Origin of the sequence: Paenibacillus melissococcoides, assembly GCA_944800085.1 — a bacterium.
Taxonomy (GTDB): Bacteria; Bacillota; Bacilli; order Paenibacillales; family Paenibacillaceae; genus Paenibacillus_B; species Paenibacillus_B melissococcoides.
Map to the genome: position 1 here is coordinate 115,344 of CALYLO010000005.1, position 56,475 is coordinate 171,818.

The 56,475-nt window shown below is 55.1% G+C and carries 56 protein-coding genes and 5 pseudogenes (1 of these 61 cut by a window edge); 25 read left to right on the forward strand and 36 right to left on the reverse strand.

What is annotated here, in order from left to right:
* From OCY70_RS18250 to OCY70_RS18265, 4 genes and pseudogenes are all read right to left on the reverse strand, one after another.
* A protein-coding gene (locus OCY70_RS18250; RefSeq protein WP_261944490.1) for an IS4 family transposase crosses the window boundary here: on the reverse strand, nt 1-762 show its 5' portion. It extends 444 nt beyond the left edge of the window; only the first 762 of its 1,206 coding nucleotides appear in the window; its start codon is at nt 760-762; its stop codon lies off the left edge, out of view.
* Nucleotides 763-1,105: 343 nt separating this feature from the next.
* Nucleotides 1,106-3,625 carry an excinuclease ABC subunit UvrA gene (uvrA, locus tag OCY70_RS18255; protein WP_213431054.1) on the reverse strand — a complete coding sequence of 840 codons (2,520 nt, stop codon included), beginning with the start codon at nt 3,623-3,625 and terminating at the stop codon, nt 1,106-1,108.
* 298 nt (nt 3,626-3,923) lie between these two features.
* Nucleotides 3,924-4,248: pseudogene (locus tag OCY70_RS18260) on the reverse strand (MFS transporter); the annotation flags it as partial.
* A pseudogene (locus tag OCY70_RS18265) lies at nt 4,241-4,671 on the reverse strand (DUF6530 family protein); the annotation flags it as partial. The pseudogenes OCY70_RS18265 and OCY70_RS18260, both read right to left, overlap by 8 nt.
* Here OCY70_RS18265 and OCY70_RS18270 point away from each other — a divergent pair.
* Nucleotides 4,630-5,103, forward strand: coding sequence for a hypothetical protein (locus tag OCY70_RS18270; RefSeq protein ID WP_261945142.1), 474 nt, complete (start codon nt 4,630-4,632; stop codon nt 5,101-5,103). The pseudogene OCY70_RS18265 and the gene OCY70_RS18270 overlap by 42 nt on opposite strands.
* A 360-nt stretch (nt 5,104-5,463) precedes the next feature.
* Here the strand turns inward: OCY70_RS18270 and OCY70_RS18275 are convergent, their stop codons facing one another.
* The 4 genes and pseudogenes from OCY70_RS18275 to OCY70_RS18290 all read right to left on the reverse strand — a co-directional run.
* The gene (locus OCY70_RS18275) at nt 5,464-5,625 is read right to left on the reverse strand and encodes a hypothetical protein (RefSeq protein WP_213431056.1); all 162 of its coding nucleotides are present in this window, start codon (nt 5,623-5,625) and stop codon (nt 5,464-5,466) included.
* Nucleotides 5,626-5,641: 16 nt separating this feature from the next.
* Nucleotides 5,642-6,267 (reverse strand): annotated as a pseudogene (locus OCY70_RS18280) (FMN-dependent NADH-azoreductase).
* Nucleotides 6,268-6,431: 164 nt separating this feature from the next.
* Nucleotides 6,432-7,061: a response regulator gene (locus OCY70_RS18285; RefSeq protein ID WP_306433987.1), complete on the reverse strand. Its 630-nt coding sequence runs from the start codon at nt 7,059-7,061 to the stop codon at nt 6,432-6,434.
* A gap of 21 nt (nt 7,062-7,082) precedes the next feature.
* Nucleotides 7,083-8,311: pseudogene (locus OCY70_RS18290) on the reverse strand (GAF domain-containing sensor histidine kinase); the annotation flags it as partial.
* Between OCY70_RS18290 and OCY70_RS18295 the strand changes: the two are divergent.
* Nucleotides 8,301-8,714 carry a GNAT family N-acetyltransferase gene (locus tag OCY70_RS18295; protein ID WP_373871537.1) on the forward strand — a complete coding sequence of 138 codons (414 nt, stop codon included), beginning with the start codon at nt 8,301-8,303 and terminating at the stop codon, nt 8,712-8,714. The pseudogene OCY70_RS18290 and the gene OCY70_RS18295 sit on opposite strands and share 11 nt — an antisense overlap.
* A gap of 111 nt (nt 8,715-8,825) precedes the next feature.
* On the opposite strand, the gene OCY70_RS18300 is transcribed toward OCY70_RS18295, so the two are convergent.
* Nucleotides 8,826-9,116 carry a TFIIB-type zinc ribbon-containing protein gene (locus tag OCY70_RS18300; RefSeq protein WP_213431059.1) on the reverse strand — a complete coding sequence of 97 codons (291 nt, stop codon included), beginning with the start codon at nt 9,114-9,116 and terminating at the stop codon, nt 8,826-8,828.
* Between the two features lie 436 nt (nt 9,117-9,552).
* Here OCY70_RS18300 and OCY70_RS18305 point away from each other — a divergent pair, with 436 nt between their 5' ends.
* Entirely contained in the window at nt 9,553-10,881 is a 1,329-nt protein-coding gene (locus tag OCY70_RS18305) for an ISNCY family transposase (RefSeq protein WP_261944557.1), read from the forward strand.
* 171 nt (nt 10,882-11,052) lie between these two features.
* Nucleotides 11,053-12,273, forward strand: coding sequence for a GNAT family N-acetyltransferase (locus OCY70_RS18310; RefSeq protein WP_213430107.1), 1,221 nt, complete (start codon nt 11,053-11,055; stop codon nt 12,271-12,273).
* Nucleotides 12,274-12,738: 465 nt separating this feature from the next.
* Here the strand turns inward: OCY70_RS18310 and OCY70_RS18315 are convergent, their stop codons facing one another.
* Complete coding sequence (locus OCY70_RS18315; protein ID WP_261945082.1) at nt 12,739-13,515, reverse strand: M15 family metallopeptidase; 777 nt, start codon at nt 13,513-13,515, stop codon at nt 12,739-12,741.
* A gap of 595 nt (nt 13,516-14,110) precedes the next feature.
* Here OCY70_RS18315 and OCY70_RS18320 point away from each other — a divergent pair.
* From OCY70_RS18320 to OCY70_RS18340, 5 genes are all read left to right on the forward strand, one after another.
* The gene (locus tag OCY70_RS18320) at nt 14,111-15,511 is read left to right on the forward strand and encodes a HAMP domain-containing sensor histidine kinase (RefSeq protein ID WP_213430106.1); all 1,401 of its coding nucleotides are present in this window, start codon (nt 14,111-14,113) and stop codon (nt 15,509-15,511) included.
* Complete coding sequence (locus OCY70_RS18325; protein ID WP_213430105.1) at nt 15,504-16,199, forward strand: response regulator transcription factor; 696 nt, start codon at nt 15,504-15,506, stop codon at nt 16,197-16,199. Before OCY70_RS18320 ends, OCY70_RS18325 begins: the two co-directional genes overlap by 8 nt.
* 285 nt (nt 16,200-16,484) lie before the next feature.
* Nucleotides 16,485-17,342: an ATP-binding cassette domain-containing protein gene (locus OCY70_RS18330; protein ID WP_213430104.1), complete on the forward strand. Its 858-nt coding sequence runs from the start codon at nt 16,485-16,487 to the stop codon at nt 17,340-17,342.
* Nucleotides 17,343-17,362: 20 nt separating this feature from the next.
* Entirely contained in the window at nt 17,363-17,839 is a 477-nt protein-coding gene (locus OCY70_RS18335) for a hypothetical protein (protein WP_213430103.1), read from the forward strand.
* Between the two features lie 14 nt (nt 17,840-17,853).
* Nucleotides 17,854-18,576, forward strand: a complete 723-nt coding sequence (locus tag OCY70_RS18340) for a hypothetical protein (RefSeq protein WP_213430102.1) — start codon at nt 17,854-17,856, stop codon at nt 18,574-18,576.
* A 226-nt stretch (nt 18,577-18,802) separates the two neighbouring features.
* Here OCY70_RS18340 and OCY70_RS18345 read toward each other — a convergent pair whose 3' ends face one another.
* From OCY70_RS18345 to OCY70_RS18360, 5 genes are all read right to left on the reverse strand, one after another.
* Nucleotides 18,803-19,408 (reverse strand): 50S ribosomal protein L25, encoded by a 606-nt coding sequence (locus OCY70_RS18345; RefSeq protein ID WP_261945083.1) that lies wholly within the window; start codon nt 19,406-19,408, stop codon nt 18,803-18,805.
* 163 nt (nt 19,409-19,571) lie between these two features.
* A complete protein-coding gene (locus OCY70_RS18350; RefSeq protein WP_213430100.1) occupies nt 19,572-19,814 on the reverse strand; it encodes a hypothetical protein in 243 nt (80 codons plus the stop codon).
* Nucleotides 19,808-20,137: a heavy metal-binding domain-containing protein gene (locus OCY70_RS18355; protein ID WP_213430099.1), complete on the reverse strand. Its 330-nt coding sequence runs from the start codon at nt 20,135-20,137 to the stop codon at nt 19,808-19,810. The genes OCY70_RS18350 and OCY70_RS18355 overlap by 7 nt, the downstream gene beginning before the upstream one ends.
* 234 nt (nt 20,138-20,371) lie before the next feature.
* Complete coding sequence (locus tag OCY70_RS35790; protein WP_306433968.1) at nt 20,372-20,497, reverse strand: hypothetical protein; 126 nt, start codon at nt 20,495-20,497, stop codon at nt 20,372-20,374.
* Nucleotides 20,475-21,476, reverse strand: coding sequence for an aminotransferase class I/II-fold pyridoxal phosphate-dependent enzyme (locus tag OCY70_RS18360; protein ID WP_306433967.1), 1,002 nt, complete (start codon nt 21,474-21,476; stop codon nt 20,475-20,477). Before OCY70_RS18360 ends, OCY70_RS35790 begins: the two co-directional genes overlap by 23 nt.
* A 181-nt stretch (nt 21,477-21,657) precedes the next feature.
* Between OCY70_RS18360 and OCY70_RS18365 the strand changes: the two genes are divergently transcribed.
* Both OCY70_RS18365 and OCY70_RS18370 read left to right on the forward strand, forming a co-directional pair.
* Nucleotides 21,658-22,269, forward strand: coding sequence for a LysE/ArgO family amino acid transporter (locus OCY70_RS18365; protein ID WP_213430109.1), 612 nt, complete (start codon nt 21,658-21,660; stop codon nt 22,267-22,269).
* Nucleotides 22,270-22,669: 400 nt separating this feature from the next.
* A complete protein-coding gene (locus OCY70_RS18370; protein WP_213430098.1) occupies nt 22,670-24,418 on the forward strand; it encodes an alpha-L-fucosidase in 1,749 nt (582 codons plus the stop codon).
* 42 nt (nt 24,419-24,460) lie between these two features.
* On the opposite strand, the gene OCY70_RS18375 is transcribed toward OCY70_RS18370, so the two are convergent.
* From OCY70_RS18375 to OCY70_RS18385, 3 genes are read right to left on the reverse strand one after another with little or no spacing between them, the layout of a single operon-like run.
* Complete coding sequence (locus tag OCY70_RS18375; protein ID WP_213430097.1) at nt 24,461-25,363, reverse strand: hypothetical protein; 903 nt, start codon at nt 25,361-25,363, stop codon at nt 24,461-24,463.
* A 44-nt stretch (nt 25,364-25,407) separates the two neighbouring features.
* A complete protein-coding gene (locus OCY70_RS18380) occupies nt 25,408-26,076 on the reverse strand; it encodes an AlkZ-related protein (RefSeq protein ID WP_213430096.1) in 669 nt (222 codons plus the stop codon).
* Nucleotides 26,073-27,083: a helix-turn-helix transcriptional regulator gene (locus tag OCY70_RS18385; RefSeq protein ID WP_213430095.1), complete on the reverse strand. Its 1,011-nt coding sequence runs from the start codon at nt 27,081-27,083 to the stop codon at nt 26,073-26,075. The genes OCY70_RS18380 and OCY70_RS18385 overlap by 4 nt, the downstream gene beginning before the upstream one ends.
* Nucleotides 27,084-27,389: 306 nt before the next feature.
* Between OCY70_RS18385 and OCY70_RS18390 the strand changes: the two genes are divergently transcribed.
* Both OCY70_RS18390 and OCY70_RS18395 read left to right on the forward strand, forming a co-directional pair.
* Nucleotides 27,390-28,490 carry a nitric oxide synthase oxygenase gene (locus OCY70_RS18390; protein ID WP_213430094.1) on the forward strand — a complete coding sequence of 367 codons (1,101 nt, stop codon included), beginning with the start codon at nt 27,390-27,392 and terminating at the stop codon, nt 28,488-28,490.
* Nucleotides 28,491-28,571: 81 nt separating this feature from the next.
* Entirely contained in the window at nt 28,572-28,886 is a 315-nt protein-coding gene (locus OCY70_RS18395) for a hypothetical protein (RefSeq protein WP_213430093.1), read from the forward strand.
* A 145-nt stretch (nt 28,887-29,031) separates the two neighbouring features.
* Here the strand turns inward: OCY70_RS18395 and OCY70_RS18400 are convergent, their stop codons facing one another.
* Complete coding sequence (locus tag OCY70_RS18400) at nt 29,032-29,466, reverse strand: VOC family protein (protein WP_213430092.1); 435 nt, start codon at nt 29,464-29,466, stop codon at nt 29,032-29,034.
* A 236-nt stretch (nt 29,467-29,702) separates the two neighbouring features.
* On the opposite strand from OCY70_RS18400, the gene OCY70_RS18405 reads away from it, so the two are divergent.
* Entirely contained in the window at nt 29,703-30,125 is a 423-nt protein-coding gene (locus OCY70_RS18405; protein ID WP_197258165.1) for an AbrB/MazE/SpoVT family DNA-binding domain-containing protein, read from the forward strand.
* Nucleotides 30,126-30,272: 147 nt separating this feature from the next.
* Here OCY70_RS18405 and OCY70_RS18410 read toward each other — a convergent pair whose 3' ends face one another.
* The 4 genes from OCY70_RS18410 to OCY70_RS18425 form a co-directional block, all read right to left on the reverse strand.
* A complete protein-coding gene (locus OCY70_RS18410) occupies nt 30,273-30,686 on the reverse strand; it encodes a thiol-disulfide oxidoreductase DCC family protein (RefSeq protein ID WP_213430091.1) in 414 nt (137 codons plus the stop codon).
* A gap of 228 nt (nt 30,687-30,914) precedes the next feature.
* Complete coding sequence (locus OCY70_RS18415; protein ID WP_249725464.1) at nt 30,915-31,115, reverse strand: hypothetical protein; 201 nt, start codon at nt 31,113-31,115, stop codon at nt 30,915-30,917.
* Between the two features lie 122 nt (nt 31,116-31,237).
* Complete coding sequence (locus OCY70_RS18420) at nt 31,238-31,639, reverse strand: VOC family protein (RefSeq protein ID WP_213430090.1); 402 nt, start codon at nt 31,637-31,639, stop codon at nt 31,238-31,240.
* A 323-nt stretch (nt 31,640-31,962) separates the two neighbouring features.
* Nucleotides 31,963-33,087, reverse strand: coding sequence for a hypothetical protein (locus OCY70_RS18425; protein WP_213430089.1), 1,125 nt, complete (start codon nt 33,085-33,087; stop codon nt 31,963-31,965).
* Nucleotides 33,088-33,497: 410 nt separating this feature from the next.
* Between OCY70_RS18425 and OCY70_RS18430 the strand changes: the two genes are divergently transcribed.
* A complete protein-coding gene (locus tag OCY70_RS18430) occupies nt 33,498-34,856 on the forward strand; it encodes an IS1182 family transposase (RefSeq protein ID WP_261945084.1) in 1,359 nt (452 codons plus the stop codon).
* 338 nt (nt 34,857-35,194) lie between these two features.
* A complete protein-coding gene (locus OCY70_RS18435) occupies nt 35,195-36,400 on the forward strand; it encodes an IS4 family transposase (protein WP_261944829.1) in 1,206 nt (401 codons plus the stop codon).
* A gap of 461 nt (nt 36,401-36,861) precedes the next feature.
* Here the strand turns inward: OCY70_RS18435 and OCY70_RS18440 are convergent, their stop codons facing one another.
* From OCY70_RS18440 to OCY70_RS18465, 6 genes are all read right to left on the reverse strand, one after another.
* On the reverse strand, nt 36,862-37,092 hold the full coding sequence (locus OCY70_RS18440) for a hypothetical protein (protein WP_249725032.1): 231 nt from the start codon (nt 37,090-37,092) through the stop codon (nt 36,862-36,864).
* Nucleotides 37,093-37,197: 105 nt separating this feature from the next.
* Entirely contained in the window at nt 37,198-37,365 is a 168-nt protein-coding gene (locus tag OCY70_RS18445) for a hypothetical protein (protein WP_249725034.1), read from the reverse strand.
* 39 nt (nt 37,366-37,404) lie between these two features.
* Nucleotides 37,405-38,094 carry an LrgB family protein gene (locus OCY70_RS18450; RefSeq protein WP_197258159.1) on the reverse strand — a complete coding sequence of 230 codons (690 nt, stop codon included), beginning with the start codon at nt 38,092-38,094 and terminating at the stop codon, nt 37,405-37,407.
* Nucleotides 38,091-38,465 carry a CidA/LrgA family protein gene (locus OCY70_RS18455; RefSeq protein ID WP_213428104.1) on the reverse strand — a complete coding sequence of 125 codons (375 nt, stop codon included), beginning with the start codon at nt 38,463-38,465 and terminating at the stop codon, nt 38,091-38,093. Before OCY70_RS18455 ends, OCY70_RS18450 begins: the two co-directional genes overlap by 4 nt.
* Nucleotides 38,466-38,640: 175 nt before the next feature.
* On the reverse strand, nt 38,641-41,220 hold the full coding sequence (locus OCY70_RS18460; protein ID WP_213428105.1) for a flippase-like domain-containing protein: 2,580 nt from the start codon (nt 41,218-41,220) through the stop codon (nt 38,641-38,643).
* A gap of 82 nt (nt 41,221-41,302) precedes the next feature.
* Nucleotides 41,303-42,286, reverse strand: coding sequence for a tyrosine-type recombinase/integrase (locus OCY70_RS18465; RefSeq protein ID WP_213428106.1), 984 nt, complete (start codon nt 42,284-42,286; stop codon nt 41,303-41,305).
* Between the two features lie 283 nt (nt 42,287-42,569).
* On the opposite strand from OCY70_RS18465, the gene OCY70_RS18470 reads away from it, so the two are divergent.
* Nucleotides 42,570-43,106 carry a superoxide dismutase family protein gene (locus OCY70_RS18470; RefSeq protein ID WP_213428107.1) on the forward strand — a complete coding sequence of 179 codons (537 nt, stop codon included), beginning with the start codon at nt 42,570-42,572 and terminating at the stop codon, nt 43,104-43,106.
* A gap of 89 nt (nt 43,107-43,195) precedes the next feature.
* Here OCY70_RS18470 and OCY70_RS18475 read toward each other — a convergent pair whose 3' ends face one another.
* Nucleotides 43,196-43,675: a hypothetical protein gene (locus tag OCY70_RS18475; protein WP_213428108.1), complete on the reverse strand. Its 480-nt coding sequence runs from the start codon at nt 43,673-43,675 to the stop codon at nt 43,196-43,198.
* Between the two features lie 331 nt (nt 43,676-44,006).
* Here OCY70_RS18475 and OCY70_RS18480 point away from each other — a divergent pair, with 331 nt between their 5' ends.
* The 3 genes from OCY70_RS18480 to OCY70_RS18490 are packed head-to-tail and all read left to right on the forward strand — an operon-like array spanning nt 44,007 to nt 45,827.
* The gene (locus OCY70_RS18480; protein WP_213428109.1) at nt 44,007-44,657 is read left to right on the forward strand and encodes a phosphatase PAP2 family protein; all 651 of its coding nucleotides are present in this window, start codon (nt 44,007-44,009) and stop codon (nt 44,655-44,657) included.
* On the forward strand, nt 44,654-45,226 hold the full coding sequence (locus tag OCY70_RS18485; protein WP_213428110.1) for a class I SAM-dependent methyltransferase: 573 nt from the start codon (nt 44,654-44,656) through the stop codon (nt 45,224-45,226). Before OCY70_RS18480 ends, OCY70_RS18485 begins: the two co-directional genes overlap by 4 nt.
* Nucleotides 45,216-45,827, forward strand: coding sequence for a DedA family protein (locus OCY70_RS18490; RefSeq protein WP_213428111.1), 612 nt, complete (start codon nt 45,216-45,218; stop codon nt 45,825-45,827). The genes OCY70_RS18485 and OCY70_RS18490 overlap by 11 nt, the downstream gene beginning before the upstream one ends.
* Nucleotides 45,828-46,024: 197 nt before the next feature.
* On the opposite strand, the gene OCY70_RS18495 is transcribed toward OCY70_RS18490, so the two are convergent.
* Complete coding sequence (locus OCY70_RS18495; RefSeq protein WP_213428112.1) at nt 46,025-46,429, reverse strand: phosphotransferase; 405 nt, start codon at nt 46,427-46,429, stop codon at nt 46,025-46,027.
* Nucleotides 46,430-46,614: 185 nt separating this feature from the next.
* Between OCY70_RS18495 and OCY70_RS18500 the strand changes: the two genes are divergently transcribed.
* From OCY70_RS18500 to OCY70_RS18520, 5 genes are all read left to right on the forward strand, one after another.
* A complete protein-coding gene (locus OCY70_RS18500) occupies nt 46,615-47,094 on the forward strand; it encodes a DUF2243 domain-containing protein (RefSeq protein WP_213428113.1) in 480 nt (159 codons plus the stop codon).
* 15 nt (nt 47,095-47,109) lie between these two features.
* Nucleotides 47,110-47,907, forward strand: a complete 798-nt coding sequence (locus OCY70_RS18505; RefSeq protein WP_213428114.1) for a cytochrome c oxidase assembly protein — start codon at nt 47,110-47,112, stop codon at nt 47,905-47,907.
* A 70-nt stretch (nt 47,908-47,977) separates the two neighbouring features.
* A complete protein-coding gene (locus OCY70_RS18510) occupies nt 47,978-51,103 on the forward strand; it encodes a DNA polymerase III subunit alpha (protein ID WP_261945086.1) in 3,126 nt (1,041 codons plus the stop codon).
* A gap of 2 nt (nt 51,104-51,105) precedes the next feature.
* Entirely contained in the window at nt 51,106-51,891 is a 786-nt protein-coding gene (locus tag OCY70_RS18515; protein ID WP_213428116.1) for a DUF72 domain-containing protein, read from the forward strand.
* Nucleotides 51,888-52,475, forward strand: a complete 588-nt coding sequence (locus OCY70_RS18520) for a uracil-DNA glycosylase (RefSeq protein ID WP_213428117.1) — start codon at nt 51,888-51,890, stop codon at nt 52,473-52,475. Before OCY70_RS18515 ends, OCY70_RS18520 begins: the two co-directional genes overlap by 4 nt.
* 158 nt (nt 52,476-52,633) lie before the next feature.
* Here the strand turns inward: OCY70_RS18520 and OCY70_RS18525 are convergent, their stop codons facing one another.
* The 5 genes and pseudogenes from OCY70_RS18525 to OCY70_RS18545 form a co-directional block, all read right to left on the reverse strand.
* A complete protein-coding gene (locus tag OCY70_RS18525) occupies nt 52,634-53,287 on the reverse strand; it encodes an HD domain-containing protein (RefSeq protein WP_213428146.1) in 654 nt (217 codons plus the stop codon).
* A gap of 41 nt (nt 53,288-53,328) precedes the next feature.
* Nucleotides 53,329-54,348: a Gfo/Idh/MocA family protein gene (locus tag OCY70_RS18530; protein WP_213428118.1), complete on the reverse strand. Its 1,020-nt coding sequence runs from the start codon at nt 54,346-54,348 to the stop codon at nt 53,329-53,331.
* A gap of 123 nt (nt 54,349-54,471) precedes the next feature.
* Complete coding sequence (locus tag OCY70_RS18535; protein ID WP_261945087.1) at nt 54,472-54,951, reverse strand: beta-lactamase family protein; 480 nt, start codon at nt 54,949-54,951, stop codon at nt 54,472-54,474.
* A 160-nt stretch (nt 54,952-55,111) separates the two neighbouring features.
* Nucleotides 55,112-55,486 (reverse strand): annotated as a pseudogene (locus OCY70_RS18540) (serine hydrolase domain-containing protein); the annotation flags it as partial.
* A 131-nt stretch (nt 55,487-55,617) separates the two neighbouring features.
* Nucleotides 55,618-56,034, reverse strand: a complete 417-nt coding sequence (locus tag OCY70_RS18545; RefSeq protein WP_306433929.1) for a tetratricopeptide repeat protein — start codon at nt 56,032-56,034, stop codon at nt 55,618-55,620.
* Nucleotides 56,035-56,475 lie beyond the last annotated feature (441 nt).

A 56,475-nucleotide genomic window follows, 5' to 3' on the forward strand; every position in this document is an offset into this window, starting at 1 on the left:
GGCTTCTATCACATGGCCTTCTTCATCCTTGTAGCTCACGATCACGTCAGCATCACGCACCACAGGCGTCGTTTCATCGATCTCGTGCTCGCAGATGATCGCCGTCTTGTTGCTTTTCTTAATGCGTGCCACGAAGCGTAGATTATCATCCAGCCACTGCTTATAGTGACCATATGTGATGTACCCGCGATCCAAAACATGAATGGCATCTTTATCGATCACCAGATCCAAAGCCACTTCGCTGTCAGCAACGCCTCGTGTGGAACAAACAATGTTTTCGGGATAGACGGTATCCGGGTCGCAAACAGCAAGTTTGGTGTGGATCTTTACCCCGTTGCTGTGTTTGGAGCAGTAGGCCCATTTTCCAGCGACATCAGGGAGTGTAAGTACCGTTGAATCGACAATGCTCAGTTTCCCGATGCCGGGGATACCCTGCTTCGGATAAAGTTGTTGCAAACGTTGTGTCACTTGAATCCATAGCTGCTGCAACACCGGTAAAGGCAACGCTCTGAGTGTACGTACGAGTTGGGAAGCGCTAATGGATTTCAAGTGGATCGCCTGCTGCAGCTGTTCGTTCGCACGCAACGCGTTGCAGATATCTTCGAGGTCCGTGCGTTTATTCAATTGAGCATCAATGAGTAGTTTGATCGCTCTCACGAGTGTAAACTTTCGTCGATAATTGAAGATTGGGAATTCGTCGTCCGAGAGCTGAATCAAATTTAGGCATTTACAAATGACGGTCTGATCTGGTATATTACCCATGGTCTTTTCTCCTTTTGGTGAGGGAATGGGTAACATGCCTATCCTTCAACATTAGGAGATTTTTTTATGAGTTACCAGATATAATCGATCAATAAATTGAAGAAAAAGTAATTAATGAGAAATATATTTTTCATGTCAGGTTTGGTGCAAGGCTAGTGACTTTTCTGGCGATTTTTGCTTACTATCTATTGTATAGGCTGTAATTCATGCGGTTTTGCAGGAATGCCGCATATTTTAGGGAAAATGCCCCAAGCCAACGGCTTCGCAAGGGCGCAACCGCCAGCATCCCCCGAGATGCCGGCGGCACGTCTCCTTGCCAGCGCCTATCCGGTCCGCCCGCCGGTCATTCCGGCGCTACTCTACGCTGCATCGCCCGTAAAAATATCCCTGTATGCGATTCCGGGCAGGCTGCGATTTCATCCGGCGTTCCCGCGGCCACAATATTGCCGCCGGCCTCTCCTCCGCCCGGGCCGATATCAATGACCCAATCGGAGCCCCATATGAGATCCAGGTTATGCTCCACGATGATGACGGTGTTGCCGGCATCAACGAGCCGGTGCAGAAGCACCTCGAGCTGCCGCACATCCCTGGGGTGCAAACCGGTGGAGGGCTCATCCAGCACATACAGCGTATGATGCTTCGCCGGACGGCTGAGCTGGGCCGCCAGCTTGAGGCGCTGCGCCTCGCCGCCGGAGAGCGTGCGGACCGACTGCCCCCACTTCAAATACCCGAGCCCGACGTCACAGAGCAGCTTCGTCGCCGCGGTGATTTTCGGAAGATCGCCAAGCAGCTCGAGGCTTTCTTGAATCGTCATATCGAGCAGATCGGAGATCGAATGACCCTTGTAGGTGACTTGCAGAATCTCGGGCTTGAATCGCGTCCCCCGGCAGGAGGGGCATCGCACTTCCAGCTCCGGCAGAAAATGCATGTGCACCGGCACGACCCCGAGCCCTTGGCACGCTTCACAGCGCCCGCCCGCCGTGTTAAAGGAGAAGTGCTTCGCGGTCAGCTTGCTGCGCTTCGCTTCCGGCAATCCGGCATACCAATTCCGCAAATGGGTATAGACATCGGTATAGGTGGCGACATTGGAGCGCTGCATACGGCCAAGCGGGGACTGATCGACCGTAACTAACTGGCCGACCGTTTCCCAACCGGTGATGCCGCCGCAGCCGGAGGGCTGCACGTTTTCCGGTCCGGAAGCGGCCAACAGCTCGAACAGCAGCGTTGATTTCCCGGAGCCCGACACCCCCGTTACCGAAATAAGACAGCCGAGCGGGAACGATGCCGTAACATGTTTCAGATTGCGCAAATGAGCGTCGCGGACCATCAGACAGCCGCCATTGCCCGGTCTGCGTCTGATCGGGGCGATGCGGGCCCCCTCCTCGCGGAAATAAGCGCCGGTGACGGAATCGGGATTCTGCATCAATTCCTCCAGCGTCCCCTGACCGACCACCTGACCGCCGAAGCGGCCGGCTCCAGGCCCCATATCGATAATATGATCGGCCGCCCGCATCACCTCCTCGTCATGCTCGATGACAAGTACCGTATTGCCCATATCCCGCAGTTGCTCCAGCACCTGAATCAATCCCCTCGTATCCCGGGGATGGAGGCCCGCAGTAGGCTCGTCCAAAATATAGAGGACGCCGGTCAGCCCCGATCCGAGCACCGACGCCAGCCTCAGCCTCTGCGCTTCGCCGCCGGACATGGTGACGACCTGCCGGTTCAGCGTCATATAACCGAGGCCGACATCGATAATGCGCTTCACGCGCACGGCCATGTCATGAATGATATCCTCAACGACGAGGAATTGATCCGGGGCGATCCGATCGCGAAGCGCGTTCATCCACGCCAACGCCTCGGCCAGGGGCCAAGAAGTCACGTCGGTAATCGATGCGCCGCCGGCCAAGACAAGCCGGCTCTCCTTCTTCAATCGGGCGCCTTCACAGCCGGGGCACACCTGCTCATAGAAGAACTCGGCGCCGCTGTCGCCGCCTTTCTCCCGATACCGCCGCCATATCCCCGTGACGACGCCTTCGAACTTGCCCTCCCGGACCGTCTTGGGCGGCTTCACGCCGGGGAAATGCCTGGAGAAGGCTTGGCTCTCCGCCCCGTGATAGAGCAAATCCCTTTGGACCTCGCTATAGTCCTTGAGAGGCAGATGCTCGTCGAAGGCGAATCCATAATGAGAGGCGCACGCCTTCAGAATGTTCATGTTGTAGTCGACCAGTAAATCGTACCAGAACTTTACCCCGCCGCCGCGCAAGCTCTGTTCTTCATCGAACACGGCCTCCATGTTAAGCGTCAGCGTATGGCCCAGCCCGTCGCATACTTCGCACGCGCCTTCCGGCTTGTTGAACGAGAAGTGCGACATCGTCAATGCATCGGCCGCATGTCCGCAATGACGGCAAGCAATCGCCGCCTGCGATCCGTAGGCCTCCTCGTCCTGCATGGCGATTTCCCGCTCCCGATCCTCTTCAGCGTAGGAAGGGGAAATCACCGCTCCGCAGGACGGGCACGGCCGCTCGCCAACCTTGGCGAACAGAATGCGCAGCAGCGTATAAATATCGGTTACCGTCCCGATGGTTGACCGGGGGTTGCGGTTCGTCACATGCTGCCCGACGCTGATCGATGGGGAGAGGCCCTCAATGGAATCCACCTTCGGCTTGCTGATCGAATCGGCCACCATCCCCATCGATTCCATATACTGGCGTTGACATTCCCGCTGCAGCGTATCCATCGCCAAGGTCGACTTCCCGGAACCCGACGGACCGGTCACGACCACAAGCTTGAACTTCGGAATCTCCACTGAAATGTTGTTCAGGTTGTTCTCTCTAGCGCCCTTGATTTTCATATGCCCTTGCAAATGCATTCCTCCTTGCGTGTTGATTTCATTCTCCATTCCGGACTTGCGACAACGTTCATGCAAGTCCTAAAGTTGAACGAAATCGATGCCTGCCATACTGCGGTTCAAATGGCCTTAGGCCGTCAACGCAGCTTTAAGCTTTTGCCATAATGTTGGGGAGAAATAATCCTGTTAACAAGAGAAACTGCCTCACAAGTCGTGTTTCGCTGCGGGAGCCGATCCCCAACCTCTGTAAAAACAGTATCGCCTTTTGCCGGATACGCCCAAGTATTCATCATTTCATTTCTTTGATGTGACGCATCCCCATAAATAAAGGCATAATCGCACCGGATACCCGGCCCATAAAGGCCCCTTCTGTGTTCCGTACAATAAAGAACCATTGTCAGCCAGATCATCGTAGATGCGCCTATTCCCATCGTACAGACGGCAGTGACAAGCAAGCCTAACATGAGCATCGACTGCGGCTTCACCTTTTTGGCGATCCCCATGATGGCAATTCCGCCGGCCAACATGGCCGCCCCATTGGTCATAACCAGCCACTGCAGAAATGGTTTGTCCTGCCCCAATTTCTCGATGACAAGAAAGATCTCAAGCGGTTGGGTCAGTCCTGACGCCAATCCGACAATCTTCATTTATCCTCTCATTGTCAGTGCATATCGCCACGGTCATGACATCCCCTTGCAGGCCAACCCGGTCGATGACGGGCTCCTGCGGGTCATATAAATGCTCATACTTGTATGCTTCGCGAAGATGAGCCAGGGACCGGCAAATCAGAATGGACAAATCAAGAACGCGATGGAGAGGCAGTTCCTCCGATGGCCTTGACCCTTTGTCTCCCGTGCTTCTCAGTACCTTGGCAGAAATGCCGGCTTTCCTCTTTCGTTCCATCGAGACAAACCTAAGGAGAGGCCTTTTACATCCGTGTTTCGGGCGAATCATCCGTCAACCTGCTCATAGTTTTCTGACACGGCAACAGGCTTGTGTTTTAAAGAAGTTGGAACAGCATGGGCCGGGAAGGCAAGCCCCGCATCATGATGAGCATCGATGCGAGCGAGTTCTGGCTGAGCGCGATGCTGCACGAGTTCGGGCATGCGGCCTACGACAAATATATCGATCCGTCGCTCCCGTTCCTGCTGCGCAAGCCTGCCCATACGCTGACGACCGAAGGGATCGCGATGCTGTTCGGAAGAATGACGAAGCAGTCCGAGTGGATTAAACGGTACATTTTCGCGAATTGCCCGCATGCCGCGTTCATGCAGGAGGAAGGTTCGATTGAGCGGGCCCTGCGCCGGGATATGCTGGTCAGCATGCGCTGGTACCTCGTGTTCACCCTGTTCGAGCGCGAGCGGTACGAGCATGCCGGCAGCGGGAAAAAACTGAATGAGCGCTGGTGGCAGCTTGTCCAGCGGATTCAGCATCTCCAGCCGCGTTACTTTGTAGAGCAGTTCGTCCGCCATTCACGCGCGCGACTTTCTTAACGGAGACAGAGAGGCTGACCCATAGGCAGTGCACAAGGATGCGCGGCAAGGCGGGACAACAGAGAATATAGAGGCGGGAAGACGGCGGTGGGAAAAGCAGCGAAGGATGGACGAGGCAGTGAAATCCTGCGTCAATGCAGGAATTTACTCCATTCTATCCAATATTTTATAATATTCTTGCAATAGTACATCTTTTTCCGCTGAATTCCACTTACTATCTATTGTATAAGCTGAAATTCATGCGGTTTTGCAGGAATGCCTGTAACAGAGCAGACGTCATAAGGGAAAACTGCATTTTGGCAGTTTTTCGGCAAGTCGAGCGTTAAGATCAAGGGGGGGCTGTCTCACTGCAGCTAAATACTACTTTTGGGACAGCCCCTCTTCTCCAGGTGAATACATGCGATGGTAGATTCCCATCTGCGCGACATCTCTTGCAGCCAGTATGTTGGCGGGCACCGGTTCATCTTCCCTGCTCAGCTTCAGCAGAAGCCAGAGCAGCGAATCGTCCAGGTAGGCCATCATCTCTCTACTCCTCCTCCTAGAAGGCTGCCGCCGTCTTCATTGCGGCCGCTATGCCTTGGTCGATCATGCGCTCCCGATGCTCCGGATATTGATCATGCCCTTCCACGATGACGGTAACGATGTCTTGTATGCCCAACAGCTCCAGGTTATGCCTCATCCAGCTCACGGCCATTTCCTGCTCCGCCGCGGACCGCTGGAATAGACTCCCCCGCGGGCATTCAGCAGCGCGGCCTTTTTGCTGCCAAGCATGCCGACAGGACCTTCGGGCGTGTAACGATAGGCGATGCCCGGCTGGCTCACATAGTCGATATACGTATGCAGAGCGGCAGGAACCGTCAGATTCCACATCGGAAAAGCAAACACGATCTTGTCCGCTGCCACGAACGGATCCAGAATACGCATAACGCGGCCGACCGCTTCCTTTTCCGCCAGGGACAGCTCTGATCCTTTACGCCGTTTGGCCATGCCGTTCAGCATCACATCGTTATAATAAGGCAGCTCCTCCTGGTACAAATCAAGCTCAATCACCCGATCGGACGGATTGGCTTTTCGGTAAGTATCCAAAAACGCATGATATAGCTTTACGTTTACGGATTGATCGAGGGAACGGCAGTTGGCTTTGACGAATAAGACTTGATTCATTTTGACATTCTCCTTTTGCGCATCTCTCATACTTGGACTTCCTTGGACTTCCCTCTTCAGCATAACAAGACTCCGGACGAAGCGCGTCGGCAGGAAGCCGGGGACGAGCCTACTAAAAAAGCCCGATCGATGATCGGGCTTTTCTACGACTTTGGATGTAGTTGTCACTCTGCCAATCCCCGCTTGACCGCGTATACGGCCGCCTGCGTCCGGGCGTTCATCCCCAGTTTGTTCAGCAGATTGCTGACATGCGTCTTCACGGTTTTCTCCTTAATGTGGAAAGCGGCCGCAATCTCCTTATTGGTTCGGCCCCGGGCAATCTGCCGCAGCACCTCCACCTCGCGGCTTGTCAGCAATTCCAGCGGCGGTTCGCCGTCCTTCGGCGCTTCGTCCTGCTGTGCCGAGAGATGCGACATCAGCTGCTCCGTCACATTCGGATGAAGCTTGACCTGTCCCCTATGGACGTCGATGATGGCTTGAACCAGCTCATTCGGCATAATATCCTTCATGACGTAGCCGTTCGCGCCGGCCTGGACCGCAGGCACGACGTAATCCTTGTCCACGAAGGACGTGAGCACGAGCACCTTCGTGTCCGGATGATGCCGGCGGATATGCCGGGTCGCCTCGATGCCGTTCATCTGCGGCAGCATCAGATCCATCAGCACCACGTCGGGGCGCAGCGCCTCTACCATCCGGATCGCGTCGGTTCCGGTCATGGCTTCGCCGACGATGTCAATGTCCGGCTGCATCTTCAAAAAAAAAGTGAAGCCTGCGCAGCAAGACCGCATAATCATCCACGAGCAGCACCTTGATCTTCATGCTTCCTCTCCTCCCTTCCGGCAGGGCAATTGAACGCGAATGACGGTTCCCTTGCGCGGCACGCTCTCCAGCTCGAACGTGCCGCCGCATGTCCCTGCCCGCTCCCGCATCCCGGTTATGCCCAGGCCGGCATGGTTCCGCAGCTTCGCCATGCCGATGCCGTCATCGGCTATCTCCATTCGCACGCAGGCCTCTTCCTTGAACAGCCGGATTCGGACGGCATCGGTCTTCGCATGCTTGCGAACATTGTTGATCGCTTCTTGTCCGATACGGAACAGCGTCTCCTCCATGTGGCGGGGCAGATCAAGCAGGCTGTCTGCCCCCGCCCCGGTCTCGACGGAGATCCCTTGCGTCATGCCGTAGCGGACGAGGCCGGTCAGAAGGCCTTCTTCGAGGCCGGCCGGACGGAGCTGCCAGATGAGCGATTTCATCTCGCATACCGCATCCTTCGTCAGCTCCCGCATCTCGGACAGAGCGGCGAGCGCGTCCGCTGTCCGGGAGGAGGCCAGCAAGCTCTCCATGCCATGCGCGGCAAACTGCAGCGCGAACAGCTTCTGCGAGACCGAATCATGCAAGTCCCGCGCCAGCCGGTTGCGCTCCTGCCACATGGCCAGCTTCAGCTGCTGCTCACGGAACTGCGCAGCCTCATGCCCCCGCGACAGCAGCTCGGCGGCGCGGTGCAGCATGTCCATCATGACCGGGTCAAAATGCTTCGCCTCCGTGCTGTCCGCATAGAGGACGCCGATGACCCGGTCCCGCAGCAGAATCGGAACCGCAGCGGCCGCCGCGATTCGCTCCGCCCGGCCGGGGCGGTTCCGCCGCTTGCCGGGAGCGGCAGCGCCGGAATGCCAGCGCTGGGCGGCCTTCTCCGCATAGACGCTCCTGATCCGCTGCCGCGTGCATGCGCTCGTCCCCATAGCCTTGCGCGAGAGCCGGCCCTCCTCCCAATAAGCGATGCAGGCCAGCTCTCGCTCTCCGCCATATGCACGGCCGCGCTGCGGCAGTTCAGCAGCTCGCCTAAGGCCCGGGCAATCCGCCCGGGAATGTCCCGGTAATCGGCAACGCCCGCCAGTTGGCCGGATAATTCCCCCATCCGCTGCAAGAGCTCGGCCTGCTTGAGGCGGGATTGGTACAGCAGCGTCCGCTCGATTGCGGTGCCGATCTGGTAGGCGACCGATTGAAGCAGCGTCAGCTCGTCCGGAGCGTAATGCGTCTTGCCCGGAGCTTTCCCGGTGTTGGAATCTACTTACTTGGTCTTTAAAAAAATCGAAGCGGCACACTTGCAGGACGTATATGCGATTTACGACAATGAAAATGTAGTTACATATTGCGGAATCACCCCCAAGCATAACCTGCAAACCGTAAGCAAAGGGATTGATCATTTTGAAAGGGATTACCAGAAAAAAAGCAGAGTCAAATGGGGTATCTTTCCGAAGAATCAAAACGACGAATTGGCCGGAATTATAGAATGCATGGATTTTCATCCCAAAGTGAACATGGTCACTATCGGTTTCTTTTTAACAGAGGCCTCCAAGAAAGTTCTCCTCAAAAACGGTTTTGTAAAAGAAGGATTGGTAAGACAAGCTTCCTTCTGGTCCGGTAAAGGAGTCATCGATTTAGAAATCTAGGGACTCTTGAAAGAAGACTACGCGCATCATTCAGCCTGAACGACACAAAAACACAGGCCCGAGGCCTGTGTTTTGTCGATCCATAACGGTAAACCGGAGCGATGAAGCCGATCAATCGAACAAATCGCCCAACCGGTCGAGCACCGTTTTTTTCTTGTGCGGCTTGTAGTATGGCGGTCGATGGCCTGAATCGTAATGGCCGTAATCGCTCTTATGCGGACGATGGTCACGCCCGTCGTACCATTCCTGATATTCCTTGCGCTCTCTTCGCACATCGGACATCAGCTTCTCCAGCTCTCCCCGATCCAGCCAGACGCCCTTGCAGCTCGGGCATACATCGATCGTTACGCCTTCCTTCTCCACCTCGCGCATCCGCACATCATTGCAGATTGGACAATTCATGTGTCATCCCTCCAACAATTTTTCGATCGTATTCCCGTGTATCTTCTAAGTTGACATTCATCAAGCCGATAAGCCGTAACCGTAAGCTCCGCGAATCCCCCCCTCCAACAGAATCTACAACGAAAAAAAGCCTCTACCGTTCGACGGTAAAGGCCTCGATGGTTACAAAAAAGACCTCTACCCTGCTTATGCGGTAAAGGTCTTGCTTACAACGCTGGCGTTGCCAATAAAGCCGGGGCGCGACGGACCCGAAATGACGACTTTACTGTAGTAGCTACTCCCCTTCAATAAAGAAAGCGCTATTCGATTACTCCGATTATATATGTGCCCAGGCAGGCATGTCAACAACCGTGCTTAGGATATGTTGTTCTTCTGTGATAATGTCACCCTATAACTGTTCTGAGATAATGTCACTATGGGACAGGAGATATTGACATTGACGAAAGCAGAAATGAAGAAGGTACTCGTTGTGGAGAAAATCATAGATGGGCGGATGACCAATAGGGAGGGAGCGGCAGCGCTGGGTTTATCAGAACGCCAAGTCATTCGGCTAAAGAAGAAATACCAATCCGGAAAAGGAGCACAAGAACTTATACACAAGAATCGGGGGAAACAGCCTCATCACGCCCTTCCCAATGAAGTGAAGGAACGAATCGTTGAGCTGTACACAGCCAAGTATTACGGAAGCAATTGCTGCCACTTCGCAGAGCTTCTTGAGGAGCATGAATCGTTGACACTGAGCGCTTCCAGCGTGAGACGTATCCTTCTGGCTAGTGGGCTCAAGCAAGCCAAGCAGCGGCGTCGCAGTAAAGCCCATCCGCCACGGGAACGCAAACCGCAAGCCGGCATGCTGTGGCAGATTGACGCAACTCCTTATGCATGGTTGGAGGATCGGGCTTCATCCTTTACGCTGCATGCTGCGATTGACGATGCAACAGGTACCGTTGTCGGTGCCGTCTTTCGTCCGAACGAATGCCGGGAGGCCTACTCTCTAGTCATGCAGCAAGGGATAGAAAAATACGGGGTTCCCCTTGGGCTTTACAGTGATCGGCATACGATTTTCCGGTCGCCTAACGAAAAGCTGACGCTCGAGCAAGAGCTCGCTGGGGAGACCAAACCGCTCTCCCACTTCGGCAAAGCGATGGCTGACTTGCATATTGAGCACATCAAGGCAATTACACCGCAAGCCAAGGGACGGGTAGAACGCCTCTGGCAAACATTTCAGGATCGCTTGGTGATCGAACTGCGGCTTCTTGGCATCAAGACGCTGGAAGAGGCGAACGCGGCTCTGCCCAGCCTATTGCAGAAGCACAATCACAAATTTGCCATAGAGCCAAAAATGACCGATTCGGCTTACCTGAAGCTTGATCCGTCTATCGATTTAAATCATGTGTTCACGCTTCGCAATTATCGGCAACTCGGGACCGGAAACACCCTCTCGTACAACGGAAAGTGCTATACCCTTGCCCAGCCTGCTTCCCTTCGTCTGGATGCAAAAACGACGGTTGAAGTGCGGGAGACGTTAACAGGGGATGTATTGTTGTGGCACCAAGGCCAGCCCTGGGCACTCAAAGAAACTCAGAAGCCACAGCGCAAGACGTCTGGATCAAAAAAGGCGAGTTCTGCGTCGCCACGCAAACCCGCCCAGAATCATCCGTGGAAAACCACGTATGATAACACTAAAAATAAGCGTACCACAAAAAACAGTTCGTTCCAAGATGCAATGTATTCGCAACATAATAGCTATGCAGAGGTCACCTGGTAAGGCTGACCTCTGATCACACAAGTGACATTTTCATAGCACAGTTAAAGTGACATTTTCACAGACGATTGACACAACCGTGCTTAGGATATGCCCAATTCCGCATGCGCACTTATAAGATTGCCCGTATACGCCGAATAATAACAAGAAGGACAATATTTGGAGGGACATGCGATGAGCCGCCAGAAGCTGCAAGACAGACTGAAAATGAGAAAGGTCGAACCGAAACATGGAGACCAATTCAATGACCTGCTCCGCTATGTATTTCAAGTCACGAATCTTGATCTGCAGACGTTCGGATGGGAGAACCGCGAGATCGCGCAGGCGAAGCTTCCCGTGCTGAAGGAGGCCGATGTGCTCGGCTGGTTCGATGGCGACAAGCTGATCTCCCAGCTCGCGGTTTATCCGTTTCAAGTCAATATTTTCGGAGAGATCTATGACATGGGCGGGTTGACCGGCGTAGGCACCTACCCGGAATACGCCAATCTCGGCTTAATGAGCCAATTGATGCGCCAGGCGCTCGCGAATATGCGCGAACGCGAGCAATCCATATCGTATCTGTATCCGTATTCGATACCGTTCTACCGCCGCAAGGGCTGGGAGATCATTTCCGACAAAATCTCGTTCGAAGTCAAGGATACGCAGCTTCCGAAGCTCAAGACGGTGCCCGGCAACGTGGAGCGACTCACGATCGAGCATCCGGATATTCGCGACGTGTACAGACGCTTCGCCCTCGCTCATCACGGGGCGATGCTGCGCAGCGATCTCGCATGGGAAGAATATTTGCGCTGGGATCTGGACGATCTGACGGTGGCGGTCTATTATGACGAGGATCAGCGGCCGCAGGGCTACCTGCTCTATTGGATTGCCGAAGAAGTGTTCCACATGAAGGAAATGGTGTTCATCGACGGCGAGGCCCGCGCGGGGCTCTGGAACTTCATCAGCGCACATTTCTCGATGATTACGCGGGTCAAAGGCCATATTTACACGACGGAGCCGCTTGCCTTTCTGCTTGAGGACAGCGACATCAAGGAGACGATCTCCCCGTACTATATGGCGCGAATCGTCGATATTCAACGCTTCGTGAAGCATTATCCGTTCCTGCCCCAAGCGGCGGAATGCCAGTTGACCTTCACGCTTCACGATCCGATACTGGATTGGAATCAAGGCAAATTCACGTTGAGGGTGGATGAGCAGGGCCGGGGCCAGTTGACGGAGGGCGGCGGCAGCCCGGCGGCGGCCTTCGACATTCAGACATTGACGACCATGCTGATGGGCTACAAGCGTCCCGCCTACTTGGCGCGCGCGGGCCGCTTCCAGGCGCTGCGGGCTACGATCGAGCAGTTGGAGAAGCTGATCGATCGCCAGACGCCTTATTTCTCGGATTATTTTTGAGCGGCTGCGGTGCGGCATTGGAGGGTGTCTCACAGGCACTGCAAAATGATGGAGATGACGAGGTAACAGAGAATGTGGATGCGCGGGAAAAACGGCGGCGCGCAAACCGGTCGAAGATGGATGAAGCAGTGAAATGCTGCGTGGATGCATCAATTTCTGTTCTTTCAGCCGCTATTTGATGAAATTCCCGTAAAAGTACATTATTTCCAACGATTTTTGTCTTTTATCGATTGGATAGTCAGAAATTGATGCCGTTTTGCAGGATTCCCTGTAACGGAGTACACGTCATAAAGGAAAAATGTAGTTTTGCAGTTTTTCGGCGAGTCGAGCTTTGAGAATCAAGGGGGGCTGTCTCACTGTAGTGAAATACTACTTCTGGGACACCCCCCGCGTTAACGTCAGCGAATGAAGCCTGATCGCGGTTGGCTGCAGCCGGATGAGCGGCTAGCGGAACCGCTGCCATCCTCATTCGCGGCTATCCGCTCCATAGTACTCTTCCAGCGTCAACCCCTCTGCCGTCAACCGCCCGGCCAGATCGCGGCCGACATAGCGGAGATGCCACGGTTCATACTGATAACCGGTTATCTCCTCCTTCCCGCGCGGATAACGGATAATATAACCGAAGCGGTGCGCATGCGCCGCCAGCCACTTCGCTTCCTTCGTAGCCGCGAAGCAATCCTGCACCGCGCACCGGCCGTCGCTGCCGGACACATCGACGGCCAAGCCGGTCTCATGTTCGCTGTGGCCCGGGGCGGCGCTGTATGCGTTTGCCCGCCGGGACCCTTCCGTATGGACATATTGGCGGTATACCGCCGTCTGCGCGGCAGACGAACGGTAAGCCGAGACGCTGGCCAGATAGATATGGTCCCGATCGGCCGCGGCGAACAGCCGCTCCAGCGCCTGGGCCGCTTCCCGGCGCAGCCAATACCGCTTCGACTTCATTCCCGTAAGCGTCCGCACCTTCGGGCAGATCAGATCGGGCGGCGCATATCCCGGGGGAAGTCCATGCCGCTTATTGACGAGAACCCCCGGACTGTCCGCATCCGGAAGGGGGCGGCTCGCCTGCTTGCCGGACGCGGATGGCGGGGTTCCCGCCGGAGACGCCTGTCCTGCTTGAATGCCGGCTTGTCCGGCCACGTGCAGCTCCGTTGCTTCCGTTCGGACCGAGGGAGCCTTGCAGCCGAAGCACACGATGCAGAACAGACTGCAGCAGAGGATGCATATGCAAGCTTTACCAGACATGTTCAAGGCTCCTTCCTGCATTGGCAATGCGATTACCATGCGAGCAAAATGATATCATTAGGTAGTGTGCTCCGGTTTTGCCAGAACCATGAAAGGGGGCCCGCCAACATTTTAACGAAAAATATACGCTAAGCCGTGAATCGCGTGCGGCTTGGCGTTTTTTCTTACCCTATAGCCGAAAACAATCGCTCTGGCCAGTGCGTTCATTGCTTCCCCTTTGTTCAACCCTCGTGTTTCAGGTCACTTGCATATTCCTTCAGCGTTTTGGAATTCAAATCTTCATGGGTGGTGAGAGCGTGAATGAAGTCTTGAATCGTCTGCTCCCCCAGCTCCGAACTCCCGTTCGTCTCCTTCGTCAGCAGAGCCTCCAAATCTTGACTTACATTAGAGGAGATGGTATTTTACCTTAACCGAAACATTAGCGGACATCAAATATATGTACAGAAAACACATTATGACCGCTAAGCTTAATCAGCGGATATCTAATATCAGGAGGCTCATTCTGCCATGGTAGTTCGTAAAGATGATCTGCTCAACCTGATTGACCGGCAATTCAGGAAATATCAATGCACGAACATCCGAAAGAAGTGAAGTCATGAAAATCATCAACCGCATTATGATTTCGAGCGCTTTTTTAGTGCTTCTTTCTCTTATCTCCCTGCTTTCCGTCATTGGCGTAACAATCTGGTTGTTTACCCTGAATGGCGATGGAGGCAAAGAATTACTGGACAAAGATATTTTTCATGCCGAGGAAATACTCGGTGGATTCGACGTCTCCACAAGAGACTGGGAAATGCTGAATGACAAGCTTTCCATATATGGATATAATCTGCTCGTTCTTAAAGATGACAACATCGTTTTTACCGCTCTAAGTGATTTACAAAACGAAGTGATAGATGGTCTTAAAAACCTTGAACCAGAGCAAGGAGCTTTAGCGGGAAAATCAGTGGACTTCACATTTGTCACTATGATAGCCGGTGATTTTTCTATGTACGCCATTAAGAGCAGCGCAGATCACAGTGGTGGGGTTCTCGGCTTCTTGCAGCAGCTTCTGTTATTATTCCTGGTCCTCATCCTAGTCATTCTGCTGCTTAGCCAGCTTTTCACGCGCAAATTGGCATGGCGCATTCTTAATCCGCTTAGTGCCTTGTCGGAGGGCGCGAAACGGATCGAACGCGGCGATTTATCCAAACCGCTAACGTACACTGGCAATGACGAATTTGCTTCCGTATGCGCGGCGTTCAACCACATGCAGGAGCATCTGATTAAAGAACGTGAGAAAAACACCGCTTACGAAAAAGCGCGTGTTGATTTAGTTGCTGGAATTTCTCACGACCTGCGCACACCGCTCACCTCTATAAAAGGTTATATCAAGGGCTTGCGCGACGGCGTTGCAAATACTCCAGAAAAAAGAGAAAATTATCTCCGGATTGCATATCAAAAGTCCTGTGAAATGGATGTTCTGCTTCAAAAGCTGTTCTATTACTCAAACCTTGAAACAGGCAACCTGCCGCTTTCACTTGCAGATGTAGATTTAGGGTGCTTTGTACGCGATTTTGTGGCGGCTTGCACTGAGGAATTGGGACAAAAAAATATTACAATCACTACGGATATTACGTCGGTTGGTCATCCCGTGCGAATCGATGAAGAGCAGATGCGCCGAGTGATGACTAATCTCATCGAAAATGCCGTAAAATATGCGGACTCGGAACCACTGCTTCTGCATATTTCCGTATGGCGTGAGCGCGACAAGGAACACCTGCTGTTCGCCGACAACGGACAAGGTGTGCCGGAAGAAGATCTGCCATTTTTGTTTGATCGCTTTTGGCGGGGTGATAAAGCAAGAAACATAAAAAACGGCGAAAGCAACGGACTTGGCCTCTATATCGTGAAATACATTGTAGAAATGCATGGCGGCGCCGTGACGGCTAAGAACGATAACGGACTAAACATCGAAATGATGCTGCCCTGCGGAGAGGAGAAGGAACATGGGTAAGATATTGATTGTCGAAGATGATGCCGAAATCGCAATGCTTGAAAAGGATTATTTGGAGATAAACGGTTTTGAGACTGAAATCATTGCGGATGGGAAAAAGGCGGTTGCAGCCTTACTTCGTGATCGTTATGACTTGGTACTGCTTGACCTGATGCTTCCTGGGCAAAGCGGTTATGATATATGCCGTGAAGTCAGAGATAAGACGGACATTCCCATACTTATGGTGACGGCGCGGACGGAGTCGGTGGATAAAATCCGCGGGCTTGGACTCGGAGCAGACGACTATATTGCCAAGCCGTTCGACCCCGCCGAACTTGTTGCAAGGGTCAAATCCCATTTAAGCAGATATGAACGACTGGCAGGTTCCGCTAAGAACGCAGGCAATGACGGTGCAATCACGGTTTCCGATGTAAGGATTTTGCCGAAAAGTTGGAAAGCTTACAAGGGCGAAAGGGAAATCAAGTTCCCGAATCGCGAGTTTGAACTTCTCTTGTTTCTTGCTGAAAATCCTAATCTTGTTTTTTCAAAAGAAACGCTTTGTGAAAAGATATGGGGCTTTGATTATGCTGGTGACAGCTCGACTGTCACGGTGCATATTAACCGCATTCGGGATAAAATTGAGGACGACCCGGCAAAGCCTGAAATCATTGAAACGGTCTGGGGCGCAGGGTACAGGCTGAATCGCTGAATTCTACGCGTTGGAACGCTAATAATTAACCATGTAGAATATACTGGTCATCCCCCTGTCAAGTAGACATAACTAAAAAGACACCTTTAAGCAGCAGCCGTTTCTCGGTATTCAACCGGGGAACGGTTGTTTAATTTTTCTGAAAGGTTGTCCAGACGGTTTCCGCGTACCCTGCCCGCATGGTTTTTTATTTTGTATTTGTTTATAAACTGTTTATCTTTTCTCATCCGGCAATTTAGGAATATTGCCTATAATCAGTCTATCAAATCAAAAGGAGGCTAAACAGTGAAACTGACAATCGAAAATATCAGTAAAAACTACGGTAAAAAGCAGGCATTAAATGGCGTCAGCTTCGAGATGGAAAATGGTGTCTACGGCCTTCTAGGGCCGAATGGGGCTGGTAAATCAAGCCTTATCCGCATATTGGCCGGGGTGATGGACGCAAGCGGAGGGGAGATTTTGATAAATGGAAAGAACAGAAAGAACTGTGACCGCGAGTACCGTTCGAAGCTGGGCTATTTGCCTCAGTCGCTGGACTTTTACCCCGATTTTACAGGGCTTGATTATTTGCGCTATACGGCCGCTCTCAAGGGCTTGCAAGGCGCGGCGGCAGAGCGGAAAATAATGGAGCTTGCCGAGCAGGTGCGTCTTACTGACGATCTGCCGCGAAAATGCGTCAATTACTCCGGCGGTATGAAACGTCGTCTAGGCATCGCCCAAGCACTGCTCAACGACCCCGAAATACTCATACTCGACGAACCTACGGCCGGGCTTGATCCGCATGAGCGCATTAAATTCCGAAATCTCGTTTCGATCTTCTCCCGGGACAGAACGGTGCTTCTCTCCACGCACATCGTTTCCGACATCGATTCGATCGCCAAACAGACCGTGATGATCAAGGGCGGCAAGGTCGGAAAAATGGAAAGCACGCAGAGCTTTGTGGACGCACTGGAAGGCAAGATCTGGCTCATCAACATGACAGTGGATGAACTGGTCGATTACCAAAACGACCATATCATCAGCAATGTCGTCCCCATGGGCAACCGTATGGAAGTACGCGTGATTTCGGACGACAAGCCCTCGCCGGACGCCGCCGCCGCCGTACCTACTCTAGAAGACGCTTATCTCTATGAATTTAATTAATATTTGCGGAGGATTGTAGCATGAAATTGTTTCAATATGAAATGAAAAAGCTGCTCATCAATAAAAGCAAGCTCATACTGCTTGCCGTTCTGTTTATTCTTTACGCGGTATTTGCATATGCCTCCGTCATGGGGGAATACGAATTAAGCGGCTCAGAGAAGAAAAACGCCGTAAGCGAGTATACAAGGCTTGTTTCGGAAAATTCCGGTAAGCTTAATCCGAATCAGCTTGCCGAATCGCAGACGATCATCGACGCCGTCATAGCCGAACACGGCAGCGGCGAAGGCTTTAGATACCTGCTGAATCGCGATCCCGTCCTGAAGTTCCACTACAGATACGCTGCGTTCGGGCAGAATGTGAACGAATACTGGAACGGTCCGCAGGAGCAGGACAAAGGGAACATTAAAGGCGTTTATCCTCTGCAGGAAAAACTCAAGGAGCTTGAAGCGGACGGTCAGACTGGGACATACGAATACAACATTATTCCGACCGTTTAGAAACCGAACTTTCTATGGGGGAGCCGGTCTTTGAGAACGTCGTCTTTTGGAATCACTTTTTTGTCAGGTTTGACGGGTTCATGGTGGTGTTATTACTCCTTCTGGTTTTGACATACTTTATCTCGCCTTTGTTTACGCAAGAGGTCAAAACCGAAATGGACAGCATTGTGCTAAGTTCCGAAAAAGGCCGCCGGGAAATTGTGACCGCCAAACTGTTATGCGGAGGTCTGACGTCTGCCGTTGTCGCTGTTGTCTATCTTGCAGGTTCGTTTATCGGAACGTTCATTGGATATGGCGATTTGAGCGGCGCTAATGCTCCTGCCCGCTCCCTTCAGGGATTTGGGTCTTCAATGCTTGATATGACAGTAGGCGGCGCTGCCGCGTTCGGAGCGGTATGGCTCATTTTCGCAACCGTGATCTTTGGCCTGGCGCTTTCCTTTATCTCATCAAAGACGAAAAACCAGAGCGCCGCTTTCGGACTGGGGATTGTGATTCTTTTGGCAGGCTCAATGTCCAATTATCTTGGGGGTAAGCTCGTAGAAACAATTTGGCCGATTGTGGACTTCAACTTCGGATCGCTGTCGATGTTTATCGCTATTTTCGGCGGAGCGAAATCATACAACCTGTTCGGCATTCCCGTTTCATATGGGCTGGCAGCATTCGCAGTCTGCCTTGTCCTGGGTATCGCCGCGGTGTTGCTGACATATCTTGCGCAGAGAAAAAGATCTGTACTATGATCTGCGTGTTGTCGCGCGATTCTGGCGCTGATAACGACCTGTTTAATAACTTATCGGTACCCCTGGCACATGGCTCTCTTTAGAAAGACCTTAAACGCCGTATCCACTTTTCATGCCGGGGTTGTAGCGGGCCCCCTGAAAGCGCCCGCGACAATAGAAAAGCGCCTGACCCGTATCTGTCAGACGCTCTCTTCTTATTTATGGATAAAGGGCCAAATGCGGCAAGCTATTTTGCTGCGCTCTCTACGGACTCCTGTTCCGTCTCCGCCGCCCCGGCGCCGCGCGGCAGGATAACGGAGGCCAGCAGCTCGCTGCCCGTTCCGGCCAGTTGGATGCCCGCCGGCAGCTTCACTTCGCCTGCTGTCAGCTTGTCCCCGACATTCAGATGAGAAATGTCGACGGGAAGCGATGTCGGCAGATCGGAAGGAAGACCTTCGACTTCAAGCTCCACTTCCTGTGTCTGCAAGACGCCGCCCACCTTCGTGCCGGCTGCCACCCCTTGATAATCCAGCGCGATCTTGACGCGCAGCGGCTTGTTCTCGGACACCTGCTGGATGTCGAGATGGATCCAGTTGCCCCAGCGCTCCTGCACTTCCTTGATAACGGCAGGAATGGTCTTGTCCTCGACCTTCAGGTGGAACAATTCGGAACGACTCGTACGCGCGAACTTATAGACTTCCTTCGCATCCAGATGTATGGGAACTCCCTCCATGGACGGTCCGTAGACAACGGCCGGAATCCGCCCGCTCTTGCGCAGGCTCCGGGTGGAGGAACGCTTGAAATCCGTTCTCCGTTCAGCGGTAAGTTGAGAAGTATTGCCGTGTGCACTCATGACATAACAACCTCCTTCAATGTTCCCTATTGTTCACAGGAAGATGTGAAGTATAAATAGGGTTATAGATCAACTTACCCATTGCGGAAGGGAGTGAAACAGCTTATTTCTAAATTTTCTAAATATCTGATCCTGTCGTTATTTCTCGAATAGATGACCGCCTTCACCGCTTCGATTCCGCGGCCTCCTGCCGGTAATACCGCTTCCCTGTCGCAGGATGGTAATACACCGTAACGCGCTGCCCGGTCGACGGATCGCGGAAAATTTCCCGTGTCGGCACGCAGCCGGCCGGCAGCTCCTCCGCCTGTTCCTGATGCAGTCTGCGGTCCTTCTTCCTGGCCACCAGCAGCAGAATGAGGAACAGAATGAGCTGGAAGCCGAAATACGCCAGTATCCACTTCAGCAAGGCGTCTCCTCTTCCAGGATCACCGCTGTGCCATAGGCGACAATCTCGCTCATCCGGTTCCCCGCCTCCCCCGAATCGAAGCGCACCATCACGATGCCGTTGGCGCCCATCGCCCGGGCGTTGGCCACCATCCGATCCAGCGCCTGCTTGCGCGCGTCTTCCAGCATCTCGGTATATTGACGAATCTCCCCGCCGACCAGGCCTTTGAGGGCGGCGGCAATATCTTTGCCGATGCCGCGCGAACGGACCGTCAGTCCGAAGACGGGCCCGATCGCTTCTTTCACTTTCCGGTTCGCGGGACGCTCTGTAGTGACGATGATCATGGGTTAGCTCTCTCCTTCTCTTCCTTTCAAGTTATAAATGATACGAGAGAGCCGGATGGATCGTTCAATTCGACAGAGCAAAAACTATTAACGTCATTAATTAGTTGAAAATTTTCAGGATTACTTATGGCGGTATCGAGTAGTGACCAATATTAACACCTGTTAACATCATACACCTATTAACACCATTAAGTTTACATAATATTAATTATGTTTATATCTTCAAGATTCCGTTTAGCGGCTGCGAATCAACTGCGGAAGCAGCTTGAGCGCATGCTCCAGCTCAGGCAGCGACGCATAGGCATAGGACAAGCGAAGCTGCCGGACGGCGGAACGGTCATACAGTACCCCGGGGTTCAATAAGATGCCATGCTTCAAGGCCTGGTTGAACAGCCGCTGCACCGGAATGGGCGATTTCCGGCTGACCCAGACATAGAAGCCCCCCTCCGGCCTCGACCAGTCGGCGAAATCCGGCCAATGGGCCTCCAGCAGCGCCAGCATGGCGTCGCGCCGCTCCCGCAGCCGCGTGCGTATATAGTTCAGATGCGGCACATGCATGCGGACGCGAACCACATTTTGGCCGCCGCCAGCACCGCTCCAGCTCGGACAGCCGCACCCCCGCCTCGTCTATCGGCAGGCCAATCAGCTTCATGCCCGCGGATTGGAAGGCATGAATCGAATATAAGTAAGACGGCTTCTCCAGCAGGATGGCCGATTGGCGCTCCAGCAGCCCGGCCGAGATGAGCTGCAGCGCTCCGGAGACGATGAGAATGGACGACGGCGACGCCTGGATTCCTTGGCGGGATAACTCCCGGCTGAGCAGCCGCCTCAGCTCCTCATCCCCTTGCGGCTGCTCGTAGCCGAGGGATACGGGCCGCTCCGCCAAGGAAGCGAACAGCTCGCGGATCTGCTCCTGCGGCAGAAGCTCGGGCGATAATTCGCCGGTGCCGAGCCGGATGATATCCGGATCGAACTCCAGCCGGTTAATGGTCTGGATCATCGGCAGATTCGGGTAATGCGCCCCTTCTTCGACGTAGGCGTTCCAATCCGGGAGGTTCATCGGGCGCCGGGCACGCTCGTCGGGAATGCCGACGACCCGGGTTCCGCCCCGGCCCCGGCCTTCAATCCACCCATCCGCCATCAGCGCCTCCATCGCGGTTACGACCGTGCTTCGATTGACGCCGAAGACTTCGGCCAGCGTCCGCTGCGGCGGAAGCTTCATGCCGATGCTCCATTCGCCGCTGCCAATCTTCCCTTGAACATATTGCTCGATCTGTCTGTAGATGGGCAGCGGAAGCCGGGGATCCGGCTTCCAGCCCGTCTTATATGCATTCGGCATCGGCCGCTCTCCTTCCCTGCCCGTCCGCAGGCCGCAAGCCTGCGCATCGCTTCCATTATAGCTTTTGTGGTTGGGCTCGGACACAACCAAATGGTCGGTGACAACCCGAAGCCGGGCAGGTATGCTTGACCTTGTCCTGCGCAAGACGCAACAAGCAACAGGAAGGAAGAGAATGGAACAGATGTGGGAACCTTTTGTACATGGTGTATTGCTGGCATTCGGACTGATACTGCCGTTAGGCGTTCAGAACGTGTTCATCTTCAATCAGGGGGCGCTGCATACCCGGCTGTGGAAGGCGGCGCCGGCCGTTATTACCGCCTCCTTGTGCGATACGCTGCTCATCGTGCTGGCGGTGCAAGGCGTGTCGCTGCTGCTCCTCCAATGGATCTGGCTGAAAAATGTGCTGTTCGCCGCCGGCTTTCTGTTTCTCCTCTATATCGGGTATAGTCTGTGGAAGACGGCCGGAGACGGCGTGCAGCAGCATCGCGCGGATACGATCAAGCGGCAAATGATCTTTACCGCTTCGGTCTCGCTGTTGAACCCGCACGCGATTATGGACACGATCGGGGTCATCGGCACGAGCTCATTGCAGTATGCTGGAACGGAGCGGGTTATTTTTGCCGCCGCTGCCGTGCTTGTATCCTGGTTATGGTTCATCTCCCTGGCGATCGCCGGCAGGGTGCTGCGCAATCTGGATACGACGGGCCAGCGCCTGGCTTGGCTGAACAAAGGATCGGCCGTCTTGATATGGGGAATGGCCGCCTATATGTTGCTGACGATGCTGAAGGGGTAATACGGCCCCGGCCGGGCGAGCAGGAACGGTCCTCTCGCCTCCTCTCAACCAGCCAGGGCCCGGCGCAGGGACTGCGCCGCGTGCCGTCCCTCTATTGCGCCGCGGCCTGCTCCTTAAGGATTGCGCTGTACTCGTCTTCGATTTTCCTCAGAAATGTATTCGTATCCTCCGGTGTCGTCAGAAATTCGCCGAACTTGTCGCGAAGGAACGCATGGAACTTAGGCCGGCCAGAAGATGAAATGCGCAGAGTCTGTGCGGAGAATCGAACCCAAATGGTCCGGGCCTGGCGACGCAGCAGTGATGAGACCGGCGGAGAGCTAATAGGTATGAGGGAAAGAGGGCATCTCAATCGGCATTCATGCCCGTACGGTGCCTAATCCAATGTCAAGGAGGCGGTGGAATGAATGTGGCAGGGGCGGTTCAACAGTCGAATCGCAAGCAGGCAGAGCGGATGAGCTGGTGGACAGAAGCGAAGTTCGGCATGTTCATTCATTGGGGACTGTATGCCCTTCCCGGAGAAGGCGAATGGCATATGTACGGATCGAAAATACCGGTCGCCGAATATGAATCGCTGGCAGAGCAATTCAATCCCGTGCGCTTCAACGCGAAGGAATGGGTCCGGCTGGCCGGGCAGGCGGGCATGAAGTATATCGTGATTACAGCCAAGCATCATGACGGGTTCGCGATGTTCGGTTCCCAGGCCGAACCGTTCAATATCGTCGATGCGACGCCGTTCAAGCGCGATCCGATGAAGGAGCTGGCGGAGGCCTGCCAGGAGGAAGGCCTCCGCCTCTGCTTCTATTATTCGCATGTCATCGACTGGCACCATCCGCACTCGGTGCATCAATTCGCCAACAACATTTGGGATTACAAAATGGAAGAGAAGCAATTCGATATGTATTGGAATGAGCTCGTGAAGCCGCAAATCAAAGAGCTGCTCACCGAATACGGCCCGATCGGCCTCATCTGGTTCGATACGGCGGGCGGGCTGTCGAAGAAAGACAGCGAGGACATCGTTGCCCATGTGCGCCGCCTTCAGCCGGATTGCCTCATTAACAGCCGGGTCAGCCCTTACCGGGGAATGGGCGATTATCAATCCAAGGGCGACAATGAGACGCCCATGTACGGAGAGGAATGCCGGCCGTGGGAGACGCCGATGACCATGAATGAGTCATGGGGATACTGTCCGAAGGATCAAGCATGGAAGCCGGCCGACTCCCTCATTCGCAAGCTGGTCACCATTGTCAGCAAGGGCGGAAATCTGCTGTTGAATGTCGGTCCTTCGCCGAAAGGAACGATACCGGAGCCGGCGGCGGAACGGCTGCGCCAGATCGGGGCGTGGACGGAACGGAATGCGGAAGCGATCTACGGAACATCGGCGAGCCCCTTCCCGTATGAGTTCGATTGGGGAGCCGTGACCGCGAAGCCGGGGCGCCTCTACCTGCACGTATTCAATGACAAGTGGCCGCGCGGCCCGTTGAAGCTGCAAGGGATGCGCAGCCGCGTCATCAAGGCGTACCCGCTCGCCGATCCGTTGAAAAGAGAGCTTCCCCTCACCCACACCTATCATGGCGGCACGGAACGGCATGCGTTATCCGTGTCCCTCCCGGACATGGCCCCGGATCGGGCGGTATCCGTCATCGTGCTCGAAGTCGAAGACGTGAACGATCTCGATACCGGATTCACGGTGCTCCCGTCCGGCATGCTGAAGGTGGACGTTACGACAGGAGACGTGACGGAGGCGGACGGCCTCGGCGACGGGAACGCGGCGGCGCGGCGCGCAGTCTGGGACATCGCGGTTACCGAGCCTGGCGCCTATTCCCTCTCGCTCATCAGCTTCAAGCGTATCGACGCGGCGCTCGCCGATTCCTATGCCGATGGCATTCGGCTCACATTCGCCGGAGAGACGATCGAGACGGTGCCGCAGGAAGATGCGATCGTGAGCGAATCCCCGGCATGCCAGCATCCTTACAAGGAGGTCCATTCCCGTCTGGCGGAAGTCTTCATTCCGGCTCCCGGCACCTATGAGCTGACGCTGACCTCCCGTCTCATCAAGGAGCGCGATCCGAAGTTCACCGGGATCTGGCAGGCGGACAAAGTCAAGCTGCGTTCCGTCCTGCTGGAACGGATCGCGACGCAGCAGCGATAGCATCGTTCGTCCCCTGCCCGCTCAAGGCGGGGGACGCCGCCGTTATGATGAGGAGCGGGGCAGTCTGCCGAAGCTGCGAAGCGTCAGCAAGCGGGCAACCGTGACGCTGCCGCGCCATTCGAGCTCGCAGGCCGCGCTGACCGCCGGCCAGCTCATCGTCCAGCCGCCGTCCTCCTGCTGCCCCTCCTCCAATGCGTCCAGATGCCGGCGGAAGTCCTCCGGGCTGATGCACCGCGCGCAGTAGCTCTCTGGCGCCGGAGCCCAGTCCAGCGCCTTGTGCACATAGCCTTCCGCATGCGGATCCAGCTCGATGACGCCCGGATGCTGCAGGACGCGATTCAATTGCTCCAGCAGCGGTTCCGCCCTGTCCCGATCCGGGACATGCTCCAGGAAGGTGACGCACTGAATCAGATCATGGTAGCCGTGAAGATCGGGCTGTCCGATGCGGCTCCATACGAACTCGGCGGCTTGGCGGAACCAGTCCGCTTCCCTGACCTCTTCCAGCCCGGGCTGCTTCATAATCAGGCCGATAATCCTTCCGGTCGGGTTGAGCGAGGCGCGGCTGTCATCCTCGATCGTCCACCACGGGGCATGCGGATAATCATTCACCGTCCGGAACGCGAGCGGGAAGCCGCCGGTGTCCGGAACGGAGATGCTGCGCAAGTACCGCGCGATGCCCGCCATGATGTCCGCATCCATGACGCCGATCTCGTCCATAAGCGCCAACGCCATCTCCGTCGGCACCGGCTGGCTGTGCGGACAGCGGATATCGGGTTCCAGCGCATGGCCGAACCCGCCATCCTCATTCTGATATGCCCGCAGCGCTGCCAGCACATCCTCGGCGCGGCCGCCCGCAAAATGATACTCGAAGCGGCGCCGATCCAGCAGCCGGCCGTTGGCATAAAGAAATGAGGCGGCAGCTTCCAAGCCAGATTTTTTCTCCATCTTAATAAACCTCCTTAAATATTTAATGTGATTAATAATATTGTTCAAAAGCCGAACAATTTCGCGAAGTAAACCATCGCCTGGGGACTGCTGTTCCGCTGCAACCGCGCTTGCAGGCGGCTTCTTGCCTCATCGGCGGACATCGGCGCCAACGGAATCCCTGCGCCCTCCATCCAATGCTCCAGCGTCTCGAAGCAGGTGCTGTTCCAGCCGTTCACCTCGCCTGCCTCATTCCGGGGCGCCCTGACGCCGGAGATGACGATATCGAGTCCGGATTGCAGCTCCGCCAATGCCTGATCGAATTCCTTCTTGCTCTCCTTGGCCTTCATGCCGGCCGCGGCGCGCAGCGCGCGCGTCTCGATCCCCTGCTCCTCCTCGATCTTCGCATAGACCTCCTTGGCGGCCTTCGACACGAGGCCATCGCCGTACCGCTCCGCGATGCTGCGGCTGCTTCCGAGCAGCATCTTCACGGAAGGAATCAGATCGGTGGCGACAAAGATCGCCTTCTTCTTCACGAACTTGCCGTAGGCCGCGACGCCGTCGCCGGGGAACCGGACGCGCCAGCGCCAAGGATCCAGTTCCGTATCGGAATGCCAGCGCTCGGGCAGCGTAATGCCGGAAAGAGAGGGATAGTCCGGAATTAAGGGCGCCAGCGGCAGGATCCCGCAGGCGCGGACGACCTCGATCGCTTCTTCGTATGTATCTATTATCATTGGCTGCTTCCTCTTTCTTCCTCCTTCGTAGTCTGTTCAACCTTGCGCTCCCCGGCGGGCTCATCCGCCGCATACCGTTCGCACATGCATCCGGCCCGCTCACGGATTTCCCGGCGGAGCGCTGGCGGCGCAAGCACTTCTGCGTCGGGCCCCAGCCCGTAGAAGAAGCGGACCGCCCATGCCCATTCGCTTCGCGGACAAGCAAATTCGACCTCCCACTCCTCTTCCCCGATCTGGACCACTTGATCGCCAATATGCTCGTCCTGCTCGGCCAGGAGAGCGCCGCGGTACGTCAAGCGGGCACGGATAGGTATCTCGTCCCCGCCGGCCTCCCGCGTCTTCTTGACGCGGCTGCGCTTCAGCCGGGCCGCTTCCAGCTCCGCCGCCGCTTCCATCCCCTCGATCTCCCGGAACCGATCGACCCGGAAGGTCCGCTCTTCTCCATGTTCGAGGGAGAAGGCTTCGCAATACCAGAAGCCGTGCGCGCTCACGATGCGCAGCGGCCGGAGCCGCAGCCAGCGCGTCTGGCTGGCCGAGCGGTAATGGGCCCGAATCCAGATGCCTTCAGCCGCGCACTCCATAAGCCGGTTCAGCATCGGGACCCGGTAATTCCGCCTCGGCATCGACAAGATCAGCTTGTCCAGCACCGGCTCGATTTCGCTCCTCACCTGAAGGGGGAGCGCCTGCTTGATTTTGTCCAGGGCGCTCCACCGTTCCGCGTTGAACGGCGTATCGGCAAGCTGGGTCATGCCCTGGAGCGCGCACAAGACCGTCATCGCCTCCAACGGACTGAACTGCAAGGGCGGGAGCTTATAGCCATCCATCAGCCGGTATCCTCCGACCGGCCCGCTCGCGGCGTAGAAGGGAACCCCCATCTCGCTCAAAGCCTGCATGTCGCGCAATATCGTTCGCTTGGATACCTCGAACTTGTCGGCCAGCGACCGGGCGGTCTCCGTCCCCGTTTGCAGGGCCATCACAATGGCGGCCAGACGGTCCGAACGTTTCATGCCGGATTCCTCCTTCCGATTCTCGCGGTGTTCTTTTCGCTGCTGATGTCTGCATTATATCACGGCATTGGTGACAGCTTGCACGTCACCAATAAGCTGAATCCATGAGCAACGCGAACCGGTGTCATGCTCCCCTGCCTGCGGGCGCTTGCTCCCCTTGGGCCTGCACCCGCCGCCTGCCTTGGGCAGTCCATCCGCCGCTGCGGAAGCCGTAAAGAAAATGTCGGAAACGGCCGAAAGATCGAAGCAGCGGGTATGATATGCTGAAGGTATTGACGACGGATTGAAGGAAGGACAGCAATAGATATGACGGACACACGAACACGGGAAGACAAGCTTATCGAGGCGGCGGCCAGCTTCATCGCACGCTGCTACCAAGAGCTCGGCAAGGATGCGGCGGCGGTAAAGCGGCGCATGAGCGAGATTGAGCGGGAGGTCGCCTCCCGGGGCACCTATGCGCATACCTTCGAGGAATTGGAGCATGGCGCCAAGATGGCGTGGCGCAACAGCAACCGGTGCATCGGCCGCTTGTTCTGGCCGTCCCTGCAGGTCATCGACGAGCGGGAAGCGTCCACGGCCGATGAAGTGCTGCAAGCGCTGCGCAGGCATATCGCCTTCGCTACCAATGGAGGCAAGATCCGGCCGACGGTGACGGTGTTCCGGGCGGACGAGCCCGGCCGCGAGCCGATTAGGATCTGGAACCACCAGTTAATCCGCTATGCGGGCTATGACAAAGACGGCCGCCGCTGGGGCGATCCGCATTCGCTCCGCTTCACCCGGATCTGCGAATCGCTGGGCTGGCAGGGCGCGGGCACCCCGTTCGACATCCTGCCCCTGGTCGTTCAGGCCGGCAGCGAACCGCCGCAATGGGTGGAGCTGGCGCCGGAGGAAGTGCTGCAGGTCCCGCTGACGCATCCGGAATACGCCTGGTTCCCAGAGCTGGGTCTCCGCTGGTATGCGGTGCCGATCATTGCGGATATGCGGCTCGAGATCGGCGGAATTGACTACAAAGCGGCTCCGTTCAACGGCTGGTACATGGGCACGGAGATCGGCGCCCGCAATCTGGCGGATGAGCAGCGCTATCATCAACTGCCTGCCATCGCGGCGCGCATGGGGTTGAACACCGCTTCCAATGCGACCCTATGGAAAGATCGGGCCTTGGTCGAGCTGAATGCGGCCGTGCTGCACTCTTTCAAGGAAGCCGGCGTCAGCATCGTCGATCATCATACGGCGGCCCAGCAGTTCAAGCGCTTCGAGCAGCAGGAGGCGGAAGCGAACCGTCCCCTGACCGGCGATTGGACGTGGCTGATACCGCCGATGTCGCCTGCGGCGACGCATATTTTCCACCAATCGTACAGCAACGAAGAAGTATCCCCGCTCTTCGCCTATCAGGCGGCGCCCTATTGAACTTCCACAGAGAGATTTAACTCTGTACAAGCCCGGAGAGCGGTTCTTCGGGCTTTTTGTCACCTCAGCTATGGCACTCATATGGCACTCATATTTTACGCCAATGCGCCTGGCGATCAGATCGAAGTTCGTTATCAGTTGTTCTCCAAGGGTGACGATCAGGTCAATGTCAAAATCAGCACCAGCGGCATGAACGATCTGAAGAAGGTCTCGATCCGCGGCGTGGATGGGTTCTACGGCACGAGCGCAGGGAACCTGCTGGGCGAGAAGGGACAGACAAAGATGCTGCAATGGATCGAGAGCGCGGACGAACAAACCGTGATGTATACGATAACCGCATCGTCCGATACGGTTGCCGAGAAGGAGCTGACCTTCATCGCTGAGCATATGCAATAAAGATGGTCAATTGGCCGGGCAAGCTCCGACTGCCCGGCCATGCTTATGCCCTATAAGATTACGTAATATATATTATGTAAACTATAGTGCCGCGGATTAGCGGCATATGCCCATTTTCCCTCCCCGTTCAGCCCATATTCCCCCTTCAAGAGGAGGAATGCTGCGGCAAGTCCAGCTGCCAGACAATGCCGAATCGATCCACGACAACCGCGAACTTCGATTGCCAGAACGTCATTTGCAATGGCATCAGAATGCTTCCCCCTGCAGACAACCGCTCGTACAGCCGGTTTATTTCCTCCTCGCCGCTGCAGGCAATCGTCAGATGGACGCGTTGCTCCTCCTCAAGCTGCCCGGCTTCCGTGCTGTCGGCACAATAGAGCGTCTGGCCGCCGACGATAAATTCTCCGTGAATGAGCTTGTCGCAGTCCTCCTCCGCGATGCTCCACTCCACATTATTTCTGGCCTCGCCATAGCGGTTCATCGAGACGATCTCGCCTGAACCGAACGCGTCCAAATAATAGTTCATCGCTTCTTCCGCCTCGCCCCGGAACACGAGATAAGGGGTAATCTTTGCTTTCATACCCATCCTCCTCCTTATTTGCATAGGATTACTTTGCCCGAACAGTTCCCCTCTCATGCCCTGATCCCGTCAGTCGCTCCTCCTCATCTTGCGGGCATGGAGCCAGACCGATGCATAAAGAACTATATTTTTTTGTCGATAAATAGCATTTTTTGACAGGATAATAAGCCTTTTTTTACCATCATTTATTTGTTATACTATTAAAAAATGATAGCCAAAAGCGAGAGGGGTGCCTAATGAAGGACACGGGTATGATTCGTAGCTTAGATAGCCTTGGCCGCATTGTTATTCCGGTTGAAATTCGCAACGCGCGAAACATTGAGATTGGAGATGCAGTGGAGTTTTTTGTGCTGGATGATCATATCCTCGTACTGCGGAAATATACTTCGACGGAATGCACTTTCTGCCGGAGTATGGAAAGTGTGACTTACTACAAGGATCAATTCATTTGCTCTTCCTGCCTGAAGGAACTCGCCGGAGCCCAAGACTTGGCACCTATTGCCCCTCAGCCCCAGGCCAAGAAGCGAGCCAAAACGTCCGAACTGATCCAGCGTCTCCGAGAAGCATTCGAAGAGTATCCTGGAGCAAGCCAGAAGGAACTCGCCAAAATCCTCGGCGTAAGCCAAGGAAGGATCAGCCAATTAAAAAAGGAAATGTAAGCTGCAACGAAAAGAAAGCGTTATCTTCGAGTCTAGTCTTACCTTCGCGCGGCTCCATGCGTCCTCTTTGCTTCCCGCAAGGAGTGCGTCTGGAGCCGCAGTCTTATCTTCCCTATCCCCATTCGTCTCCCGCCGGCCGGCAAGACGTTACGAAGATGTCCTCCGCTCCAGATTACAGCCATCCTCAAGACACCCGCCCGCAGGCACGATCATCCTCCGGGACGCGATCCAATCGTACAATCGTTCGCCGAAGCCAAGCTTGATCGACACCCAGACCGCAGGACATAATACCATAAGCAGCGGCACACGGGAGCACAGCCGGAGCACGGCGGCGATTCCGGAATCAATCTTCCCGCTTTCGGTGCATCGGACATGCATCCGCGCCTCCAACGCATCCGGCGAGATTCCCCGCGGCACCATATCGGATACCGCCTGCCCGTCGCGGATCGATCGGAACCGGAGCGCATGAAGCCAATCCCATCGTTCCAGACGGCGCCGGATTCCGGCACATAACGGACACCATTCATCGTAGTATACTTCAAGCTGCTTCCGTTGGCGCATCGGGCTCCTTCCTTTCGTTGCTCATTTCCTTCTATTGTATCACTTTCTTCAAGCGGTGCGCCACGCCCCGAGCGGCTCGTCCCTTTCCGGCTCCAAGAGCAGTAAAAAAGGCCAATCCTCTGGCGGAAACGCAAAGGTTGGCCTTCATAAGGGGTGAATCGCAATTGGAAAGTTATTCTTTTCACATAGCTGGGTGTGCAAAGCTATCATTTCTTGATCCAGCCTCGATTACGCATAGTAAGCTTGCAGCAAATCCCGAGTGTCGTCTTGTTGCTCCGGAACGGCACCGTTCTCCTCCCAGCATTGCTTGCACTCGTTCTCTGTCGTGCAGCGGTGATTGTCGTCGCACATATAGCACAGCTGGAGGTAGTTGCGGGTTACGTTATCGGCATGATTCTGAACGTCGAATGTTTTGAAGGTTCTCATCATTCTCACTCCCTCTTCTTTATGGTTCTACTATAACATGAATTTGGATTATAATATGTGAAATATATCACAAAGTGAAAGAAAAGAGATCAGAGTCAGTCACCCAATCCCCGATCCCGCTATGATTATCCGTTGTCGGCCAGATTCAACTGCCAGGAGACGCCGAATTTGTCATTGACCCACCCGAATTTCTTGCTTGCCGGCGAAGGAGCCAGCGGCATCAGCACTTGCCCGCCTGCCGACAGCTTGGCATACAGCTCATCGATTTCCGGCTCGCTCTCGCAGTTCACGAACAGCGACATCGATGGTGTAAAAGTAAACTCATGCTTCACGGCGCTGTCAATGCACATGAACGTCTGTCCGCTCAGCGTAAAGACCGCGTGCAGCACTTTCCCTTCCGCACCTCCCCCGCTGCCGTCATGGCGAACGAGGCTCACAATCTCTCCATCTGCGAACAAAGAGGTGTAGAAACTCATCGCCTCTTCAGCCTGTCCATCGAACATAAGAAAGGTCGTAATTTTTTGCATCCCAAGTCATCTCCATTTCTGAATCGGATTCGATACTGCATGCGGAGGTCAACGGCACAACGGCAAGCTATTGCAGCGTGGTTTTCAAGTCCGGCCAGCCTTCGTTCTGCCGCCCTTTCATCATACCGTAAATTGGCCCCATGTAAATTTTGCCCCGCGGCCCGCACCGGCATCAGGCTCAGGTGATCCGATCAACAAGCTTTTGCCCTCTTTATCAAGACAGGGGAAGCTGAAAACGTATACCCGATCGCGCATGCCACAAAGCGCCCCAACCGCGTTGGGACGCTCTGCTCATTCTGTATGCCGCTTCAGGATTTGACTTCCTAGACCTGAACCGACTTGTAACCGAGCTTGCCGATAATCTCCGGCGTAATATACAGCGATCCTTCTTGCAGCAGGCTATTGCCGCTGTTCAGCACGACCGACTTGCTTCCGTTCGTAACCTTGAACCGGTAATCGGGAGCCTTCGCCTGCAGCTTCGCTATGCTCCAGCCGAGGCTCTCCGCGAGCGGCTTCAGCGGAATGCGCATCCGCCCCTGCTCCTCGAACGCGACAGGCACGCCGACCTTCGCCTCGTCAAGCACCACCGTATAAGCCGCACGGACCTTCACCGGCAGCTTCTCGACCGGAATCGCATCCAGGTCGAAATCCTCGGGCAGATCGGCCGTCGCATCTCTTGCTTCCGCCGGCTTCGGCAAATACGTCTCCGCTTCCGCCCAATCCTTGATCGGCTTCGATACGCCCTTGCTTAAGTCATACAGGAACAGCGGCCGCTCCGGCTTGTTCTCCGAGTAGACGATCAGGCCGGATTCCGGATGAATCCCCTTCAGATTGCCGAGCACCACTCTTTCCGTCTTGCCGTTCGCCGGATTATAGACGAGAATTTCTTCCTGCTTCGCTTTCTCGCTGATATGGCTGTATACGATGCGGTTGTCATGCAGCCAGGTGGCCTGCGCGTATTGATTCGTCCGCAGCCATTCCTTCGTTGCGCCGGTTTTGTTGTTTTTCAACAGATAGCTGTATACCGCTTTTCTTCCGCCCTGCTCGCCGGTGACGGTATATCGGCGCTGATGCAGGCCCCATTCCCCGTTCGGCGAAGGCTCGAACCATTTGCCCTTCACCACTTCCTGATCATTCGGGTCGAAGGCATACTGCATGCCGCCTAGCACACTGTCCTGATATGTAGTGTCCAGCAGAGGCTCGTTCTGTTCCGCCTCCGTAACTATGCGGCGAATCTTCTCGTCCCATTGCTTCCATTGCCCATCCGTCGTCTTGACGACGACGCGCTGATCGAAGCCTTTGTCGTCTGTCCGTGTTACGTTATAATAGATCGCTCCGGTATTCGGATCCCGGAACGCCTCTTCCGCAGAATAGTTGCCGGCTGCCCCGGCGATCGTAGGGAGGCTTAAACCAAGCAGAATTCCCCATGCCCATAACGTTGCTTTCATCCATCTTCAGCTCCTTTATGTAAAATAATACGCGTCACCCTCCGATCAGTTTCTGAATCTTTGACAAAAAGGATGACACGCCATTTACTATTTACCCGTCACAAACGCGACAGAAACATCCGCCCGCAAAAAAAATCAAGCTTCTTCATACAGGCGCCGCCTCCCTAGCCCATAAAAATAGGGGCTGTCCCATCAGCAGTGTTTCGCTTCAGTGATGAGACAACCCCCTCATTCTCCAAGATTGGCTTGCAGAAATAATGCAAAAATACAGCATTCCATTATGAGGTGTCGCCCGTGATAGGGAATCCTGCAAAAGTCAGAGTGTTGAGAAAGTCTATGTTAATTACCCATTCACCGCGTTAATTTGGTATAATGTTCTTATCATAATCCATGGAAAGCGCGGTGTTTGTATGCTTTACACGAATGATCCCAACCCACAACTGGACTATGAACTGGTTTGTCTTGAGCATATGGTTGCCCCTGATCACTTGCTTCGTCATATCGATAAACATATTGATTTTACCTTTATTTTGGACCTTGTGCGTCCTTACTACAGCGAGTCGAACGGCCGACCATCTGTGGATCCCATTGTGTTCTTTAAAATGCTGCTGATCGGCTACTTGTATAACATTCGCTCAGAGCGAGAACTGGAGCGAGTCGTCAACGATTCCCTGGCTTTTCGGTGGTTCTTACGGCTCGGGCTTTCCGGCAAAGCGCCTGACCATTCGATCTTTAGCTGGAACCGGAAAAATCGGTTTAAGGATACTACCATCTTCCAAGATATCTTCGATAATATCGTTCAGCAGGCGATTCAGCACAACATGGTGGGAGGTCGGCTGCTCTTTACCGACTCCACGCATATCAAGGCAAATGCCAATAACGGACGGTACGAGAAACGAGAAGTCACTTGTACGCCTTATGAATATCTCCAAGAGCTGGAGCAAGCCGTGAATGAGGATCGGGTCGCTTTTGGAAAAAAGCCACTGCCTCCCAAAGAGGAGGCCGAAACCAAGGAACAAAAAGTTAGCTTAACAGATCCGGAGAGCGGAAACCTGAATCGGGATGGAAAACCGGAAGGGTTTCATTATTTAGATCACCGCACCGTAGATCATAAATACAACGTGATTACGGACTGCTACGTTACGCCTGGAAATGTGAATGATTCGGTTGTTTATGTAGATCGTCTACTACATCAAATAGAGAAGTTTGGCTGGGAAAAGTCGCTGGAGGCCGTTGCACTCGACTCTGGTTACATGACGGCCTATGTTTGTTACCGTACGAACAAATTAAACATCACGGCAGTTATTCCAGAGCGTTCGACCCGTGAACACGGTGTATTTCCCAAAGAGAAATTTCATTATGATGCAGAAAAGAATGTTTTTATCTGTCCAAACCAGCAAGAACTCACGTACCGCACCACAACACGAAAAGGATTCAGAGATTATAAATCCGATCCCAAACAATGCGCTGCCTGTACATTATTGAGCAAGTGTAACGAGAACAAAAATAAACAACGCACCATACAACGGCATATCTGGGAAGAACACAAAGAGAAAGTAGTTCAAAACTTCCAGAGTGAGAGCGGAAAAGCCGTTTATGCCCTACGCGCCCAAACCATTGAGCGAAGTTTCGCGGATGCCAAAGTGCTCCATGGACTTCGCTATTTCCGGTTTCGGGGAAGAGACAAGGTGCAGGAGCAAGTGCTAATGACAGCCACTGCACAGAACATAAAAAAGATAGCCACACATCTCGCCAGAAGGGCGGGGTAAAGCAAAGACCCCATCCCCCCTCCATTCTCTCTCATCAAACACCACTTTTTCCCAGCGAAATGATATTACATTGATATTACTTCGTAAAAAACAGGGGTTTTCCAACAGCCTGAAAAGTGCAGGAATTTCAGGCTTTGCCATAGATAGAAAGCAAAAGTCGGCGAGAATAATGCACTTTTACACTAGCATTGCACCAAACCTGACATGAAAATATATTTCTCATTAATGACTTTTTCTTCAATTTATTGATCGATTATATCTGGTAACTCATAAAAAAATCTCCTAATGTTGAAGGATAGGCATGTTACCCAATCCCTCACCAAAAGGAGAAATAGACCATGGGTAATATACCAGATCAGACCGTCATTTGTAAATGCCTAAATTTGATTCAGCTCTCGGACGACGAATTCCCAATCTTCAATTATCGACGAAAGTTTACACTCGTGAGAGCGATCAAACTACTCATTGATGCTCAATTGAATAAACGCACGGACCTCGAAGATATCTGCAACGCGTTGCGTGCGAACGAACAGCTGCAGCAGGCGATCCACTTGAAATCCATTAGCGCTTCCCAACTCGTACGTACACTCAGAGCGTTGCCTTTACCGGTGTTGCAGCAGCTATGGATTCAAGTGACACAACGTTTGCAACAACTTTATCCGAAGCAGGGTATCCCCGGCATCGGGAAACTGAGCATTGTCGATTCAACGGTACTTACACTCCCTGATGTCGCTGGAAAATGGGCCTACTGCTCGAAACACAGCAACGGGGTAAAGATCCACACCAAACTTGCTGTTTGCGACCCCGATACCGTCTATCCCGAAAACATTGTTTGTTCCACACGAGGCGTTGCTGACAGCGAAGTGGCTTTGGATCTGGTGATCGATAAAGATGCCATTCATGTTTTGGATCGCGGGTACATCACATATGGTCACTATAAGCAGTGGCTGGATGATAATCTACGCTTCGTGGCACGCATTAAGAAAAGCAACAAGACGGCGATCATCTGCGAGCACGAGATCGATGAAACGACGCCTGTGGTGCGTGATGCTGACGTGATCGTGAGCTACAAGGATGAAGAAGGCCATGTGATAGAAGCCCAGCTCCGGTTAGTGGAGTATACCGATGAGAAGAACCGCCAGTACCGTGTGCTTACGAATGTCTGGGATAAGTCCGCAGCCCAAATCTGCGAGACTTATCGGCGCCGCTGGATGATTGAATTATTCTTTAAATGGATGAAGCAACATATGAGCTTAGTCCATTTGTACAGTTTCCATCCAGAGGCAGTATGGAACCAGATTTTTTTAGCCTTCATCGCATATGGTTTAGTCATGTTGGTCCGGAAGGAGGCTGACACCACTCAAACGCTATGGTCATTTCTAAAGCTGCTTCGGGTCTATATGAATAAAACGTGGGATCAATTTTTGATGGCACTGCACCGCAAACCAACCAAGCACTCGAAGGGCAGGCGGAAGAAACGAAAGGGTGGTCGACCACGAAAACACCCAAAGCAATGTAAGACCGTTAAAGTGGTGATTAAATAGGTAATAATGGCATATTAACATTTGATGGTAACATGTTCCTATGGTTTAGGAGGAGATCGACTTTTGGCTTTGCTAGGAAAAAAGAAACTGTAAATATATATAAATAATGATTATTAGTTCCGTATCTGGAGTTTAAAGTCTTCTTCATGTCAGGTTCTATGCAACGCTAGTGGCACTTTTACAGGAATTTAATCAAATACGGCCACAAAGAGCGTAAATTCCTGCACTCACGCAGGATTTCATTTCACCAGCTCCGTCACACAGCCTCGTCTCAACCTGCCCATATTCCGCCGCTTTCCTTCCGCCGTCTTCCTGCCTCTATATTATCTGTACATCCCGCCTTGTCCCGTATCCTTGCGCACTGCCTATAATGGGACAGCCTCAATGATACGACAAAGCTCCCTCTCACGCTTTCTGTCATGCTTAGCGGTATGCGCTTCGTCCGGTTCCCGGTACCCATGCTAAGCGGGTCGCGCCTCGTCCGGTTCCCGGTACGCTCTTAACGATTCATCGATAATGGCCTGGATAAAGGCATCATCGATCTCCGGAAGCAATGACACCGCATATGCCCAGGCATTCTCTTCGATCCGGAGCGCGATCCGCCGGATATCCGCCGGGGTGCCGCCCATATCCATCGCCGCGGACAGCCTCTCCAGTTCGGCGTCCGCGGCATGGCCGAGCTCATGGGCCACGACGACGGCAAAATAATTCTCGGCCCGGTCAGGCGAGCCGAATAGCTGGACGCACTGCGCCGCGATGACTTCAGAGTACAGCGTAATCGTGCCGGAATTCAGGCTTTACTTGCCGCCGACAAGACGATGTCCCGGGAACCGCCGCTCAATCGAGATCGTCACCGGCAGGCCGGAACGTTCTAAGCAGCCGCCCCGCGATCTGCTCCATTCTCTCCTTTTCCAATGCTCTTCCCCGTCTCCTTTTTCCGCAAGCTGCACCCAATTATAAGTCAACGGCCGTCAAAATCAAGCCGCCATGAGAACCAGGGCGAATCACAAAAATAAGTAGAGCGGAATGAACAGCACCGATGTAATGAGGCCGGCCAGCCCCATCGCCAAGCCGCTGAACGTGCCCTGCATCTCCGATTCGGCCAGGCTGCGGGAGGTGCCGAAGCCATGCGCGGCCGTTCCCATCGCCAAGCCAAGCGAGACATTGTCCTTGATTCCGGTCCGCCGGAGGAACAGCATCCCGAACATGCTCCCGATGACGCCCGTGAAGACGGTGAAGACCGCTGACAGCTCCGGCATGCCGCCGAGCGTGCGCGAGATCTCCACGGCGATCGGAGAGCTTACCGACTTCGGAAGCATGCTGAGCACGACGTCGCGCGCCCCATCGAGACTGACCATCAGCGCCGCCACGCTGACGACGCCGACAAGGGAGCCGCATGTAATCGAGAGAACAATCGCCTTGAACTGCCGCTTCACGATATGCCGGTGCTTATAGATCGGAACCCCGAGCGCGACGGTGGCCGGCCCGAGAAGAAGCGACAGCATATCGGCGCCCACCTGATAGTCGGTCAGCGGAATGCCGCCGATCCAGAGGAATCCGATTAGGACGACGGAACAGAACAGAATCGGATGCACCCAGGATACCCGCGAATGGACCAGCCGGGCCAGCGCATAGACGACGATGGTGGCAGCGATGCCGAACAACGGTTGATGCGACCAGATCACATCGGTCATGCCGTCTCCCCCTTCCCGTTCACTCGGACTTCCTTGCGGGCGGGCTTCTGCAGCTTCGCGGCGGTGAAGCCGGTCACCCACAGGACGAGCAGCGTGCTGCCGACAATGCCTGCCGCAATGCTCCATCCATGCGATTCCAGCACCGGAAGGAAAGCGATGACGCCCACGACATAAGGAATGAAAAACAAGAGCATATGGTCAAGCAGGAACTGGGCCGACTGCTCCACCCATTCGAGCTTCACCCAGCCGAAGCCGAGCGAGATCAGAAATAAGATGAGACCAATGACGTTCCCCGGAAGCGGCAGATGAAGCAGCGCATGCAATCCGGTCCCCACAAGATGAAAACCAAGCAAAATCGCAAATCCAAGCATACAAAACCACCCTTATAAAGTTTACCGATGATATTCTTTTCCTTACCATTGTAGCAAAGCGGGCCGGTGCCGCCCAGGGCCGGATGCAGGCGGAAAGCGGCTTTGTAAGCGGTTTTCTCCATTAAAAAAGACCGGGAGGCGCTCCCAGTCCTTTTGAGTGATTTTCATAAAGGTTTCATGTCCTGCCGCGGGACGGTCCCTTGCGCACCTGGCTCAGCGATCGCGTGATGCGCCATATCGTCCAGTTCATCTGCCGCTGCTTGAGGAAAGCGATATATTGCGGCTCCCAGACGACCGGCCCGAACGCTTCCCACAAGGCGCGCTGCTGCAACAGCGGGTACAGATCGCGAACGCGGCGGAATATCGCGGTCGCGGCCCGCTCGGACCAGAGGCGCGGGGCCCGGTTCGTCTCCACATGGGAGAGCGGAACGAGGCCGGATACGAGCCGGGTGCAGTGATGGCGCTGCCCCTGCCGCAGCAGCAGCTCGCGGAGTTGGCCGAGCGGCTCCTCATGCTCGGGCCGCGCCACGCTGAATCGGGTACGGATATCCTCCACGATGATCGCCTTCCCGGCCGGATGAATGCGGTAGACCGCGTATCCGATGCAGCGATCCGGTTCGCCATGCAGCAGCAGCAGCCGCAAATCCGGATCCTCGGTCGACAGCAGGCGCCGGAGCGAGGCCAGATAACCCTGGGGCACCGCCTCGTACTGATGCTGGACGACATGCGTCAGCTCCCGGAGGCGCTGCGCATCAAGCGGCAGCGGCAGCAACTCATGCGGGGCATTGGGCAGGCTGATGCGGCGGTCAGGAATCTCGAGGCGCGCGCTCTCCCCCATCTTGAAAAAATCATTGCCGAAATCATGCAGCATCGGCATCTCTTCCACGCCGGCCTGCAGGAACACGATATCCAGGCCGTAGCGATCCGCCTGCTCGTACAGCTCGGCGAGCGAGAGCTGCATCGCTTCCGGATGGCGCCGCGACGGCGGGCATCCGAACAGAATCGCTCGCCGGTTCCGGATCAGGAACGGAAGCGGAAGCTTGCCGGTGCTGGCATTGAATACCCGCTTGCCGGGCAAGCGGCGGTACAGCCAGCCGTTCGGCCCCTGGAGGAGCGCATCATCCTCCGGAATCCAGGCTCGCCCGAGCGGCTCCCGCAGATGGCGCTCGAAGGCGAAATAAGCGATCGAATACAGGAGCAGCGCGGTCGCCAGCCCCGTCAGCAGCGTCGTCGTAAATTGAGCGTAGCTCAATGTCACGCTTGCATACGCCGGCTCGAGATGAATCTCGCCGAGCAGATAGCCCATAAGCGCGTAACTGAGCAGGAACAGGGTCATCAAGATGCCGGTGACGAGGATCGTCGCCTTCGTGAGCGGGTAGCGGTACCGGTTGAACTGCGAACGCAGCAGCACGAGGACAAGAATCATCCCGGCCAGCCACAGCGTATGGCGAATCGTCGTTCCGAGCAGGAATGTCAAGACCGTACATAGGCCGAGCGACAGCAGTGTCACGATATAGGCGCGGATCGTCCGTTCGAACAGCCCCTTGAGCATAAGCATCATCAAAATGCTCGCCCCCAGCACGATTCCGTTCACCAGGGGATAGAAATCGCCGTGATCGCCGTAGATCAGCGGCAGCAGGAACGCGCTCCGCTCCCATTCCGGCACGGTGAGCGTGTAGAGAGCCAGAAAAAACGAGGTCATGAACATCAGAATGACGACCGACCAGGAGGAAAGCGAATTCCACAGCGAGCGCTGGATGAACCAGAAGATGCTTCCGGTCTCTATGTAGGAACCGATCGTCGGATGATCCTCGAACCGCTTCACCGCCACGCCGCCGAATTCGAAGGCGGCGAAGATAAGCCCCAAGGCAAAAGGAATGAAATAATAGACAATCCGGTACAGCAGCAAGGCCGTAAAGACGGTGCTGTCACCTACCCCAATCGCCTGCAGCCCGATGAGATACGTAATATCGAAGGTCCCGAAGCCGCCGGGAACCATGCTGATCAGCCCGGCGATCGCGCTGACGGTGAACACGCCGATCACCTCGTGATACGTGACGTCGCTGCCCAGCAGATATAAGATCAGGTAGGCGACCGATCCCGCCGCCAGCCATTCGGCGAACGAGACGATCGTATAGTACAATGTAATCTTGGCATTGGCATGCCGCCGGCCCTTCCATTGCGAGAACAGGATATACGCCGGGAAGAACAGCGCCACCCCGATCAGCGTGATCCAGAGCCACCCTTTGACGGCGAGCAGACTGTATGCGGGAAAAGCGCCAAACATCACGAGAATGCCAAGAATCGACAACCCGCTAATCATCGATGGAGCCATCCAGGCGATCGCCAGCAGCAGGCGCCCCACTTCACCTACCGACTCGCGGTAAAGAATCGTCCGCACGCCGACCCCGGCTATGCCGCCGAAGCCGAAGATGCCGTTGAACGTGTTGGCGATCCAGGAGACGCGGAATACCTTCCCCCAGCGGAACGGCACCCGGATGGAGCGCAGCAGCAGCACATCATAGAAAAACATGCAGGATACGGCCAGGCCGCCGGCAACAATTAATCCCGTAAAATAATCCCCGGACAACAAACGGATCGCATGCAGCGATTTTTTGATTGAGAAATGAGCCAATTCCTTCTGGCCCTGGAAGATGACAAACACAATAACGGCGATCGGGAACACAATTTTTAGGATATGCATCAGCCTTTTGTTCCGCAGCAAGGCTTGCGCGCGCAGCTTGATCGAATTCATCGTGTTCCTCCTCCCGGATTATAGTTTACATAATATATATTATGTTATTAGATAAGTGTGAGGCCGATCCGGTGCGGAGTATTCATCGCTCTGTTCCTTTTCCGTTATTTCCATCATGCTCGATTTGCGCTCCCTTCATTCTTATATAAGGAAGCAAACGCTCGACCGCTTCCTGCTTCTGCTTGTCGGAGACATGCGTGTAGACCGTCGTCGTCTGAATCGAGGCATGTCCAAGCATATCCTGCACGGTGCGGATATCCGCGCCGCTTCGAAGCAGCAGGGTCGCGAACGAGTGGCGCAGCTTGTGGCAGGAATAGGAGCGCCCGCGCCCCGGTGTTATGACGCCCTCTTCCGCAGCCAATCCTTCGAACGCCTGCTCCGCGATATATTGAATGTTGCGGATGGACAACCGGCGTCCCTTTTGTGAGATGAACAGCGCTTCCTCGCCCGCTCGCCACGGCGTCAACCGCTCGTCCAGGGCGAGCTGGAGCTGCTCCGCTACCGCAGCCGGAAGCGGAACGGTCCGCCATTTGCGCCCTTTCCCGAGCACCTCCAGCGTCTGCCGCTCCGGATGATAATCGCCCACATTGAGCCGGTGCACCTCCCCTACCCGCAGGCCGGCATAGGCCATCAGCATCAAAATGGCGAGATTCCGATTATAATATTTTCCCTTCGCATGCGTCAGCACCGTCTGGAGCTGCTCCGGCTCCAAATAGACGGGGGCCCGGTTCATCTCCGTCTTCGATTTCTTCACGCCGAGCGCGGGATTGACGGTTGTCCATTCCAGCTCATTCAGCGCCCGGTAGAAGCTGGTGAGCGCGCAATGCTTGCGGTTCCGGGTCGCATCGCTGACGCCGGAAGCCTTGACCTGCGCGAAAAAGGCCAGCACCTGCATCTTCGTCACTTCCTCGACGGGCTTGCCGTTCAGCGTGCGCAGGAATTGCCTCACGTCACCTATGTAATTGCGCTGCGTGTATTCGGTATACCCCGCATTGGCCATCCACAAACGGAATCCTTCCAGGGGCTCTTCATACAGCGCGGTTAGTTCATGACGGGTCAGATTCATTGCTGATCCCTACTCCTTTATCGTCATTCCGCAGCGTCCAAATAACTGCGTATAATGATTATTATACGCAGTTTCTGTTCAGAAGCGCAAACTTCGGCTGGCAAAGACAAAGGATTATGAACTTCCGGGCTCTTTTTTTCCTTTTTACGATCAACCTTTACTTTTTTTTCAATAAATCAACAATTGAACAAATAGGAATGCTGATGCGCATGCGATTGTTATCTTTTTCTAATTATTGTGACACACTAACGATATAACCCCGGTTACACACAAGGAGGTCACAATGAAAAAACTTGCGTTCGTATGTATGCTGGGAAGCGCTCTGCTCATCAGCGCCTGCGGCTCACAAGCGGCATCCGCCGAAGAAAAGGCGCCATCGGCCGATGTTAACATTATCAACGGCAAAGGCGAACAAATCGGAACGGCCAAGCTTGTCCAGATCGGAGACAAGGTGCAGATTACGCTCCAGGCCCACAGTCTGCCGCCAGGGCCCCATGGCTTTCACTTCCATGCGGCTGGCCGATGCGAAGGGCCGGATTTCAAGACCGCGGAAGCTCACTTCAATCCGAAGCACACGCACCACGGCTTCAATAATCCAAAAGGGTTCCATGCCGGCGATCTGCCGAACATCGAGGTCGGCGCAGACGGCAAGGTCCAGGTTACGCTCTCGACGACCGCCGTTACGCTTGTGCAAGGCAAGCCCAACTCGCTTATTCGTCCGGGCGGCACATCCTTGATCATTCACGAGAAAGCGGATGATTATGTTACCGATCCGGCCGGGGATTCGGGAGACCGCATCGCCTGCGGAGCCATTAATTAACGAACCCGCTTATCAGACAGACCACGAAGGCGCATCCTCAACGATGCGCCTTTCGTATCTGCCTGCCTCTCTTCTTTATCAGCCGCGATTCAGAGCCTCAGCTTGCAACCTTGCAGATCCGCACTGATCCTCACGAAATCTCTGTTTTTCTTCAGGTGGCATACCACCTTGCCAGCCGTTCTTGCTTCCAGTCGCCGGGCATAAAACTGCCGCCCCCTCGCCTCCGCCTTCATCTCACGAAGCAGCTTGAGGTACGGCGCGGAATGGGGCGCGGGGAACCACGGAATAATTTCGGCATAGAGAAGCCGGCAATCGTTCGGACACAGCCGCGACTTCATCGAATAGGCGAATGGATAAGCAGCAAGCTCGCTCCACAGCTTCTCCCATGAATTGCAAGTAATCGGATAATAGGCAAATTCGATCCACCCGTCCCGCGTCAAGGTCGTCTCCCCGTCATAGAACACGAATGCATCTCCGGGTTGAACAAGGCCGGAATACACTTTCGCCCATTCTTTTTCCCGCGACTGCTCCCGGCGAACGGCATGCCGCATGTTTGCGAAGCCTTTCATTGACATCCCCTCTGACTGTCGGATCCTTTTCCGCCAATATCCCTTTCCTACAGAGATAACAATTCAACGAACGCAAGCGGGACATTGACGAACCAGAATTACGGCTCACGATATCGGGGTGCCGTCCGATGCGGCTTTCATCTTTAGAAAATCATTCAGAATTTCTTCAGAGGGATCTTAACTCTATCGGATACGATAAGAGCATCAAGAAGAGGAGGAAGAGTGCGGCCGGACTCACTTCCCATTCTTTGAGCAGGGAATGCTTGCTTGGATGAACCCCGCTTGTTCGGGGAACCTTAGGATACATCAGACAGGTTAGGAAGGGATTGTTATGAGAGAAAAGACAACTTTGACCCCATACAGGCCATTGCTCTGGATGCTCGCCATCCCCGTGCTGAACATTTTTTACGGAATTCAGAATCGGCCCGGGCCGCGCACGTACTCGCTGTCTACCGGCTGGGATGACCGCATTCCTTTCGTACCGGCATTCATCATTCCCTATATCAGCTGGTATCCCTTTATCATTCTCACGCTGTTTTTTATGTTCCGCCGACGGCCCTCGGTCTATTATCGAACGCTGCTGGCGCTCTGTCTTGGACTTGTCCTTTGCTATTTGACCTACTTTTTCTTCCAGACCGTGGTAGCGCGTCCGGACGTTGAAGGCACGGGCTTGTTCGATACAATGGTCAAAATCATCTATTGGACGGATAGGCCGTACAACTGCTTCCCCAGCATCCATGTCCTGACGAGCTGTCTTATGTACCGAAGCTCGTTTGTGTTCCGTCCGAGGACGCGCCATTTCGTCCGCTTCACCGCCGTGGTCATTATTTTGTCCACGCTGTTTGTGAAGCAGCATGTAATAGCCGATCTATTCGCCGGCTGGTTCGTCGCCGTCTTCACCTACTGGATGGCCGGGATCATCCTCGCCTCAGCGGCGAACTACCGGGAATTACTCAAGAAAAGGAGACAAGAGCCATCATGATACACGAAAAACAGTTATTTTTGCAAAAATTCATTCATCAGCCAAAGCAAATCGGCAGCATTATTCCCAGCTCAACGCTGCTCGCGCGCACCATGACCGATGCCGTTCCGTGGGAGCAGGTGCGGTATGCGGCGGAGCTCGGCGCCGGCACGGGGGCCATTACGGATCGTATCCGGCAGGTTGCGGCTCCTTCTGCGAAGGTGTTTTTATTCGAGCAGGATCAGAGTATGCGCGAGCTGCTGGCCAGCAACTATCCCGCTTTTTTATGCTATCCGAGCGCGGAAGAGATACTGCCGCTCATCGGCAAGCATGGCGTCACTCATCTGGACTGCATTTTGAGCGGCCTGCCCTTCTTCAATTTCCCGCAGACGATGCGCGATCAGATCCTCGGCCAGATCGAAGCCTCGCTCGCTGCCGGAGGATGGTTCGTCGCCTTTCAATACTCGCTTCAGATGAAAAAGCAGCTCTCTGCGCGCTTCGAGATCGAAGATATGAAGCTCGTTCTGCTCAACCTGCCGCCTGCCTTTGTATACGTGTGCCGAGCCAAGGGAAATCTCCATGAATGCTGATCTTCTGCTGCATTGGATCGGGCACTTCGGCTATACCGCCTTGTTCTTCGCGCTATGGCTCGGCATCGTCGGAATGCCGATTCCCGACGAAGTGATCGTCATGACGGGCGGAGCCGTCTCGGGAATGAATATTCTTCTCCCGCTGCCCGCCTTCGTCCTGACCTATCTCGGCGTCGTGTCCGGCTTGTCGGTTGGATTCATGATCGGGAGAGGCATCGGCGTCCCGATTCTGGAGCGGCTGCGGCGCAGAAGCCGGTTGGAGCGTTATCTTGAGGTATCCGAGAGCTTGATGCGGAAATACGGCAGCCTCGCGATCTGCCTCAGTTATTTTCTTCCCGTCGTCCGGCATATCGTCCCGTACCTGGTCGGCGTGAACAGGATGACATACAAGCGTTACGCCCTGTATGCCTATTCGGCCGGCTTCGTATGGACCTTGCTGTTCTTCAGCATGGGGCGGGCATTGGGGAGCCGGGTGGAAGCCATCGGAGAACTGCTGTACCGATACGGCCTCTATGCCGCGGCTTTGATCATCATTGCAGGGGGCGCGTATTGGGTCGTGAGGCAGTCCCGGAACAAGAGGTTGAGTGAGCCAGGCGGTTAAAGGCTAGTGTGAGGAGCCGAACGAGAGGCGCCCGGGGTCCGCTAAAAAGCGCGTCTCGACTCGCGGCTGCATTCAGAGGCCAAGGCATCGGTTGATGGCCTTGTCGAAATGCTCCATCGTCTCCGTGCTTCGGCGGCAATACCGGCTGGTCCGATCGTCCGTGCCATGATGACGAATGACGGCAACGATTCCGCGAACTATCCAAGGTGAATCTGTTCCCGCAAACGAACCAGATCAAGCGGTTTGGCGTTCTCTTCATATCCTCGGCAGAAGTCTTCCAACCGGGTGACCGTCTCCTCTTCGCTCGCACTGCCCGCAGCCGTCGACACAAGCGCCGCAGCAGCGTAGAAATGGCGGTCGCCCAACCGCACCTCGCCGAAATCGATGATATCGATTCGTCCCTTCCGCAGAAGCAGGTTCCATGCGCCCAGATCGCCATGGATATAATCGGTAATCTTCCCGGCATAGCCGAGACACCGCTCCACCGGCTCCTCAAGCTGCCGAATGAGAGCGCCGCCGATATGCGATGCGGACATCTCTTCCCACATTCGTCCCAAATCAAAGCGATCTCTCTGCCCGGCCAGCTTCCCGGCGTCTGTCATGAGGTCGTACCTTGGACACCGATTCGATCCGTCCCAACGTCCGATCTCATAGTTGTCGGCAAGACGCCCGATCCGGGAATCATATGGATTGCACACCTCCTGATAGGGAATGCAGCCGCTTCGGTTATGCCGGCGGCAAAATGGAAATATTGAAGACAATATCAAGAAAATAGAAAGGAGACAGTATGGAAGCGGAACAAATCAGATCGGATTCATCCCAACCCCTCTTTTCTGCTTCGAGACGAAATGTCTGGTCGGGCATCCTGTTCGGTCTCGGGCTGGTCGGTTTTTTGGATGACACGGTCTTTCATCAATTATTGCATTGGCACCATTTCTATGACAAGTCCACGACCGGCATCGGGTTAATGTCGGATGGCCTGTTCCATGCCTTCAGTTGGTTCGCTACGATCGGGAGCTCGTTCATGCTGGTCGCTCTGCACCGGCAAAGAGCTTGGCAGGCAGGCTTGTGGTGGGGCGGCGTGCTGCTGGGCGGCGGCGCATTCCAACTATACGACGGAATCATCCAACACAAGCTGATGAGCCTTCACCAGATTCGGTACGTAGACAATGTATATATCTATGACTGGATCTGGAATATCATTGCGGCAGCCATGATCATCGCCGGCATCATTCTCCTTAAGCGAGCGCGCCGGACATCAGAATAGGAAGGATGGTTTCGATTGCCTTCTCATCATCATCTTGACAGCGGCTGGACGCTTGAACTGTGGGCGGCCGGCTTGTGGGCGCTCCTGGCGTTGCTGTACAGTGCGGCTGCGGTCGTATCCGGCCACAAGCATAAGCCTTGGCCGCTGTATCGTCATCAATGCTGGCATGCCGGACTCGCCTGCGCGGCTGCAGCGGTCGCCGGACCGATCGCCGAACGCGCCCATGACGATTTCACGGCGCATATGATCGGCCATTTGCTGCTGGGCATGCTGGCCCCGCTCCTGATCGCGCTCGCCTCCCCGATGCGGCTTCTCCTGAGAACGCTGCCTGTCGCCTATTCGCGCCGGATTTCCGGTATCCTGAAGACCCGCTTCATCCGACTGCTGCATGATCCGGTGGTCGCCGCCGTGCTCAATGTGGGAGGATTATGGGCGCTCTATACGACAGACATGTACTCATGGATGCAGCACAATGTCATCGTGCATGCCCTCGTTCACCTTCATCTTTTTCTCGCCGGGTACCTGTTCACCGTATCCATCGTCTATATCGATCCGATGCCGTACCGGACAAGCTTCATGTACCGCGCGATCGTGCTGGTGACCGCGATGGGCGGGCATGCCGTCTTGTCCAAGTATATGTATGCCCGTCCGCCTGCAGGCGTGCCCGCGGCGCAAGCCGAGGCAGGCAGCATGCTGATGTACTACGGCGGCGACGTGATCGAGATTATGCTCGTGTCGCTGTTCTGCTGGCAATGGTTCAAGGCATCCCGCCCCCGGATGCTGGTCCCCGAACATATCCTGTATCGGAAATAACCTCCAATGGACAACAACCGCTTCTAACCGTATGATAGAAACAAATGTTCCCGTGGAAAGGAGTGCTGTCATGGAAAAGCTGGGGACAAGCTTCGTACACCTTCATGTTCATACGGAATACAGCCTGATGGAAGCGACCTGCCGCCTGGAAGATTTGCTGCAGCGGGCGGCGGCGTGGAAGATGAATGCGCTGGCCATCACCGATAAAGGCGGAGTCAACGGGATGATTCCCTTTTGCCGGCTGGCGGCGGAATACGGCATTCATCCGATTGTCGGCTGTGAATTGCAGGTCGGCGATTCGGAAGACACACTCATTTTATTGGCCGCCACCCATCGCGGTTACGAGCATATCGTCGAGCAATTGAACGGCACTCCTTTCCATCCCCCGGCCTTTCATGGCGATATTATTGCGCTGAGCGGCGGCAGAACCGGAAGCATCCACCGCCTGCTCGCGAGCGGACGGGCGGATGAAGCTGCCAAGCAAGCTCTTCAATATATACAGTGGTTCGGCCACGGAAATTTCTTTCTGGAGGCACAGCATCACGGCCTGGCGGACGACGATGCGGCGCTCGCGCGGACCGTTATTCTGGCCCGGGACATGAAGCTTCCCTTAGCGGCCACCCATGACGTGCATTACCTTGATCCCGAAGACGCTCCTTTGCTTCACATGATCCGGGAGCGAAAAAAACAACCGAATCCGGCTGCCCCTGATACCGCCGGACCGTTTTATCTCCCTTCCCCCCTTGAAATGAAGGCGAAATTCAGCCATCTGCCGGAGGCTATAGCCAATACGGCGCGAATCGCGGAGCGGTGCCGGTTCCAGCCTGAGCTTGGAACGAACCGGATGCCAGCCTTCCGCATGCCACAAATGCGGAGCGTGGAAAGCCCTTCATGCTCTCGATCCGGTGCGGAAGAGAACGAATCCGGGAAGCTGCCGCAAAGCTCGGATGAAGCGCTGCGCCAATTATGCCTGCAAGGAATGCGGAAGCGGTTCGGTTCATCTGGCACAGCACTCGATCATCCGGTTGGTACTCATGCGCCTGAGCTTGAGCGAATGGACCAAGAGCTGGAGATCATTAAGGCGCGAGGGCTCTCCGACTATTTCCTGATCGTATGGGATATCGTACGGTATGCGCGGAGCCGGAACATTCCCGTAGGCCCGGGAAGAGGCTCGGCCGCCGGAAGCCTGGTGGCGTATCTGCTTGGCATCACCGAGGTGAATCCGCTCCTTCACGGTCTATCCTTTGAACGATTTTTGAGTCCGGATCGGGCCGATTTGCCGGATATCGACATCGACGTCTGTCAGAGAAGGCGCCACGAGCTGCTGCAATATTTGAAGGACAAATATGGGGAAGATCAAATTGCGCATCTCGGCGTATTGAACACGTTCGGCGCGCGCGGGGCGGTCCGCGAAGCGGGGACTTATTTGAACTTGCCCAAAAAACAAATCGATGTGCTGGCCAAGCTGCTCCCCTCTTTTACCGGGAGAGGCGGCATCCGCCACAGTCTGGAGACCCTGCCGGAGCTGTCCAAGCTTCCGGCAGGCAAAGAGCCGTTCAAATCGCTGTTCCAGCTTGCCGAACGGCTGGAAGGACTTCCGCACCAGCATTCCGCTCACCCGTCGGGAATTATACTCGGGGATGAACAATTGGCCCGAACCATTCCTTTGCAGCGGCGTCCGAACGGTGAACCGATGACTCCTTTTACGAAGGAAGATATCAAAGCGCTGGGCTTATTGAAAATCGATCTCCTCGGTCTGCGCAACCTGACGCTCATTCACGATACGCTCGCTTCCATTCATGAACGAACAGGCGAACAAATCGATTTGAGCGTTATCCCGCTTGACGATCCGGCTGCATTCGAGACTATCGGCAGCGGCAATACATTGGGCTGCTTTCAGCTTGAAAGCATGGGAATCCGCCGCTTGCTTCGCCGCATGCAGCCTCACAGCATCAGCCATTTAGCCGATCTGCTCGCATTGTACCGGCCTGGCGCCTGGAATGAGGGAATCGTTGATACGTATTTGCGGCGGCATCGGGGCGAAGAGAAATACAAGCTGCCGCTCCCTGAATTGGAGCCCGTTCTTGGGCCGACTTACGGCCTGATCTTGTATCAGGAGCAAGTGATGGCCATTGCGCAAGCGGTAACGGGCTGCTCCATGGGAGAAGCCGACTCGCTCCGGCGCGCCCTTTCCGCCAAATCAGTCGAAGCACTGTCCCGCCATCAGCAGCGGTTCCTCCAGGAAGCGGCAGCACGAGGCGTAACAGACAAGGAAGCTCTAGGCGTCTTCGACTTTTTGGTGCGGTTTTCCGGGTATAGCTTCAATAAAGCTCATAGCGTATCCTATGCTTATCTGGCCTACTGGACCGTTTATTTAAAAACGCATTTTCCGAAAGATTATATGGCCTCTTTATTGAGCATGGAGGGCGGGTATTACGACAAAAAAGTATATTTGCGCGAGATCTCCAAAATGGGCCTTTCCCTGCTTGGACCCGATATTAACCGGAGCGGGCTCGGGTTCCATGCGGAAGAGGAAGGAATACGCTGCGGACTTGATGCCGTTCACGGCTCGGGGCCGGAATCGGTAATCGCGCTGCTTCGTTCCCGCCACCGAAGCGGGGAATTCCGCACGTTTCCCGAATGGGTGGAGCGGATGAGAGCAAGCCGGATCAAAAGACCGGTTCTCGAAGCCTGGATCGCCGCGGGCGCCTGCGATCGTTTTGGCCTTCACCGCAGGGAGATGATCGCCGATGTGCATGAAGTCCCGCAAGCTTCCGGCATCAACGATGCAGCCGCAGCGATTCCCGATTTTACCCAAGCGGAAAAAAGAAAGATGGAAAAAGCGCTGCTTGGCTTTTCCTTGCAGCCATCTGCATCGAGAAAATGGCATGAGTTTGTAAAGCGCTTCAATATTGTTCCAATCCGGGCGCTGTCCGAATACGGCGATAACGCGCGTGTCCGCATCTGCGGAACCGTCATCCACAGTCGGCGGTATCCGACCCAATCCGGCGAATACGTGCTTATGCTCGTCCTTCAGGATGACACGGATATGATCGAGGTCGTGCTCTATCCGACAACATACAAGTCTTTTTTATACGAATTGAATCCGAAGGGCATATTATTGGAAGGCGATGTCCGGAAGCAAAACGGACAGGCGCGCGTCGTGGCGGACAAAATCAAGGCGCTTGGAGGATAATTATGCTGCTCATCGGAACGGCTGGCTACAGCTATGAAGATTGGAACGGGGTCTATTACCCGGAAGGCTTGGACAAAAAGGAACGGCTCTCTTTTTACGCGCGGGAGTTTCCGTTTACCGAGGTGAACTCATCGTTTTACGCAATGCCCAACCGGTTTATGCTCTACCATATGCGGGAGAAAACGCCCGAGCACTTCCAGTTCGTTATCAAGGCATACCGCGGAATGACACATAAACGGGAGGATAACGAACAACATTTTCACGATTTTAAGGAAGCGTTGAAGCCATTAATCGAGGTTGGCAAGCTGGGCTGCGTGCTGGCTCAGTTTCCTACCAGCTTCCGGAACCGGGATGAGAACCGGGATTATTTGAAGGAATTCAAGGAAATGATGGGCGATATTCCGGTCGTGATCGAGTTTCGGCATGAAGAATGGATCGACGAACGGATCTTCGATCTGCTGGAGGAAGAGCAATTGGGCTATGTGTGCGTGGACGAGCCGCAGTTCAAAACGCTCGTTCCGCCGATCATCAGGGCGACTGGCCCAATCGGTTATATCCGGTTCCACGGACGGAATTATAAAAAATGGTGGCATCACAAGGAGACGCATGAACGGTACGACTATTTGTACAACGAGAACGAACTTGCGGATTGGGTTCCGAATATTCGCAAGCTTGCCGAGAGAACGGAAAAGACATTCGTCAGCATGAACAACCATTACCGGGCGCAGGCGGTCATCAACGGACGGATGCTGCGCGAGATGCTGAAGGAGGAGGTCGTTCCCACATGATCACCGGAACCGCCTTGCCGGAAGAGTTGCAAGCGATCGGCAATCTGGATGCGTTGCGCGGCGTCTGTGAGCGCGTATTTGTGCCGGAGCCCGGAGAACGGCTTGTATTCGGGGAAGGACCGGAGCATGCCCGTCTCTTGCTGCTCGGGGAGGCCCCCGGAGCCAAGGAAGCCGAGACCGGCCGGCCATTCGTCGGCAACTCGGGAAGACTGCTGAATAAATATTTGCAGAAAGCGGATATTCTCCGCGAGAATGCCTATGTGACGAACGTCATCAAAGTCAGGCCGCCCGGCAACCGGAAGCCGAAAACATCGGAGGTTACCGAAGCGCTGCCGATCTTGCTGCGGCAAATCGAATTGATCGATCCGGCCATCATCGTATGCCTCGGGAGCATAGCCGTGCAGGCGCTTGTCGATCGCAAAGCGAAAATTACGGAAATACGCGGAACGTGGGCAGAGATGGACGGAGTCCGGATCATGCCCACCTATCATCCGTCCGCCGTATTTCGCGACGAACAGAAAAGAGAGCTTCTGAAGCAGGATATCTTCTCTGCCGCAGACGCCTTGAAAAAGCTGGAGCCATGACTGTTAGCAGTCTTTATGGCTCCTTCGTCTATATGAAGATAGATGGCGTTCCCCGCTAGGATGGCTGTTTCTCATCTACGTCTTCGACCTATAACCCTCATAGCGGAGATCGCCGATGTAGATATCGAGCTTCCACATCAGGGGGCTTATTCGCTTCATCAGCCATCCTCCGCTTCCCATTCTTTATGGAATTGCCGAAGGTATTCGACCATCACGAGATGCCGCTTCATGGCCAAAGCTTTGCCGCTGTCCGTATTCATGAGGTCTTTCAATCTTAACAGCTTCTCATGGAAATGATTGATGGCGGTGCCTTGGTGGCTCCGGTACTCCTCTTCCGACCGGAATGCAGCCGGGGGCTCCTCCGGCTCATGCATCCGATGGCCGGCCCAGCCGGCATAGGCGAACGCGCGCGCAATCCCGATCGCGCCCATCGCATCGAGCCGATCGGCGTCCTGCACGATCTGCCCCTCCAACGTCTTCATCGGCGAATGATGCCCGCCGCTGTAAGACAGGTCCGACACGATATCCATGACATGGGAGACCGCATCCGCGTGGGCGCCGTTCGCCACAAGCCATTCCTTCACCTTGGCGCAGCCAGCCTCCTTCGTCGGATTGAACTTGGCGTCCGCCACATCATGCAGCAGGGCGGCCAGCTCGCAGATCCAGGCATCCGCCCCCTCTTCCTTCGCGAGCCGAACGGCCATTCGCCGGACGCGATGAATATGCCACCAATCATGGCCGCTGCTGTCGGTCTTCACCTGCTCGCGCACATACGCTTCGGCGCGCGCGATCAACTCCTGGCGCGTATCCATCGCCACCCCTCCCCTCCTATGGTGCATCGGCACACATCTGTTCAGCTATACTGCGGCCAAATATCCTCCCATCCGGAAGAGGCCGGATGACGCAGCGCTTCCAGCACGACCTGCGCATCATATCCGTCCTGGAACGTAAAGTAACGGGCAGGCTTGCCTTGAATCGCACGGATCACCTGCCTTACCACCGGCAGCGTATCGGCCGAATCCTCGACCTGCACCGGCTCCAGCGGTTGACCAACCGCTCCCGTATATAGGTGATCCCAATTCTCCAGCGCAATCGTTCCCTCTGTCCCATACAGAATGAGAGAGACCCGTTCTTCTCCCGAGAATCCGGACATTCCGCTCACGTGAACCGGAATTCCGCTGTCCAGGCGCAAGGCTGCGCGGATTCCCTTCTCGCAGCGCCCGCTCTCGGCCGGCAGCTCGAGCTCGCTCTGCACATTCGTAATGCGGCCTAGCAGCTTCTGGATGACATGAATCCAGTGGACGCCGACCTCCAGCACGAAGCCGCCCTGCTGCCGTGTCCCGATCCAGGAATTATGCTGCCATGCCCGCGGCCATTGCGGGAATTGGAGGATCAGATCGAGCTTTCGGATCTCGCCGATCGCCTTTTCCGCCAGCATGTGCCTTACCCGCTCCACCGCCGGTTCATGCGGCATCGAGAAATGAATGGCATGCACGACCTCCGCCTCTCGGGCTTGCTGCAGAAGCTCCCTCGCTTCCTCTACGCTGTTCGCCAGCGGTTTCTCGCAGAAAACATGTATCTTCCTGCGCAGCGCTTCCATAACGATGTGATTATGGAACGCGGGAGGCACGGAGATGCACGCCAGATCGGCGTCCGTCTCCTCCAGCAGCGCCGCATAGTCCGAAGACCAAACCGCATGCGGCAAGCTGTCCCGATAGGTATGCCGGAATTGCTCGCGGGCCTGCTCGTTCGCTTCGCAGATGGCCGCGATCTCTACCGCTTGCGCGAATTCCGGCTGAGCCGCCAGGCGCAGCATATATTGTCCCATATGGCCCAGTCCGATGACCGCCATTCTGATTTTCTTGCTGTTCATTCTTCTCTCTCCCTGTTGCATGGTGCAATTATCTATAGCCCGGCCAGTTATATGGCTTCCCGATATGGCGAATCAGCTCGCCCGTCAGCGCCTTGTCCTGCGGCTTGCCCGGGTCGGAATTGGTCATGACGACGATCCGCTTCGCAGGCGAGGGTACGCCAGCAGCTTGCACTGGAAGCCGACTCCCCAGCCTTGGGAGACGACAAGCGGCTCTCCTTCGGCAGACGGAAGGAATACCCCCAGCCCCGCCTCTTCCGTGCAGCCGCTGCCCGCCATCATCTGCCGGGCCAGCTCCGGGTGCAGAATCGAGGCCGTGTCCCCGTTCCAGGCCGCCATCACTTCCAGAGCCAGCAGAGCGAGCTCCGTCGGCGTCGACCACAGGCCAGCGGCGGCCAGACACGGATAATACGCCCGTGAGCCCTCAACGACATGACCGTCTTGGTGATGTCCGGCCGAGGCGCTTGCTTTCGCCTTGATTTCTTCCGCGCGTCCAATTTTCGAAACATAATAATTCCAGTAAAACGTTCGCTTCAACCCTAACGGCGCCATGACGAGCCGCTCCATCGCAACGGCGAACGACTCCCCCGTCACATCCTCGATCAACTGTGCAATGACTCAGTAACCGGCATCCGAATAAGTGAATCGGCTCCCCGGCACATGTTGGAGATGTACGGTCCGAATGATACGGAGTAGAGCCCGCCAATATCTCCTTCACGGTAGGCAGCGGATCCGTCGTCCGGTAAATGCCGAAGCTCCCCGGCAGATCCGCGATCCCGGACTGATGAGCGAACAGATGACGCAGCGTGACGTTCACGTCTGACGTATACGGGCTATCCGGAAGCCGCCACGTCCGCAAATAACGGTTCGCCTCCGCATCCAGCTCCAGCACGCCCGCCTGCACTAGGCGGAGCACGCCAACCGCCGTAACCATTTTGCTCATGGAGCAGGCATGGAACAGACTGTTCGCCGTCACCTTGCGCCCCGAGCCGGCTTCCAGCTCCCCATAGCCGCCGCTCCAATCCAACCTCCCGTTACAGATCAGGGCGATGCTCACGCCCGGCACCCGGTGCTGTCTCCTCAGTGCCTCAATCCCATTGTCGTCCCTGTCGATGATGCGCTTCATGAACTCAGCTCCCATTCATCTCGGAATGCACTGCATCGCGCTCCTGACGTAATGCCTCCGACCATGCCTTCCGCAGGCATGCGCGCTATTCCCTCGGCGGGCAAGCGTTCCGCCATAAGCGCGTACTGACTTCAATTTGACGATTTCTAGCCGTCTTCATCCCAGACCTGATCCAGCTTGTCGGCATAGAAGCCAATCGCCCGGCTGTAGGCGCGAATGCCTTCATCCTCCGAAGTCTCCGCCAGCGCGGTCAACAGCAGCCGGATCGCCTCCGCATGCTCGCCGAGATTATGCAGCGTCATCGCGTAAAACACGCTAAATTCCTTGCGCTCCGGATATTGTCGCATGCCCTGTCCCAGCGTCTCCTTCGCCTCGGCGTACCGACCCAGCGTGCGGTAGGTGCTGCCCAAGCCAAGCAGGGCTCCGGCGCGGTGCTCATCGTCGAGCGGACAGCGCAGCGCCTGTTCGTAATACGGGACGGCCTCCCGTTCCCGGCCGAGGTTATCATGCGCCCAAGCGAGCTGGCATAGAATCTCCCCATTGTTCGGATCATGCCCCAGCAATCCCGCCAGCAGCGGAATCGCTTCCTCCGCCCGCTCTCAGATCGATGGCACGCTGCAGCGCATCATTCATCGGTCGTTCATCCTTTCATCCTATATCGCACGACTTGACGCGCGCTTATACATTATACCACCTTCTTCCACCCCAGTCAGGCTGTTCTACTTCCCTTTGCTTCACTCTCCCTTCGAATCAGAAGCGTTGCCGCCCTCCGTCTCTTTTGGCCAATATCCCCTTTATTTAGAAGCGTCTCCGTCCTCCGCTCCTTTTGGCCGATATCCCCTTCATTCAGAAGCGTTGCCGCCCTCCGTCTCTTTTGGCCGATATCCCCTTCATTCAGAAGCGTTACCGCCCTCCGTCTCTTTTGGCCAATATCCCCTTTATTCAGAAGCGTCTCCGTCCTCCGCTCCTTTTGGCCGATATCCCCTTCATTCAGAAGCATTGCC

Coding starts and splice junctions, on each gene's coding strand:
- OCY70_RS18360 (WP_306433967.1), bottom strand. CDS start 21,476: ATGCCGAATGCATATAAGACGGGCTGGAAGCCGGATCCCCGGCTTCCG.
- OCY70_RS18485 (WP_213428110.1), top strand. CDS start 44,654: ATGATACACGAAAAACAGTTATTTTTGCAAAAATTCATTCATCAGCCA.
- OCY70_RS18300 (WP_213431059.1), bottom strand. CDS start 9,116: ATGAATTGTCCAATCTGCAATGATGTGCGGATGCGCGAGGTGGAGAAG.
- OCY70_RS18410 (WP_213430091.1), bottom strand. CDS start 30,686: ATGCGCCAACGGAAGCAGCTTGAAGTATACTACGATGAATGGTGTCCG.
- OCY70_RS18415 (WP_249725464.1), bottom strand. CDS start 31,115: ATGATGAGAACCTTCAAAACATTCGACGTTCAGAATCATGCCGATAAC.
- OCY70_RS18480 (WP_213428109.1), top strand. CDS start 44,007: ATGAGAGAAAAGACAACTTTGACCCCATACAGGCCATTGCTCTGGATG.
- OCY70_RS18385 (WP_213430095.1), bottom strand. CDS start 27,083: ATGAAACGTTCGGACCGTCTGGCCGCCATTGTGATGGCCCTGCAAACG.
- OCY70_RS18325 (WP_213430105.1), top strand. CDS start 15,504: ATGGGTAAGATATTGATTGTCGAAGATGATGCCGAAATCGCAATGCTT.
- OCY70_RS18450 (WP_197258159.1), bottom strand. CDS start 38,094: ATGACCGATGTGATCTGGTCGCATCAACCGTTGTTCGGCATCGCTGCC.
- OCY70_RS18520 (WP_213428117.1), top strand. CDS start 51,888: ATGATCACCGGAACCGCCTTGCCGGAAGAGTTGCAAGCGATCGGCAAT.
- OCY70_RS18340 (WP_213430102.1), top strand. CDS start 17,854: ATGGGGGAGCCGGTCTTTGAGAACGTCGTCTTTTGGAATCACTTTTTT.
- OCY70_RS18285 (WP_306433987.1), bottom strand. CDS start 7,061: ATGATTATGCGGTCTTGCTGCGCAGGCTTCACTTTTTTTTTGAAGATG.
- OCY70_RS18495 (WP_213428112.1), bottom strand. CDS start 46,429: ATGACAGACGCCGGGAAGCTGGCCGGGCAGAGAGATCGCTTTGATTTG.
- OCY70_RS18515 (WP_213428116.1), top strand. CDS start 51,106: ATGCTGCTCATCGGAACGGCTGGCTACAGCTATGAAGATTGGAACGGG.
- OCY70_RS18465 (WP_213428106.1), bottom strand. CDS start 42,286: ATGAATCTGACCCGTCATGAACTAACCGCGCTGTATGAAGAGCCCCTG.
- OCY70_RS18380 (WP_213430096.1), bottom strand. CDS start 26,076: ATGATAATAGATACATACGAAGAAGCGATCGAGGTCGTCCGCGCCTGC.
- OCY70_RS18275 (WP_213431056.1), bottom strand. CDS start 5,625: ATGATGGCCTACCTGGACGATTCGCTGCTCTGGCTTCTGCTGAAGCTG.
- OCY70_RS18345 (WP_261945083.1), bottom strand. CDS start 19,408: ATGAGTGCACACGGCAATACTTCTCAACTTACCGCTGAACGGAGAACG.
- OCY70_RS18435 (WP_261944829.1), top strand. CDS start 35,195: ATGGGTAATATACCAGATCAGACCGTCATTTGTAAATGCCTAAATTTG.
- OCY70_RS18470 (WP_213428107.1), top strand. CDS start 42,570: ATGAAAAAACTTGCGTTCGTATGTATGCTGGGAAGCGCTCTGCTCATC.
- OCY70_RS18475 (WP_213428108.1), bottom strand. CDS start 43,675: ATGAAAGGCTTCGCAAACATGCGGCATGCCGTTCGCCGGGAGCAGTCG.
- OCY70_RS18525 (WP_213428146.1), bottom strand. CDS start 53,287: ATGGATACGCGCCAGGAGTTGATCGCGCGCGCCGAAGCGTATGTGCGC.
- OCY70_RS18390 (WP_213430094.1), top strand. CDS start 27,390: ATGACGGACACACGAACACGGGAAGACAAGCTTATCGAGGCGGCGGCC.
- OCY70_RS18320 (WP_213430106.1), top strand. CDS start 14,111: ATGAAAATCATCAACCGCATTATGATTTCGAGCGCTTTTTTAGTGCTT.
- OCY70_RS18365 (WP_213430109.1), top strand. CDS start 21,658: ATGTGGGAACCTTTTGTACATGGTGTATTGCTGGCATTCGGACTGATA.
- OCY70_RS18510 (WP_261945086.1), top strand. CDS start 47,978: ATGGAAAAGCTGGGGACAAGCTTCGTACACCTTCATGTTCATACGGAA.
- OCY70_RS18430 (WP_261945084.1), top strand. CDS start 33,498: ATGCTTTACACGAATGATCCCAACCCACAACTGGACTATGAACTGGTT.
- OCY70_RS18370 (WP_213430098.1), top strand. CDS start 22,670: ATGAATGTGGCAGGGGCGGTTCAACAGTCGAATCGCAAGCAGGCAGAG.
- OCY70_RS18420 (WP_213430090.1), bottom strand. CDS start 31,639: ATGCAAAAAATTACGACCTTTCTTATGTTCGATGGACAGGCTGAAGAG.
- OCY70_RS18315 (WP_261945082.1), bottom strand. CDS start 13,515: ATGTCTGGTAAAGCTTGCATATGCATCCTCTGCTGCAGTCTGTTCTGC.
- OCY70_RS18405 (WP_197258165.1), top strand. CDS start 29,703: ATGAAGGACACGGGTATGATTCGTAGCTTAGATAGCCTTGGCCGCATT.
- OCY70_RS18355 (WP_213430099.1), bottom strand. CDS start 20,137: ATGATCATCGTCACTACAGAGCGTCCCGCGAACCGGAAAGTGAAAGAA.
- OCY70_RS18425 (WP_213430089.1), bottom strand. CDS start 33,087: ATGAAAGCAACGTTATGGGCATGGGGAATTCTGCTTGGTTTAAGCCTC.
- OCY70_RS18490 (WP_213428111.1), top strand. CDS start 45,216: ATGAATGCTGATCTTCTGCTGCATTGGATCGGGCACTTCGGCTATACC.
- OCY70_RS18530 (WP_213428118.1), bottom strand. CDS start 54,348: ATGAACAGCAAGAAAATCAGAATGGCGGTCATCGGACTGGGCCATATG.
- OCY70_RS18375 (WP_213430097.1), bottom strand. CDS start 25,363: ATGGAGAAAAAATCTGGCTTGGAAGCTGCCGCCTCATTTCTTTATGCC.
- OCY70_RS18310 (WP_213430107.1), top strand. CDS start 11,053: ATGAGCCGCCAGAAGCTGCAAGACAGACTGAAAATGAGAAAGGTCGAA.
- OCY70_RS18400 (WP_213430092.1), bottom strand. CDS start 29,466: ATGAAAGCAAAGATTACCCCTTATCTCGTGTTCCGGGGCGAGGCGGAA.
- OCY70_RS18500 (WP_213428113.1), top strand. CDS start 46,615: ATGGAAGCGGAACAAATCAGATCGGATTCATCCCAACCCCTCTTTTCT.
- OCY70_RS18455 (WP_213428104.1), bottom strand. CDS start 38,465: ATGCTTGGATTTGCGATTTTGCTTGGTTTTCATCTTGTGGGGACCGGA.
- OCY70_RS18460 (WP_213428105.1), bottom strand. CDS start 41,220: ATGAATTCGATCAAGCTGCGCGCGCAAGCCTTGCTGCGGAACAAAAGG.
- OCY70_RS18270 (WP_261945142.1), top strand. CDS start 4,630: ATGGGCCGGGAAGGCAAGCCCCGCATCATGATGAGCATCGATGCGAGC.
- OCY70_RS18395 (WP_213430093.1), top strand. CDS start 28,572: ATGGCACTCATATTTTACGCCAATGCGCCTGGCGATCAGATCGAAGTT.
- OCY70_RS18335 (WP_213430103.1), top strand. CDS start 17,363: ATGAAATTGTTTCAATATGAAATGAAAAAGCTGCTCATCAATAAAAGC.